This is a genomic window from Streptomyces sp. NPDC048516, from assembly GCF_043199875.1.
GTDB lineage: Bacteria > Actinomycetota > Actinomycetes > Streptomycetales > Streptomycetaceae > Streptomyces.
This window is the reverse complement of sequence record NZ_JBICWS010000003.1, coordinates 113,512-171,182: the sequence shown is the minus strand read 5'-3', so window position 1 is coordinate 171,182 and position 57,671 is coordinate 113,512. Positions and strand designations below refer to the sequence as shown.

Genomic DNA, 57,671 nt, shown 5'->3' with positions numbered 1-57,671 from the left:
CCCCCGCCCTCCCGCTGCTGCACAGCCAATGCCTCCGATGCCGCCTGCTGATAGCGCCACACCGCCTGCTCGGCCGCCCGCAGATCACACGGCCCACTCCACAGCATCCGCCGCGCCAGGTCGTACCGCTCGGTCAGCAGCGGATCCTCCGCCAAACCGTGACGTGCCAGCTTCGCCTTGTACGCGTCCAGCCGGCCGCGCAGCTCGGCCCGCACCGCCAGCGGCGCGGTCACCGCCGTCAACGACTCGCGGGCCCGCAGGAGTTCGTCCTCCGCCCGCTCCTCCAGACTGTCCAGCAGCGGCGAGAGCCGGTGCCACTGCGCGCGTCTTCGGTAGTCGGCGGCCGCGGCCAGCTGTTCGTGCAGGGCCGTCGACGGGCCGCTGACCGCCGGCACCTCCGACGCGGCGATCTTCGCCAGCACCTCGCCCCGGGCCTGCCGCGCCTCGGTCAGCGTGCGGTCCGCCCGCGACAGCACGTCCCGCAGCTGCATCAGCCGCCGCTCCGCGTCCTGCCGCACATCCAGCACCGCCGCCACCTCACGCCGGATGTCCTCCAGCGCACGGGCCGCACGGTCGTAGCGCGCGGTGTCCGGACGGCCGCCGCCCGGCGCCGAACTCCCCGTTGACGACGACACCCAGAACGCCAGCGGATCCGCGATCACCCGCTCCCGCAGCCGCAGCAGCTCGTCCGTGATCCGCTCCAGGTCGTCGCCCGCCGGATGCTCACCGGGGCGTACCCCCACCGAATGCGCCAGCGAGCGTGTTCGCTGCAACTCGGCCGACAGCAGGTCTATCCGGGCCGGCAGCGCCGACCAGACCGCATCGGCGGCGACGATGACGTCCAGCGACTGCGCGTACAGCCCGTTCATCCGCTCGACCAGCTCCTCCAGACTGAACCGTTCGCCCACCGGGGCCGCGCCGCCCACCGGGGCCGCGCCGCCCGGTGCGGCGCCGCCGGCCGCGGCCGCGCCCGGCACCGTCACCCCGTCGCCGAACAGCAGCCCGGTCAGCTCCGCCAGGTCCTCAGGGGACGGCCAGCGCCGCCGCTCCCGCAGCTCACGCGCCTGCTCCAGCGCCGCCGTATACGCATCGAACAGCGTCCACAGGACCGTGATGGACCGCTCCGCCGCGGCCCAGCGCTCCTTGGTGGTGCCGGCCAGATCGGCGCCCTCCAGCAGCCGGCGCCCCGCGTGATCCTGCAACGCGAGCAGCGACGTCTCGATCGCCTCGTACTCGGCACCGAGCCGCGCCAGGGCGCGGTCCACCTCCTCCCGGCCCAGCACCGGGGCATCGGGCTCCCCCGGAGAACCGGGGAAGGGTCCAGGGACCCCCATCGATCACCTCTCCAATACGCGTACGGTGCACGGCGTTTGCCGCGGCCGGGCGGCCGCTGCGGTCTGCTCCTCCCACGACCTCTTCCATAGTGACGGCATCCGGCCCTCCCCGGGCGATCAGTGGCACTACTCCGCTCCTTGGAGCGATCAGTCGCCGTACTCCGGCGCGGGCGGCCCCGATATGCCCGGCAGATCGGCCTTCAGCCACTTGCGGTACGCCCGCATCCAGGGGCTGTGCCCGCCGCCGCCCCGGTAGTCGTCCAGGACCTTGTTCACCCGCCGCACCAGATCCGTGTCGTCCTTGTTCATCGCCACGCCGTACGACTCGTCCGTGAACGGCTCGCCCTTCAGCTCCACCCTCGGGTCCTGCGCCGCCTGCGCCGCCGCCAGGGCGCTGTCCGTGACCACCGCATCCGCCTGGCCCAGCTGCAGCCGCACCAGACAGTCGAGTTGGCTGGGCACCGTCAGCACCTGCGCGCCGTGCGGCTGCGCCCGCAGCGCCGTCTCCCCCGTCGACCCCGCCGCCGTGCACACCCTTCGGCCCCGCAGCGAATCGCCGAAGGCCTTGATCGTCGAGCTGATCGGGGCCAGCACCTGCTGCCCCGCCTGGAAGTACGAGGTCGAGAACGCCACCTGCCGCTTGCGGGCACAGTTGACCGTCATCGTCCGCACCACCATGTCCACCGCACGCTTCTGCAGCGCCGGGATCCGCTGGTTGGTCGGCACCGTCTTGAAGACCACATGGGGGTGCGGGCCCAGGATGTCCTTGGCGATCGCCCACGCCAGATCGATGTCGAAACCCTCCAGCGCGCCGGTGGACGGATTGCGGTACCCCCACCGGTAGGTGTTCTGGTCCACCCCGACGACCAGCTGGCCCCGCTCCTTGATCCGCGTCACCGCCGCACCGTCGTCCGGCGAAGGGCGCAGGCTCTCCGCGGCGTTGCGCGCCGTGCACGGCGCGGCGGCGGGTGCGGCCCGCGCTGCCCCCGGGCCGTACGCCCGGTGTGCCGCCGCGGACGAGGAGACGTGGACGGGACCGTGCCGGGGCCGCCCGGCGTCGCCGCCCAGCGCCGGCACCAGCACGGCGGCGACCACGGCCATCACGCCCATCCCGGACGCCACCGGCGCAAGAACGGCACGCAGATTCACCAGCTCTCGCGCGCGCACCCGCATGCCCCTCTCACCAGGTCTCCTCACCGGTACTCCGCCAGCCTGCGGCCGATTCCCAGCACCGCGCCCGCCGCCGCCGACGCCGCCAGCACCCCGGCCCCCACCGGGAGCCCGTCCAGCGCCCCGCGCCCGGCGTCCGCCGCCGACCGGAACTGCGCCTGCTCGTGCTCCAGCGCCTGCTGCAGCCCGGCGGCCACCCGGTCGAAGGACTCCCCGGTGGACCCGTCCGGGCCGATCACCTTGGCCAGCGCCTGCGGGTAATCGCCCTTCTCGTCCGCCGTCCGTGCCTCGCCGTGCCGCGCCTGCCACTGCCGCACGCCGGTCAGCGCCGCGCGCACCGGACGCCGCCCCGCCTCGTCGTCGGCCAGCGCCAGTGCCGCCCCCAGCCCGCTCTTCGCCGACGCGGCCCCCGGGCCGCCCCCGCCCGCCAGGTCCGCCATCCGGGAACGGAAGCCGGCCTCGTAGAAGTCCTCCTGGCCGTGCGTCAGCACCGCACCGCGCGCCACCAGCGTCAGATTCTCGTCCCCGCGCGCCTGCAGCGCATCGATCCGCGCCTCGTTGAGCACCCGCAGCGACCGGGCGCCGTGCTCGTACGAACCGGTCAGCCCCGTACGCGCCACGGTATGCCCCGCCACCAGCCACACCAGCACCACCGCGGACGCCGCCGTCGCCGTCAGCAGGCCCCTGTTGAACACCCGGTTGGTGCGCCGGTAGTGCCGCCGCTGCGCCCACCCCAGCGCACCGAGCGCCACCACTCCCGCCGCCACCGCGTACCACGGCCGCGCCTCGGCGGCTTCGTAGTCCGCCGCCAGCCGGGCCGTCTCCGCGTCGTACAACGCCCGTGCGGCGGGGAGGAGTTCCTTCCGCATCCGCTCATTGGCGTACCGCAGATACGCGCCGCCCAGCGGCAGCCCCTGCCGGTTGTTCGCCCGCGCCGTCTCCACCAGCCCCGTATAGCGCGGCAGCCCGCTGTTGAGCCTCGCGATCTGCGCGCCGGCGCCGTCCGGACCGCTGCTGTTGGCGGCCGCCTTGACCAGCAGCGCGGACGCCGTGGAGATATCGGCGGCATACCGGTCGCGGGTCGCCCTGCTCTCCGTGGCGCCGGCCAGGAAACCGGCCGCGGCCGTCGTATCGGCATCCGCCAGCGAGCGGTAGATACTCGCGGCGTCCGCGGTCAGCGGCTGGCCGCGCTCCACCACGTCGTCCGCGGCCGCCGCCCGGTCCGCGACCTGCCAGGCCGTGACCGCGCCGAACAGCACCACCAGCAGGGCCAGTACCGCACCGATCACCCGCAGCCGGCCCGGCTCCGTCGTCGCCGCGGCACGCAGCTCGTCCAGCCCCTCGGCCCAGGCCGTCCTGCGTCCCGCGGCGGGCGGTGACCCGCCGGTGGCCGGCACGCTGGTGCTCGACACGGAACCTCCCCCTGGGCGCTGACGTCGGGACCGGACCCCGCGCACGGCGCCCGGGAGCGCTCACGAGAAGAACCGGTGCATGGGCAGCAGTATGTCCGCAGCCACCGACGCACACACCGCGATTGCCCCGATCTTGTTCGGAGATCTTGTTCGAGGACCGTGTCCGGGCCGTGTCCGGGCCGTGTCCGTGCCTCGTCCGTGCCTCGTCCGTGCCCCGTCCGTGCCCCCGTCCGTGCCGCGTCCGTGCCGCGTTCCGGCGGGCCCGCCGCGCCGCCGGGCCCGGCACTACAGTGGGCGGAGAATCGTCAGACATCAGGTGACGCCGGGGCCCGGACACCGCGCCGAAGGGGGAGTGATCCCGTGCAGTCGGTCCGCAAGGGCAGGGTGTCGCTGGTGGAGACCGCGACCGACGAGATCCGCGCCCAGATCGTGAACGGCACCTGGCCGGTGGGCAGCCGCATCCCGCCCGAGAGCGCCCTGTCCGAAACCCTCGGGGTCAGCCGCGCCTCGGTCCGCGAAGCCGTACGGTCCCTGGTGCACTCCGGCCTCCTGGAGCCCCGGCAGGGCGATGGCACTTTCGTGCTCTCCGACGACGACAGCGCCCTCGCCCTCCGCCGCCGCCTCGAACGCGCCGAGCTCAGCCATGTCACCCAGGTCCGCCAGGGCCTCGACGTGGTCGCCGCCCGCCAGGCGGCCAAGCACCGTACGGACCGCCAGCTCGCCGGCATCGAAGCCGTGCTGGCCCGCCGCGGGGCCGCCCTCGCCGCGCAGGACAGCGAGGCCTTCACCGCCGCCGACGCCGAGTTCCACGTCCTGGTCGCCGAGGCGAGCGACAACCCCGTCCTCGCCGACATCTACCGCTCGCTGAGCGCCGCCCTGCGCGAGGAACTGCGCCGCGCCGCCTGCCTGGACACCGCCACCGCGGCTCCCGACGACCCGCACACCCGCCTCACCGACGCCATCCGGGACCGGGACCCCCGGGCCGCCGTGGACGCCGCGGTGCTGCTCCTCGCCGGTCACGTACGGGACCTGGCGCTTCCGGCCGGGGACTGAGGACCGGGCGGCTGAGGGGCGGGCGGCTGCCGCCGCGCCCACCGAGCCGCCCGCAGCCGTCCATGAGCGCCCGCCCCCGCTCCCGCCCGGTCCAGCGTGTCCAGGGCGGCCCCCAGCACCGGCGGGGCGCTCACCACATGGGGCACCGCCCCGGGGGCACGCTCCGAGAGGAGCCGGGTGACCTGGTCGTGCAGGAGCGGGTGACGGGCGGCCAGGACGCCGCCGCCCAGCACCACGGGGACCCCTTCCCCGAGGAGACCGAGGCGCTTGAGGGCGACGGTGGCCAGGAGCGCGATCTCCTCGGCCTGGCGGGCCACGAGGGCGCGGGCGACCGGGTCACCGGCCTCCGCCACGGAGAAGAGCAGCGGTGCCAGTTCATGGCGGCGGTGGCCGGGGAGGGCTCCCAGATGGAAGGCCTCGATGAGTTCCGGCATGCCGGCCAGGCCGAAGTGCGCGGGCAGGGCGTCTGCCAGCCGGGTCGGGGCGCCGCGGCCGTCCTCGGCCCGGGCCGCGCACCACATGGCCTCTTCGGCGAGGAACGCCCCGCCGCCCCAGTCGCCGGAGAGCCGGCCGAGGGCCGGGAAGCGCGCGGTGGCACCGTCCCGGCCGGCCCCCGCGCAGTTGATTCCCGCCCCGCACACCACGGCGACGCCCACCCGCTCCCCGTCGTCCGGCAGCCCGGCCCGCAGCAGCGCGAAGGTGTCGTTGCGGACGCTCACCGTGCGCGCCCATCCCCGGCCCGCGATCTCGGCGGCCAGGCGTTCCTCCTCGACGGGGAGGTCGGCGCCTGCCAGGAACGCGGAGAGGTGTCCGACGGGACCCGCAGGCCGGGCCTGCGCCAGGACCGACCGCACCAGCGGCGCCAGGACGTCGACCGCCGGGCCGGTCCCCACCGCCGGCGGCCGGAAGCCACCGCCGCGTGCCGTGCCGAGCAGCCTGCCGTCCGTGGCCACCAGCGCCACGTCGGTCTTGCTGTTGCCCGCGTCGATGGCGAGTGCCGTGCCGGTCAGGCCCACGTCAGGTGCTCCCGGTTGTGCGCGATCAGCGCGTCGGTGAGCCGGTCCGCGTGGTCGGTCCGGCCGATGAGGGGGTGGGCGAGGAGCGCGGAGAAGACGGCGTTGCGCCCGCCCGCCCGGTCGGATGGCCGGCCGCCCCTGCCCCGCAACGCGGCATCGAGGGCGAGGTGTTCGTAGGCGGTGACGTGCGCGACCAGCCCGGCGTACAGCGGCTCCAAGGGGCGCACCGGGAGGGGCGTGGCGCCGGTCGAGTCCACGGTCGCGGGCACCTCGATCACCGCGTCGTCGGGCAGGAACGGCAGGGTGCCGTGATTGAGGGTGTTGACGACCTGGGTGTCCCCGGTGTCCCGCAGGAGGGACGCGGTGAGTGCCACCGCCGCCTCCGAGTAGAAGGCGCCGCCTCGCCGCGCCAGCAGCTCCGGCTTCTCGTCGAGTGCCGGGTCGCCGTACATGCCGAGGAGCTTTCGCTCGAGGGCGGCGACCTCCGCCGCGCGGGACGGTGCGCCGCGCAACTCCCGTACCACCGCGTCGTGCCGGTAGTAGTAACGCAGGTAGGAGGAGGGGACGACGCCGAGGCGGTCGAGCAGCGAGCGGGGCAGGCGCAGGTTCTCGGCCAGGGCGTCGCCGTGCTCCGCCAGCAGCCGGGGCAGGACGTCCTCGCCCCCGACGCGTACCGCCCGCTCCCAGGTGAGGTGGTTGAGGCCGACGTGCTCCAGCTCGACCTCGCCGGGGGAGATGCCCAGCAGCGCGGCGAACCGGCGCTGGAAACCGATGGCGACATTGCACAGCCCCACGGCTCTGTGGCCGTGGGTGAGCAGCGCCCGGGTGACGATGCCGACGGGGTTGGTGAAGTCGATGATCCAGGCGCGGGGGTTGCGGCGGCGCACCCGCTCGGCGATGTCCAGGACGACGGGGACCGTGCGCAGCGCCTTGGCGAGGCCGCCGGCCCCGGTGGTCTCCTGGCCGACGCAGCCGCACTCCAGCGGCCAGGTCTCGTCCTGGTGGCGGGCGGCCTGGCCGCCGACCCGCAGTTGCAGCAGCACCGCGTCCGCGCCGTCGGCACCGGCGTCCAGGTCGTCGGTCCAGGAGATCCGGCCCGGGTGGCCCTGCTTGGCGAAGATCCGCCGGGCCAGGCCGCCCACCAGCTCCAGCCGGTCCGCGGCCGGGTCGATGAGGACCAGTTCCTCCAGCGGCAGCACCTCGCGCAGGCGCGCGAAACCGTCGATGAGTTCGGGGGTGTAGGTGGAGCCGCCGCCGACCACGGCGAGCTTGATGCGGGGGCGTGGGGTGCGTTCCTGGGGAGACGGCATACGGGTCAGCCCTTCACTGCGGTGTGCGTGACGCCTTCGACGAAGGCCTTCTGTGCGAAGAAGAGGACGGTGACGTTCCGCGCGGCGCGGGTCCGCGGGCCGCAGCCCGGCGCTCAGCCGGTGTGGAACACCGCATCGCGTGCCTTCGCGAGCGCCGTCCGCAGTGCGCCGGTGAGGATCGCGGAGCCGTCGAGGCGGCTCAGGCGCAAGGCGGGGCGGGACAGCGGGAGCCCGGTGAACTCCTCCTCGACCAGGGCGCGCAGCGCCTCACCGCCGGCCCGGGCGACCTCGCCGGAGAGCACCACCAGCCGCGGGTCGACGACCGCCACCACGGCCGCGATCCCGGTCGCCAGCCGCCGCGCGACCTCGGCACGGACCCCGTCGTGCGCCATCGCCCCTTCGACGGTACGGGCGTGTGGTGCCCCGTACTCCCGCGCCAGTGCCAGCACGCCCGGCGAGCCGACCAGGGTCTGGAAGCCGCCGCCGGCGTCCGCCTGCTGCGCGCAGCCACCGGCGCCGCCGCCACCGCCTGGGGACAACGGGGCCCCGGGCAGCGGCATATAGCCGATCTCACCCGCACCGCCGGTGGCCCCGCGCAGCAGCCGGCCGCCCAGCACGAGGGCGGCGCCGACCCCCTTGTCCGCCCACACCAGCACGAAGTCGTCGACGTCCTGGGCGGCCCCGTCGTACTGCTCGGCGACCGCCGCCAGGTTCACGTCGTTCTCGATGGTGACCGGCGTGCCCAGCACCTCGGCCAGCTCGTCCTTCAGCGCCCGCGCGTGCCACCCCGGCAGATGCGGCGCATAGCGCAGCCGCCCGGTCCGCGGGTCCAGCGCACCGGGTGTGCCGATCACCACCCCGTGCAACTGCTCGCGCCCCAGCCCGGCCTGGGCCAGCGCCCCGTCGACGGCCCGCGCGACCAGCTGCGCCGTCCGGCGCGGCGCATCCTCGGCCACGACGTCGGTGCCGTTGCCGGCGCCGTGGCCGGTATCGGTATCGGTGCCGACCCGTTCCTCCCCGAGCACCTGCCCCGTGATGTCGGCGACCGCGGCGGTGATCCCCCGCTCATCGACGGCCAGCGCGGCGACCTGCGCCGCCGCCGGGTCGATCTCGTAGAGCCGCGCACTGGGCCCCGGCCGCCCGGTCACGTTCCCGGTCGTCCGCACCAGCCCCGCGGCCTCCAGCCGCGCCAGCAACTGCGAGGCGGTGGGCTTCGACAGCCCGGTCAGCTCCCCGATCCGCGTACGGGTCAACGGGCCCCGCGAGACCAGCAGATCGAGCGCGGCCCGGTCGTTCATGGCCCGCAACACCCGCGGCGTCCCGGGCACCATCCCCCGCACACCCTTCCCTGCGCCCATGCCCCACCCCGCCCACCGGCGGCCTCACGACCGCCGACCATCTGTTAACAAACCTTCCAATAGCTGAACTGGAAGGTAGGAGGCGGGCGGGGGCGCGTCAAGGGGGCGAGCGGAGTCGTCGCCACGGATCAAACCGCCAAGGATCGTGGCCGAATGTGGACGAGGATGACTACCGGGAAAGGGCGAACGCCATGCGGGAGTTCGCCGGTGACATCGACGAAGGTGCGGGGGAGGTACACGAGGCCGTTCAGGGGCTGGTTTCCTCGGCCGGCGGTTCGCTGGCCGTTGAGGCGCTGAACCCTCAATGGCCAAGAACCATCATGATAGTGACCGGATAGGCGAGCTGCGGGGGAAGGATCCGGTGACGGGGGAGAAGGCCACAACACTCAGGCATGGAGATTTCAAGCAGCCGTGCAGGTCATGCGAGCATGACGGTGATTTCAGTGAGATTGCCGAGCTCTCTCGGGAGCTCGGAAAACGCCTGTTCAGGGTCGGATACGATCTCCCTGATGGTGCAATCTTTGTAGTAGCCGAAAATGGCGAGTTCTATTCTGTTCACCATACCGGCACATTCTACCTCGATGGTAGTGAATTTGAATTCTTTGATAATTGGGTGAAAGGTGATCTGCAAAGTGTCTGAGCGATTCGAGGGTGGTCTGATTCCCGGCACGGCATCGTCTCTGCTCTGCCAGGGGATCGTGTTCAGTCATACCAATCTGAGTGGTGACGGTACGCCTGACCTCCACCCCTCCATCCTCGCGTACTTCGAGGGGCTCCCGGAGCGGCTGCGCGAACCGTTTCTCGGATATTGCGCCGAGTCGGCTCTTGTCTCGGACCAGCTCTGGGCTCTCGACGCCGAACGGCACGGACTTTCTGCGGTCACTCTGGAAGAGGCCGTACCGCACTTTCACGATGCCGCGATGATGTCGAAGATGATCCGTGAAGAGGGAGATCCGGATCATGGTCAGCCCACTGAGCCGTGCGGGGCTTGCCAGGGACTTCTGGACCGACTGGGGATCACCTTCATCGGGCGTGACGGCACATGACCGACACGCAGTCCGGGCGCGAAGTGCCCGGGGTGTACGACGTCTTGACCCGGGCCGGCTGGTCACCAGGACGGGAGCCGGACCCGTCGTACCAATTGGCCATTCTGGAAACCGTCAGCACGCGCAGCGGGTCTTCCGGTGACGGGTGGGAGGTTTTCCCGGCCGCGGAGCGAGCGCTGCGGGAGTTTTACGGGGTCGAGATGATGCTTGACGGGCCCGGGTGTCGAGGTGGCCCTGCACGGCTTTGCGATCGATCCGCTGAGGGCCGCTACACGCTCTCGACCATGCGGGAGTTCGGCGAGCGGGCTGGGACCGCACTCTTCCCCTTCGGCGTGCACGGACCTGCATCGGTGATCGCCATTGACGAACGCGGCAGGATCTTTCTCGTCGATCACGGAGGCTGGTGGTTCCTCGGCGAGTCCGTTCCGGCCGGCCTGGCGGTACTGATCGAAGGTCGACGACCGTTGCCGGGTGCGCGCGGACGGGACGTGGGGGCAAGAGGGGGCCGAGGCGCCCGAGGCAGCTCCGGGCCCGCCTCCGGCCGCGTTCTCCCGGGGTGCGGGAGCGTCGGCGGAGGCCGATATCGGACAGGCCTTTGGCTAGAGAGCAAGTCCCCGGTGCCGAAGGAAGGGGCGCACCCGCGGGATGCGCCCCTCCTGTCCGCGGCCCGGTCGTCGGCCCCGGTCGGCCTACTTCCCCATCTTCGACGGCGAAGCGATCGGATTGGTCGCCACGGACTGCGGGGACAGCGGGTTGTTGAGGGCCGAGGGGGCGGCCACGCCGGCCGAGGGGTCGGCGGACTCCTCGTCCTCGTCCTCGGGGGCCGGGCGCGGGGCGAGGTGGACGCCGGCCGCGTCCAGGGCGCGCTTGATGCGCCAGCGCAGTTCGCGCTCCACGCCGGGGGCCTTGCCGGGCATGGTCTTGGCCGAGACGCTGATGGTGACCGTGTCCAGGTGGACCTCGCTCAGACCGAGGACCTCCACCGGCTCCCACAGCTGCTCGTTCCAGGGCTCGGCCTTGGACATCTCCTCGCCGGCGCCGGTGATGGTCTCGCGGGCGCGCTCCAGGTCCTGGTCGGCGGCGATCACCACATCGACGGCGGCGGTGGACCAGCCCTGGCTGAGGTTGCCGATCCGCTTGACCTCGCCGTTGCGGATGTACCAGATCGCGCCGTTGGGGCCGCGCAGCTTGGTGACCCGCAGACCGACCTCGATGACCGTACCGGTGGCCACCCCGGCGTCGATCTCGTCGCCGACGCCGTACTGGTCCTCAAGGATCATGAAGACGCCGGAGAGGAAGTCGGTGACGAGGTTGCGGGCGCCGAAACCGATGGCGACACCGGCCACACCGGCGCTGGCCAGCAGCGGCGCCAGGTTGATCTTCAGCACGGAGAGCACGGTCAGGGCGGCGGTGCCCATGATCACGAAGGAGGCGACGCTGCGCAGCACCGAGCCGATGGCCTCGGAGCGCTGCCTGCGTCTCTCGGCGTTGACGAGCAGACCGCCCAGCGCGGTGCCCTGGGCGGCGGCCGCGGTGCGGTTCATCCGCTCGATGAGCTTGGTGATCGTGCGGCGGATCACATGCCGCAGCACCACCGCGATCACGATGATCAGCAAGATCTGCAGGCTGGACGTGAGCCACGTCCCCCAGTTCTCCTGCACCCAGCCGGCGGCGTTGGTGGCCTTCTGAGTGGCGTCGTCGAGCGACGTCGGGCCGGATGAGCCGGGCGTGGCGGCGCTCAGGTGCGCGGCAGCGGCCGGCGAAGCGGACCAGAACACAGTCGAACCTTCCGTGTGGGACAGCAGACCCGGGCCCCGGTGGGACACCGTGAACCGGGCAGACCAACCACACTAACGGGGCAACAGGAGCGGTCCGCGCCCTTGTTCGAGTCGGATAGTTGTGCGCAGGGCCGGAATGAGCCGTATCCGGCCGGACGTGCCGGTGTGTGGTGGAAAACACCTCCGACCCGTTACTCGGTCATGGTGGCGCTCTCACCAGGCACCGGGGGACACTGTGGGGAGATCGTCCCGGCGCGAGCCACGCGCCGCCGGCGTACAAGGAGGCACCCGTGCCGCATGTCCTGGTCCTCAACGCGTCGTACGAGCCGCTCGGCGTCGTACCGCTCCGCCGTGCGCTCATCCTCGTCCTCAACGAGAAGGCTGTCAGCCTCGAGGAATCCGGCGCCCTGATGCACAGTGCGACCCATGTCATACCCGCTCCGAGCGTGGTCCGCTTGAAGCGGTTTGTGCGGGTGCCCTTTCGCGGCCCCGTTCCCCTGACCCGCCGGGCGCTGTTCGCCCGTGACGGCGGGCGCTGTATGTACTGCGGTGGCGTCGCAACCAGCGTCGACCACGTCATCCCGCGCAGCCGCGGAGGTCAGCACACCTGGGAAAACGTCGTCGCCGCGTGCCGGCGCTGCAACCACGTCAAGGCCGACCGCCATGTCGCCGAGATCGGCTGGCGGCTGCGGCATCAGCCCGCCCCGCCGTCAGGACTGGCGTGGCGGATCATCGGCACGGGCCATCGCGACCCGCGCTGGCTGCCGTATTTGCAGCCGTACGGCGCGGATGACGCCCTGGCCCGGATCGACGCCGTATCGGCGTAGGTCCGGGTTTCTGCGTCCCGAGGGTGGTGTCGCACGTCGCGCACCTCGTGCGTCCCGCTCCGGCCGGGGCGGACGCCGCCGGATTCTCGCCCCGTGGCCGCCGGCCGCGGCGACGAGGATCCCGCGGCGTCCACGACGGCCGCCGGCCGCACCCGCCGGTTCACCTGTCACCAGGCACCACGCACCGGGCCCCGTTCACCGAGTGTCGTGCTTCGTGACCGCGTACGCCTCCACCGACCACAGCGAGTAGCCGAAGCGGGTGGCCCGCTTGTCGCCCTGGATGCGGACGAACCGGGCGTTCTCGGCGTCCATCCGGACGGACTCGCGGCCGCCCTTGCCGTCCCGGACCGTGGCCGCCGTGCGCCAGCTGCGGCCGTCCGGTGAGACCTGGATGCGGTAGCGGGCGGCGTAGGCGTCCTGCCAGTTCAGGACGAGCCGGCCGAGGCGGGTCGGATGGGCCAGCGCGAACTGCAGCCAGGCGCCGTCCTCCGGGGCGGAGGACCAGCGGGTCCCGGGGTTGCCGTCGGTGGCCGCCGAGGCCGGGAAATCGGCGGTCTCGTCCCCGGAGGAGGTGGCGACGGTGCCGCGCGCCAGGTCCTTGCCGCCGGTGCGCGGATACGAGCGCACCGTCAGCGTCCGCTCCGTGCCGCCGAACTCCACCGGGATCTCATACGTCCCCGAGCGGGCGTTCTCGGGGACGTCGACGGTGATGCGGACCGTGGCCGTGCCGCCGCGTGGTGCGGTGACCTCCTGGGGGGCGTGCACCGTGAAGCCCTTGGGCGCCTTGACCGCCAGTTTCCCGCGGACGTCGCCGGGGCGGCGGGAGTAGATCAGGGCGTCCACCGTCGCGCTGCCGCCGGTCTGGGCGTCGGACTCCTTGCGGGACAGTTCGAGCCCGGCCGCCGGGGTGTCGTCGAACCAGGGGGTGAAGGCGTGCACGGACGGGGCCTTCGCGCTCTTCGCCCAGGTCAGCCGTACCGCGTCGGCACGCAGCCGGTGCGTTTTCGACTCGGTCCAGCCGGTGGCGGAGAGCCGGTCGAGGCGGCGCCAGCCCTCGCCGGGGACATGCGCCTCCAGGGAGACGGCGCCCGCGGACGGGCCCGGGTCGGTCAGCGCGGTCACCGCGGCGAGCGGGCGGGTCCGCTCGAAGGGGACGGTCAGGGACGTCCGGCCGTCGCCCCCGCCCTCGCCGGCGCCGTCGTCGGGCCCGGGGGCGGTGCGGCGGGCTCCGGTCCAGGCGTCGGCCTCGGTCATCGCCCGCTCCAGGAACGGGGCCAGCACCCCCTTGCCGACCGTCGCCGGGCTGTGCGCGCACTCCTTGCGCAGCCGCTGCACCGTGCGCTGGGCCGACCAGGCGGCGTCGCCGTCGTCATGGGCCTGTGCCATGAGCGTGTCGACGGCCTGTGCGCCGGCCCTGCCGTAACGGGCCAGCTGCTCGGCCCACGGACGGACCTCCGCGGCCAGGTCCGAGCGCAGGTCCCGGGGCGCGGTGCTCATGGTGGTGAAGGCGGCCCGCAGCGCCCTGGCGGCCTTGGCGAGATCCGGGTCCCGGCCCGGCCGGCCGTGGTTGACCGCCGCCTCACGGGCCTTCCAGAAGCGGTCGATCAGGGGCTGCAGGTACCCCGACTCGGTCCGGTCCAGCAGTGAGGAGGAGGCGTTGCCGGCCAGCGCACGCAGCGCGGCACGGGACCGTGGATCGCCGCCCGCCAGATCGGCGACGGCGGCGTCCCAGGACCGGTCCGGGTGGTAGTCGCGCGGATTCCACGCATAGTCGGCGGCCGTGAACAGCGGGATGCGCGAGGCGAGCGGCTGCTCCATGGCGTTGGCCAGCAGCGCCGTGGAGCCGGTGGCGACGGCCGGCTCCCGGCCCCGGTAGGGCCCGAGGAAGATCCGGTCCTGGGCGTAGTCGTTGACCGGGTAGTTGTCCATGGTCATCAGCGGGTGGCCGAACACCTGGCGGGCGGTGGACAGCTCGCCGCCGGTGATGGTCCGCGGGACCACGCCCACGCCGGTCCAGGCCACCTCGACCCGGTCGCCGAGCGCGTCGGACAGCGCCCTGCGGTACGCCGTCGAGCCGTCCTGGTAGTACTCGGTCGGCATCAGGGAGAGCGCCCCCGCCTGCGGATGCCGCTGCGCCAGATGCGCGGCGAGCGCATTGGCGACCTCGGCCTGCGCCTTCGCCGCGGCCCGGGGGCCGGTGCCGAAGGCCTCCGCGTCGGCGTCGCAGTGCCATTCGCTGTAGCTGACGTCCTGGAACTGCAGCTGGAAGGAGCGCACGCCCAGCGCCCACATCGCGTCCACCTTGCGCCGCAGCGCCCGCATGTCCTCCTCGGACGACAGGCACATCGCCTGGCCCGGGGCGACGGCCCAGCCCAGCGTGACGTGATTGGCCCGGGCCCGCTCGGCCAGCGCCCGGAAACCGGCGCGCTGCTGTGCCGGGTACGGGTCGCGCCACCGGGTCTGGCGATACGGATCGTCGCCCGGCGCGTACAGATAGCGGTTCTGCTTGGTGCGGCCCATGAAGTCCAGCTGGGCGAGCCGCTGGGCCTGGCTCCAGGGCCGGCCGAAGAAGCCCTCGGTGGTGCCGCGCACCGCCGTGCCCGGCCAGTCGCGTACGGCGACGGAGGCCAGCTGCCGCCGGCCGTCGCCGTCGGTGACCAGTTGACGCAGGGTCTGCGCGGCGTGGAAGAGGCCGTCGGAGCCGACGCCGTCCAGGGCGACGGTGTCCCGGCCCGCGACCTGGCCCACGGCCAGGCGGTAGCCGCCGGCCGGCAGATCCCCGCGGGCCGGTGCCCGCAGCGCCCGCAGCGCGTCCGCGGCCTGCTTGCCGCCGACCCGGATCACCGGACCGGCCGCGGGCAGCCGGTCGCCGGGCTCCTGCTGCCGGACGGTGTGCACCCCGGCGTCCCGCAGCAGGCCGCGCAGCACGTCCAGGGCGTAGGGGTCGGCGTCCGGAGCGGCCACCAGCACCGCCTCGCGGCCGAGCGGCACAGCGGCGCCCAGCTCCTGCATCGACTGCGGGCGCGGCCAGACGGCGGGCGCGTGCCCGGCGCCGGCCGGCCGGTCGGGCTGGTCGGGGGCGCCGACGGCGGGGCCGGCGGGCGCCGCCTGGGCGCTGGGCACCCCGCCCAGCAGACCTCCGATGACCGCGGCGGCCAGTGCGGTCGTTCCGGCCACCCGCGCCCGGGCGCCCGCGCCGTTCCCCCTGCCGCTCCTACCGATACTTCCGACGCTCCATACGCCCCGGCCTCGCACGGCTGCTCCTCGTCCCCGTCCATCACTCGCCGGTCTGCACCGGCGCCCCGTATATCCCCGCCGATGCCCATTCGGACAGACCTCCGGCCGTGAGCCCACCATTGTGGCGGTTCGGGTGTCAACCAGGCGAGGGCGGGGGGTCCCGGAGGGCCGGCGGGGGACGGGTTCCGGCCGGGTGCCGCGGGCGGAATCCGGGGGCTCGCCGGCCCGCAGAACTTCCGCCGCGGAGCCCGGTTCCTCCGCGTTCTCTGCGCCCCCCGGGGCCCGGCACAGTGAAATCGCCTGCGTAAGGCATAATGTGACGTGGGTCACGTTTCGTGAGCGGATACGTCTGCGAACGTGTCGAGTGGGTAGGGCCCACGTGTCCCATTACCGATGAACGGGAGGCCCTCGTGGCCGCATCCGCTCAGCTGCTCCTCGACGCTCTGTCCTCCAAACCGGGAGGTGCGACGATGGAGTCCGACATTTTCGACGGGCTGTCCGACCCCGATTCCGGCCTGGACGGCTCCGGATCCTTCAGCTTCGTAGAGCCGCCCCTGACCAGCGAGCCTCCGCTCGCCGACGCCGCCCCGCTGACCAGCGAGGTCCCGATCTCCGCCGAGCTGCCGCTGACCAGCGAGCCGACGGCCGCCGGCCACGGCACGGAGTCCATGGAGGTCTGAGGACCCATGGGCCGCGCGCGGCTCGCCCGGCTGCACGGCATTGCCACGTCCTACGAGCCCTCGCCGGGCAGGAGCGTCCAGATCACCGGCGACACCGTCGTCGCCGTGCTCGCCGCACTGGGGGTCGATGCCTCGACCCCGCAAGCCGTCCGCAGCGCCCTGGCGGCGCACGAGGACGGCGCGCGTCGCGCCCTGCTTCCCCGCACCGTCGTCGCCCGCCCCGGCCGGCCGCCCGACCTCGCGCGTCTCCCCGAAGGCACCGTCCTGCGGGTCGAGACCGAGAACGGGGCGGCCGCGCCGGACCCGGCGGCGTCCGGTCCGGGGGCTCTCGCCCGGCTGCCCCTGGGTGTCCATGTGCTGCACGCCCGGGCCCCCGACGGCCGCGCCGCCGGCGCCCGGCTGATCGTGGCGCCCGACCGCGTGCCCGCACCGCCAGGACGCAGCCACGGCTTCCTGGTGCAGCTCTACTCCCTCCTGTCCCGGCAGTCCTGGGGCATGGGTGACCTGGGGGACCTCGCCGACCTCGCCGCCTGGTCGGGGCGCGCGCTGGGCACCGGTTTCCTCCAGCTCAACCCGCTGCATGCGGCCGTCCCCGGCCCGCCCACCGATCCCTCGCCCTACCGGCCCTCCTCGCGCCGCTTCCCCGACCCGGTCCATCTGCGGATCGAGGACATCCCGGAGTACGCCCGGCTCACCGGTGCCGCCCGCTTACGGGCCGACGAGCTCACCGCGCAGGCCCGTGCGCTGCGGACCGGGGTGCTCGAAGGGGGAGAGCTGATCGACCGGGACGCGGTGTGGGCGCTCAAGCGCGAGGCCCTGGAGCTGATGTGCGCGGTCCCGCTCACCCCGGGCCGGCGGGCCGCGTACTGCGACTTCCTCGCCGAGCAGGGCGAGGCGCTGGAGGACCACGCCACCTGGTGCGCGATCGCCGAGCGGTACGGCCCCCACTGGCGCGGCTGGCCCGACGGGCTGAGTGATCCGCGCTCCCCGGGCACGGCCCGGCTGCGGCCGCGGTTACTGGACCGGATCGACTTCCACAGCCGGCTCGTCTGGCTCACCGACCAGCAACTGGCCGCCGCGCAACGGGCCGCGCGGGAGGCCGGGATGGGCATCGGGCTGGTGCACGACCTCGCCGTCGGCGTCCACCCCTCCGGTGCCGACACCTGGGCGCAGCAGGACGCCTTCGCCGCCGGGATGTCCGTCGGGGCGCCGCCGGACGCCTTCAACTCCCGCGGACAGGACTGGGGCCTGCCGCCCTGGCGCCCGGACGCGCTGGCCGCCACGGGCTTCGCCCCCTACCGGGAGCTGCTGCGCGGCATGCTGCGGCACGCCGGGGCGCTGCGCATCGACCATGTGATGGGGATGTTCCGGCTGTGGTGGGTCCCCGAGGGCCGGCCGCCGACGGACGGCGCCTATGTCCGCTACGACGGTGAGGCGATGCTCTCGGTGCTGGCCCTGGAGGCGCACCGGGCCGGCGCCGCGGTGATCGGCGAGGACCTGGGCACCGTCGGTCCCGGCGTCCGTGCGGCGCTCGCCGGCCGGGGCGTCCTGGGGACGTCGGTGCTGTGGTTCGAGCGGGATTACGGGGGTGGGGAGGACGGGAACGGGCAGGACGCGAGCGGGGGGCGGGAGGACGAGCCCGTGACCGCCCCGCGGTCCGCTGCGGAGTCCGCCCAGGAGACCACCCCGCTCCCCGCTCCGGAGCCGGCCCGGGAGACCACCCCGCCCCCCGCCCCCGTGGCCCGCATCCTGGCGCCCGAGGAGTGGCGCAGCGCCTGTCTGGCCACCGTCACCACGCACGATCTGCCGCCCACCGCGGCCCGGCTGACCGGCGAGGACGTCGCCCTGCGGGAACGGCTCGGGCTGCTCGCCGGGCCCCCGGAGCGGGAGCGCTCCCGTGCCCGCGGCGAACGCACCGAGTGGCTGCGCGAGTTGGTGCGGCGCGGCCTGCTGCCCGAAGGGGCGGGCGACGAGGAAGCCGCCGTCAAGGCCGTACACCGCTTCCTGCTGCGGACCCCGGCGCGGATGGTAGGCGTCTGGCTGCCCGACGCGGTGGGGGACCGGCGCCCGCAGAACCTCCCCGGGACATGGCAGGAATACCCGAACTGGCGCCTTCCGGTCGCAGGCCCCGACGGCCGTCCGTGCACCCTGGAGGAGCTGGCCGCCTCCCCCCGCCTGCATGCCCTGATGCGCGAATTGTCCGACGGCCGGCGGTAGTCCCGCCCGGCGCTTCGGACGGAACGCCCCGGGAGGCCGCCCGGCCAGGGCCGCCCGTTGTGCCACCCCGCGCGCGCGGGGCGCCGGGGCGTCCGATACGTTGACTTCGTGAGCAACAAGGTCAAGAAGAACGTCCTGCGCGCCGGAACCATCACCGCCGGCACCGCGCTGATGCTGCTGATGTCGTCCCCCGCGTTTGCGCTCACCCGCGACGACGGTGACGACCCGGGTCCGGGCCTGAGCGTGATCCAGACGCTCGGCCTCTATGTCGCTGCACCCATCGTGCTCTTCCTGATCATCGCCGGGCTGGTCGTCGCGGGCGACAAGTCCCGCAAGCAGGCCCAGCCCAAGGGCTGACGCCGGGCACCAGTGACGCCTTGAGGGCGCCCCACGGTCACAGGACCGCGGGGCGCCCTTCGTCATGCCAGGACACAGGGCCCGGGCAGGGCCCGGGCAGGGCCCGGACCGGGCACCGTGAAGGGCGCCCAGCGGTGACAGAACCGGGCGGCGCCCTTTGTCGTACCCGGCTATTTGCGCAGGTGGAAAAGGGGTTGCGAGGCGGCTATCGCGCGGTTTTCGGCCGGTTTGAACGGGGGGAGGTGCTTAACCGGCTCTAACCTACGATGACGTAACCTACGGGTCCGTAGGTCAAACCTACGGACCCGTAGGTCATCGTCCCCAGGAGTTCCCCGTGACCATCGCCCCCGCCCGCCATAACGGAGAGCTCGGCCAGGCCGCCTGGAGCGACGCTCAGCTGCTCTACGCGCTCGAAGAGGTCGTCGAGAAGGAACTCAACCGCCATCTGAAGATCGCCAAGGACTGGATGCCCCACGAGTACGTGCCGTGGAGCGACGGGCGCAACTTCCCCGGGCCGCTGGACGGTGACGCCTGGGACCCCGAGCAGTCCAAGGTCAGCGACATCGGCCGGATCGCCCTCGTGGTCAACCTCCTCACCGAGGACAACCTCCCCAGCTACCACCACGAGATCGCCACCCTCTTCGGCCGCGACGGCGCCTGGGGCACCTGGGTGCACCGCTGGACCGCCGAGGAGGGCCGGCACGGCATCGTGATGCGCGACTACCTGCTCACCAGCCGGGCGGTCGACCCGGACGAGCTGGAGCGGTTCCGCATGGCCCACATGTCGGAGGGCTTCGAGTCCGACAACGCGCACAGCATGCTGCACTCGGTGGCGTACGTCGCCTTCCAGGAGCTGGCCACCCGGATCTCGCACCGCAACACCGGCCACCACTCCGGCGACCCGGTCTGCGACCGGATGCTGTCCCGGATCGCCACCGACGAGAACCTGCACATGGTGTTCTACCGCAACCTCCTCGGTGCGGCCTTCGAGATGGCCCCCGACCAGACCATGTGCGCGGTGCGCGATGTCGTCACCGGCTTCCGGATGCCCGGCCACGGCATGCCCGGCTTCGAGCGGTCGGCCGCCCGGATGGCCATCGGCGGGATCTACAACATGCGGATCCACCACGACGATGTGCTCCAGCCGGTGCTGCGCTATCTGAAGGTGCTGGAGATCGGCGGGCTCGGCCCGGCCGGGCTCGCCGCGCAGGAGGAGCTGGGGCTGTTCATGGACGGCCTGGACAGCCAGGCGCGGAAGTTCGACGAGCGCCAGGCCGCCATCCTCGCCCGCCGCGAGGCCAACCGCCGCGCCTGACCCGGCCGGATTCCCCCCGGCGGCTGACCCGGCCGGCTTCCCTCCGCCGCGGCCTGCGGGCGGGTGGCCGCGGCGGCGGGTGCGTACGCTGCCCGCATGGCCGACTGGGACCTCAAGAAGCTGCGTATCCTGCGCACCCTGAACGAGCTGGGCACGGTCACCGCGACCGCCGAGGCGCTGCACCTGACGCCCTCGGCGGTCTCCCAGCAGCTGACCGGGCTGGCCAGGGCGCTCGGGGTCACGCTGCTGGAGGCGCACGGCCGGCGGGTCCGGCTCACCGACGCCGCGGAGCTGGTGCTGCGGCATGCCGAGGCGGTCTTCGCCCAGCTGGAGCGCGCGGACGCGGACCTGCTCGGCTACCTCCGGGGCGAGGCGGGCCAGGTGCGGATCGGCGCCTTCTCCACGGCCATCCCCGCCCTGGTGGTCCCGGCCGTCCAGGAGCTGCGCCGCAGCCACCCGGGCCTTGCGGTCGTCGTACGGGAGGCGGAGGCGGAGGCCGCCTACGAGCTGCTGGCCGAGGGCAGCGTCGATCTGGCGCTGTCGCTGGCCGCGCACGCCCCCACCCCGCGCGATCCCAAGTTCAGCCGGGTCTCGCTGCTCGCCGACCCGCTGGACGTGGCGCTGCCGGCCGGCCACCCGCTGGCCGGCGAGCCGGGGCTGCGACTGGCCGATCTGGCGGACGAGCCCTGGATCTTCGGCAGCAGCGGGCCCTGGTCACAGATCACCACGACCGCCTGCGAGAGCGCCGGCTTCGTGCCCGGGCAGGCGCATGCCGCCGCCGACTGGAACGCGATCTGGGCGATGGTGGCCGCGGGGATGGGGGTGGCGCTGGTGCCCCGGATGGCGATGGCGGGCGGCCTGGGCGCCGCCGGGCGCGCCGCGGAGGAACCCGGCGTACGGGGCGGGCGCGGTGGCGGGGGAGTGGCGGTGCGGGTCCTGCACGCCGACCAGCCGCGCCGCCATGTGGTCGCCGCCGTCCGCCGCGGCTCCGAGGGGGCGCCGGGCCTGGCCCGGGTGCTGGCCGCGCTCCGGCAGGCGGCCGCCGCCCAGACACCGCAGGACCCGACCATTCAGATCGGCTGAACGTATTCCTCAAAAACTTTCGATGGACCTGAGTGGTGGCGCGCTGCGACCGTGGAGCGGTCCGCACCTCTCACTCCGTCGAAAGGCACCGATGACCGCCACCCCGGCCGCCGACTCCACCGATCCGCACGCCAACGACGCGAACCCGTACGGTGGCGGAGACCCCTACGCCGACTACCGCGGCGGGGACTTCCCCTTCACCTCCCTCGTCGACCTCGCCGACCGCCGCCTCGGCGCCGGGGTGATCGCCGCGAACGACGAGTTCTTCGCCGAGCGCGAGAACCTGCTGAAGCCCGCCCCGGCGGTCTTCGACCCCGAGCGCTTCGGCCACAAGGGCAAGATCATGGACGGCTGGGAGACCCGCCGCCGCCGTGGCACCGACGGCGACCACCCCTTCCCGGACGACGACGCGCACGACTGGGCGCTGATCCGGCTCGCCGCCCCCGGCGTGATCCGCGGCATCGTCGTCGACACCGCCCACTTCCGCGGCAACTACCCCCAGCAGGTCAGTGTGGAGGCCACCGCGCTCCCCGGCAGCCCGGGGCCCGAGGACCTGCTCGCCGACGGGGTGAAGTGGGAGGAGCTGGTTCCGCGCACCCCCGTCCGCGGCCACGCCGCCAACGGCTTCGAGGTCACCGTGGAGCGCCGCTTCACCCACCTCCGCCTCAAGCAGCACCCCGACGGCGGGATAGCGCGCCTCAGGGTCCACGGCGAGGTCATACCCGACCCGGAGTGGCTGGACGTGCTCGGCACCCTCGACCTGGCCTCGGTGCTGCACGGCGGCACCGTCGAGGACGCGTCCGACCGCTTCTACTCCTCGCCCACCCAGATCATCCGGCCCGATCTGTCCCGCAAGATGGACGACGGCTGGGAGAACCGCCGCCGCCGGGTCAAGGGCACGCATGACTGGGTGCGCTTCCGGCTCGCCGCCCAGGGCGCGATCCGTGCGGTGGAGATCGACACCGCATACCTCAAGGGCAACTCGGCCGGCTGGGCCGCCCTGTCCGGCTGTGACGGCGACCCGGCCGATGAGGCCTCCTGGTTCGAGATCCTGCCGAAGACCAGGCTCCAGCCCGACACCCCGCACCGCTTCAGGCTGCCGCGGGCCGTGACGGCCACACACGTACGGCTGGACGTCTTCCCCGATGGCGGTCTGGCGCGGCTGCGGCTGCACGGCGCCCTCACCGCGGCGGGCCGCGCCGCCCTCGGCAGCCGCTTCGACGCCCTGGACGGCTGAGCCGCACCCGCTTGCGCCGGGCCCCGTGGGAGGGGGCGGGGCCCGGCGGGCGCCGTATCCGCCGTGGCGGCGCAGAGAATCCCGCCGCCACGGCGGGCAACCCCCATGGCGAGGGCCGGCGGCATCCGCGACGGGAGGACCCCGCCGCGTGGGACCGTCAGCCCGCCGCCGCGTCCGCGGCCTGTGCCTTCAGCGCCCGCTCGATCCCCGCCCGCGACTCGGTCATCAGCCGGCGCAGCGCCGCGCTCGGCTCGGCCGACGCCAGCCAGGCATCCGTGGCGTCCAGCGTCTCCTGCGAGACGTGCAGGGCCGGGTAGAGGCCCACCGCGATCTGCTGCGCCATCTCATGGCTGCGGGAGTTCCAGATGTCCTTCACCGCGTCGAAGTACTTCGCGGTGTAGGGCGCCAGCAGCTCCCGCTGGTCGGTCTGCACGAAGCCGCCGATGACGGACTCCTGCGTGGAGTTGGGAAGCCGGTCCGACTCCACCACCGAGGCCCAGGCCTCGGCCTTCGCCTCCGCCGTGGGACGCGCCGCGCGGCAGGTCGCGGCGTACCGCTCGCCCGCCGAGGTCTTGTCCCGGTCCAGCTCCGCCGCGATGGCCTTCTCGTCCGCCCGGCCGGTGGCGGCCAGCCGGTGCAGCAGCGTCCAGCGCAGCTCGGTGTCCACGGCGAGCCCGGAGATCTCCTGGGTGCCGTCCAGCAGGCCCTGCAGCAGGTCCAGTTGCTCGTCCGTACGGGCCGAAGCGGCGAACGCACGGGCCCAGGCCAGCTGGTGGTCGCTGCCCGGCTCGGCCGCCCGCAGCTGCTCCAGGGCCGCCGCCGTCCAGGTCGCAAGCCCGGTCTCGCGCCACTCCGGAGCCGCGTACAGGTCCAGCGCCAGCTTCACCTGGCGGTGCAGCGACTGGACGACACCGATGTCCGACTCCTTGCCGATGCCGGACAGCACCAGCGACAGGTAGTCGCGGGCGGCCAGCTCGCCGTCCCGCGTCATGTCCCAGGCCGACGACCACGACAGGGCGCGCGGCAGCGACTCGGTGAAGTCGCCGAGGTGCTCGGTGACGGTCTTCAGCGACTCCTCGTCCATCCGGACCTTGGCGTACGACAGATCGTCCTCGTTGAGGAGGATGACGGCCGGCCGCGCCGTGCCCACCAGCTGGGGCACGGCGGTCAGTTCGCCGTCCACGTCCAGCTCGATCCGCTCGGTGCGGACCAGCTTGCCGCCCTGGAGGTCATAGGCCCCGATCGCGATCCGGTGCGGCCGCAGTACGGGCTCGCCCTTGGCGCCGGCCGGCAGCGCCGGGGCCTCCTGCCGGACCGCGAAGGAGGTGATGACGCCCTCGGCGTCCACCTCGATCTCCGGCCGCAGGATGTTGATCCCCGCCGTCTCCAGCCACTTCTTCGACCAGGTCTTCAGGTCCCGCCCGCTGGTCTCCTCCAGCGCGCCGAGCAGGTCCGACAGCCGGGTGTTCCCGTACGCATGGGCCTTGAAGTAGGCCTGGACGCCCTGGAAGAACTCGTCCATGCCGACGTAGGCGACCAGCTGCTTGAGGACGCTGGCGCCCTTGGCGTAGGTGATGCCGTCGAAGTTGACCAGGACGTCGTCGAGGTCGTTGATCTCGGCCATGATCGGGTGGGTGGACGGCAGCTGGTCCTGCCGGTAGGCCCAGGTCTTCATGGAGTTGGCGAACGTCGTCCACGAGTGCGGCCACTTCGAGCCCGGGGCGTAGGCCTGGCAGGCGATCGAGGTGTAGGTGGCGAACGACTCGTTCAGCCACAGGTCGTTCCACCACTCCATGGTGACCAGGTCGCCGAACCACATGTGGGCCAGCTCGTGCAGGATCGTCTCCGCCCGCACCTCGTACGCCGCGTCCGTCACCTTCGACCGGAAGACGTACTGGTCGCGGATGGTCACCGCGCCCGCGTTCTCCATCGCGCCGGCGTTGAACTCCGGCACGAAGAGCTGGTCGTACTTCGCGAACGGGTAGGCGTAGTCGAACTTCTCCTGGAACCACTCGAAACCCTGCCGGGTGACCGCGAAGATCTCCTCCGCGTCCAGGTGCTCGGCCAGCGACGGCCGGCAGTAGATGCCCAGCGGCACCGTCCGCCCGTCCTTCTCGTACGAGCTGTGCACGCTGTGGTAAGGACCGGCGATCAGCGCCGTGATGTAGGTGGAGATCCGCGGCGTCGGCTCGAAGCGCCAGATGTTGCCGCTCGGCTCCGGCGTCGGCGAATTGGAGATCACCGTCCAGCCCTCAGGGGCCTTCACGGTGAACCGGAAAGTCGCCTTCAGGTCCGGCTGCTCGAAGGAGGCGTACACCCGCCGTGCATCCGGCACCTCGAACTGCGTGTACAGATAGGCCTGCTGGTCCACCGGGTCGACAAAACGGTGCAGCCCCTCACCGGTGTTGGTGTAGGCGCAGTCCGCCACCACCTTCAGCTCGTTGCGGCCGGCCCGCAGCCCCGGCAGAGCGATCCGCGAGTCCTTGAACACCGCCTCCGGGTCCAGCGCCTCGCCGTTGAGCACGACCTCGTGCACGGCCGGGGCCACCAGGTCGATGAAGGAGTCCGCGCCCGCCTCGGCCGCATCGAAGTGCACCGTCGTCACCGACCGGTATGTGCCACCCCCGTTCGCGTCGTCGCCCGGGGTACCCCCCTCCTGCGCGCCGGAGAGGTCGAGATCGATCTCATACGCGTCCACGGTCAGCAGGCGCGCCCGCTGCTGCGCCTCGTCGCGGGTCAGATTCGTGCCAGGCACCAGGTCATCTCCTCGTAAGCGGCCTCGTATGCGGCGTTTCCGTCATCCTTCCACGGGAGCGGCCCCTTGATCGTGGGCAGCTCGGGATCGGTCCCGCGCCCGGCCCGCGCCGGGCGCGGTGCGGCCGGAACCGCGGCCGGAAACGCGGCGTCCGATTCCCGCCAGCACCGCGCGCCCCCGGCGCCGACGCTGGAGGCATGACAACCCACACCGCGCACCGGACCGACCCGCACACGACCGACCACACCGCTCTCGCCATCCCGGAGGCCGCGCTCGCGGAGCTGCGGGTCACCGACGACGCCGGGCGGCCCGCCGAGCCGTTCACCGCACGCGAGGACGGGGTGCCCCAGGACTGCATCGGGGCCCTGCTGCGCTGCTGTCTGCGCGACGCCCGGGCCGGGGAGCGGGTGGCGCTGGTCTCGTATGCGCCGCTGCGCCGCTGGGCGGCCGCGAGCGGGGCAAAGCCCGGGGCGTACGACGAGCAGGGTCCGGTGTTCATCCACGCCGGGGAGTGCGGCGGGCCGGACGGCGCGGCCGGCCGGTATCCGGCCGTGCGGGCCGGTGCGCTGCGGGTACTGCGCCGCTACAACGCGCAGGGGCAGATCATCGGCGGCCGGCACCTGGAGGTTCCCGAGGAGGCGCAGGCAGCGTTCGATGCCGCCCTCGGGGAGGCGTTCGCCGACCCCGAGACGGCGCTGGTGCACGTACGGGCCGTGGAGTACGGCTGCTTCCAGTTCGAGGTGCGGCCGGTCCGCTGAGCCCGGCTCGCACCCATCGTCCGGCGACGGAAACGGCGGGTGCCCGTACGGAGACTCCGTACGGGCACCCGCCGTGCTTCGAGGGGCGGCGTCAGCCGCGCAGCTCCGCGGCGACCAGCTCCGCGATCTGGACGGCGTTCAGCGCCGCGCCCTTGCGGAGGTTGTCGTTGGAGACGAACAGCGCCAGACCGTTCTCGGCGGTCTCGTCCGTACGGATCCGGCCCACGAAGGACGCGTCCTGGCCGGCGGCCTGGAGCGGGGTGGGGACGTCCGAGAGGGTGACGCCGGGGGCGCCGGCCAGCAGCTCCTGGGCGCGCGCCGGGCTGATCGGGCGCGCGAAGCGGGCGTTGACCTGCAGCGAGTGGCCGGTGAAGACCGGGACGCGGACACAGGTGCCGGACACCTTCAGGTCCGGGATCTCCAGGATCTTGCGGCTCTCGTTGCGGAGCTTCTGCTCCTCGTCGGTCTCGTTCAGACCGTCGTCGACGATCGCGCCGGCCATCGGCAGCACATTGAAGGCGATGGGGCGGACGTACTTGTCCGGCTCGGGGAACTCCACGGACGCGCCGTCGTGCGTCAGCTTGGTGGCGTCCTGCTCGACGGCCTTGCGGACCTGGCCGTCCAGCTCCTCCACACCGGCCAGACCACTGCCGGAGACCGCCTGGTAGGTGGCGACGACCAGGGAGACCAGGCCGGCTTCCTCGTGCAGCGGGCGCAGCACCGGCATCGCGGCCATGGTGGTGCAGTTCGGGTTGGCGATGATGCCCTTGGGCCGGTCGGTGATCGCCGACGGGTTGACCTCGGAGACGACCAGCGGCACCTGGGGGTCACGGCGCCAGGCCGAGGAGTTGTCGATCACGACCGGGCCGGCGTCGGCGACCTTCTCGGCCAGCGCCTTGGACGTGGCGCCGCCGGCCGAGAAGATCACGATGTCCAGCGCCGAGTAGTCGGCGGTGGCCGCGTCCTCGACCGTGATCTCGGTGTCCTGCCAGGGCAGGGTCCGTCCGGCGGACCGGGCCGAAGCGAACAGCCGCAGCTGCTCGACCGGGAAGTTCCGCTCGGCGAGGATGCCTCGCACCACGCCGCCGACCTGTCCGGTGGCTCCGACGATTCCGATCCTCATGGGACTCCTTCTTTCTGGCCTGACATGGGTGTCTGCTCGGAACACCTGCTCAGTAGTGCCTCCATCATGTGTGTGATACCCGTCGCGTTGTCCAATCCGTTCCATTCCGCGGCGGGCCGGGAGGCCGTACCGGCGCGTAGTGCACCGGTGTGCTCACGGTGCGTACGGGGTGGCCGCCGCGCGGCCGGTGCGCTCCGCGGGGGGCGTCCGGGAGCGGTCCCCTGGGTGAGCGGTCCGGGGGCGATCCCCCGGGCGAGTGGTCCCGGAGCGGTCCGGAGGGGCCGGGGGGCCGGGGGTGGGTCCGGGGCTTGTCCGGGGGTGGTCCGGGACGGGGCCGGGACGGGTCCGGTTACCCCGGGGAGTGAACAGCCGGTGACCGCCGCCCGCACCGCCGGGCAGGGCTCCATGGCCGGAAGGTGGCCGGCAGATCCCTGTGCGGTGATGGGTTCTCCGCGTTGCCACGGCGTTCACGCGCAGGTCATCCCCGAGGCCAACCATCCCAGGTGACAGGGCAGTTGTGCTGCCCGGCCGCCTTCGCGTTCGCACCCGGGGAGCCTTGCGTATGTCCCGTATACGGTCCGCCGCCACCTTCGACCGCCGCACGTTCCTCACCGCCACCGGAGCGGCCGGCGCCGCCACCGGACTCGGGCTCGCCTTCGGCGTCGGCCCGGGCCGGCAGGCCGAGGCCGCCACCGTGGCCTCCGGCCCGGCCCCGGCCGCGCCGGTCCCCGTCGATGCCCCCGCCGTCCCTCGTACGCCGTACACGCGGGGCACCACCCTTGCCGGGGTCTCCGCCCCGCGCGGCACCGGAGGCTACCGCCGGCTCGGTGACGGCCCCGCCTGGAGCCGGGTCGTCCGCGCCGACCTCGCCACGGCGCACGGCGGGCGGGACAAGCGGCGCACCGCCCTGGCGTCGTTCGTGCAGTTCACCGATCTGCACCTGGTCGATGTGCAGAGCCCGCTGCGCTACGAGTACCTGCGCGCCGAGACCGCCAGCGCCTGGCGGCCCCAGGAGGCGCTGTCGGTCGCCGGGGCCGTCTCGCTGGTCGAGCGGGTCAATGCGCTGCCCGGCGGGCCCGCCACCGGCGCCCCGCTGTCCTTCGTGATGACCACCGGCGACAACACCGACAACAACTCCAAGCTGGAGCTGGAGTGGTTCCTGACCGCGATGAGCGGCGGCAGGATCACCCCGAACTCCGGCGACCCGCGCCGCTACGAAGGCGTTCAGGACAGCGGGCTGTCGCTGTACTGGCAGCCGGAGCGCGCCCTGCGCGACGCCGACAAGAAGCTGGGCTTCCCGCAGCTGGACGGGTTCCTGGCGGCCGCGATCCGCACCGTGCACAGCCCGGGCCTGCACCTGCCCTGGTACTCGACGGTCGGTAACCACGACTCGCTGCCCGGCGGCTGCTACGCCCCCGGCGACCCCTTCTGGACCGAGATCGCCACCGGCGGCCGCAAGCTGGAGACGCTGCCCGCCGCCGAGGCCGCGAAGGTCTGGAAGGCGGTCAAGGACGGCCTCGACCCCGAGGGAGCGGACTTCAAGCGGCTGCTGACGGCGCACGCCAAGCAGTCCAGGAGGGTCACCCCCGACGAGCGGCGCGCCCCCTTCACCCGGGCCGAGTATCTGCGCGCCCACCTCGACCCGGCGCACACCGGCCCCGGCCCGCACGGTCACGGCTACACCTCCGCGCATCTCGAAGAAAACCGCCTCTACTACACCTTCCGGGTCTCCGATGACGTCCTCGGGATCAGCCTGGACACCACCGACCCCGGCGGCCACTACACCGGCTCGGTCGGTGACGCCCAGCTGCGCTGGCTGGAGCGGACGCTGAAGGAGAACGAGAAGGGGGAGAAGGCGCATGTGCTGGTCTTCAGCCACCACACCAGCAAGACGATGAACAACACCCGGCCCGACCCGGCCCGCCCGCACGAGAAGCGGCACAACGGCGCCGAGCTGGTGGAGCTGCTGGCCGCCCACCCCCGTGTCGCCGGCTGGATCAACGGCCACAGCCACAAGAACGAGATCACCGCGCACGGCAGCTTCTGGGAGGTCTCCACCGCCTCGCACATCGACTTCCCGCAGCTGGCCCGGGTCATCGAGCTGGTGGACAACCACGACGGCACCCTGTCGCTGTTCACCACCCTGGTCGAGTCGGCCGCCCCGCACCGCACGGACTTCGGCGACCTCTCGCAGACCGGGCTGGCGGCCCTCTACCGCGAGCTGTCCTTCAACGCGCCCGAGGCCCGCAGCGACCTGGCGGGCACGACCCGGGACCGCAACGTCGAGCTGCTGCTCAAGCGGAGCTGACGGCGCCGGGGGCCCCTGACGCGGACACCCCCTAACGCGGCAGCACCACCACATACGCGCTCGGCTCGCGGTCCCCCGCCGCCATCAGCGCCGTACGGATCACCGCGGCCTGCTGTTCGGGAGCCGTGCGCAGGGTGCGCGGCAGACAGCGGACGACGGTGATGCCCAGCCGCTCCAGATGCTCGCGCTTGTGGAAGAACGGCGACTGCAGCGGGTCCTCCTCGGGGCGCGGTGCCCGGGTGTCGATCTCCAGGGCCACCGCGTGCTCCGGCCAGAAGGCGTCCACGCCGCCCAGCTGCGGCCCGCCCGGCAGCCGCAGCTCGACGTTCCACAGCGGGTCGGGCAGACCGTGGGCGCGCACCACCGCATAGAGCCGCTGCTCGGCCAGCGCCCGGCCCTCGGCCAGCAGGGTGTCCACCGCGTCCACCACGTGCGGCCGGGTCAGCAGCCGGGCCCGGCTCAGCTCCCGCACCACCGAGGTCGCCTCGCAGTGGCCGCCGCGCACCGCCTCGGTCAGCAGCCGGCGCACCGCCGTGGCGTCGGTGAGCGTGGCGACCGCGTCCGCGACCGCGCGCGGCACCGGCGCGGCAGGCACCCCGGTGATCTCCTGTGCGACGGGCAGCTCCACCGTCCGTACGATCCGGGCGAAACCGGTCGAGCGCAGCCGCCGGGTGCGGGCCACCAGTACCTCGATGCGCTCCAGGGCGAGCAGCGGGGGCGCCTCGGTGAAGCCGTGCAGGGCGAGCGCCGCCAGACCCGTGATCATCGCCTCGGGGGCGTCCCCGGACTCGGTGCCCTGCCGGGGCACCGCCGGCCCCCGGTGGCTGGCGTACAGCAGGGCCGCATGCAGCCGTTCCTCGCTGGTGGGCGGCCCCGCGTGCAGCAGATAGATGCCGGGGAGCAGTTGTTGCCAGGGGCCGCCGGCGCGGCAGCGTTCGGTGGTCTCGGCCGCCGGGACGCCGTGCTCACGCAGCTGACGGGTGGTCATCACCCGGCACTGCGCCTCGGAGAGGTGGCGGAGGGGGAGGGGGGAGAGCGGGGTGTCGTGGTTCATGACACCTCGATTCCCGCCCCCGCTCCGCCTCCTAACCGCTGTTACACGCCCGTACCGCAAACCGGACAACCCTGTACTAAAGTACGGGCGTTCGACTGCCGAAAGGGGCTGGTCGCCCCGGGGGTTACGGCCTCGGCCCGGCCGCCTCGTCACAAGCCTGTGCCCGCAGTGCCCGGGCCAGATCGTCCCGCTTCTCCAGGACCAGCCGGCGCAGCGCGGGCGCCGCCCGGGGATGCCCGTCCAGCCAGCCGTCCGCGGCGTCCAGGGTGTCCTGCTCCACCAGCCAGGCCGGGAACAGCGCGCGCACCACCTCCATCGCGATCTCGATGGAGCGCTCCCGCCACACCCGCTCGATCGCCGCGAAGTAGCGCGCCCGGTACGGAGTCAGCAGCTCCCGCTGCCCGAACTGGGCGAACCCGGCGTTCGTCGCCTCCACCAGGGCGTTGGAGAGCGCATCGGACTCCACGGCCGCTTCCCATGCCCGGGCCTTGACCTCGGCCGAGGGACGGGCGGCCAGGCAGCGCACCTGGTGGCGCTTGCCGGAAGCGGTGTTGTCGCGGGCCAGCTCGGCGCCGATCACGCTCTCGTCCGCGACGCCCTGCGCGGCCAGCGGCTCCAGGATCGTCCAGCGCAGCTCCTGGTCCACGTCCAGGCCGTCGATCTTCGCGGTGCCGTCCAGCAGGCCCTGGAGCAGCTGGAGATCGGCGGGGGCGGCCGCAAGGGCGATGAAGTGCCGGGCCCAGGCGAGCTGATGGCCGCTGCCGGGCTCGGCCAGCCGCAGCTCGTGCAGCGCGGCCTCGGCAAGCTCCCGGGCGGCCTGCTCCCGGTGGTCCGGCGCGGTGTACTGCTCCAGCGCCGTCCGCGCCTGTCCGTGCAGCGACTGCAGCACGCCGATGCCGCTCTCCCGGCCGGCGAAGTGCCGTACCAGGTCGAGGTAGTCGCGGGCCGGCACCAGCCCGTCGCGGGTCAGGCCCCACAGCGCGGCCCAGCACACCGCCCGCGCCATCGGGTCGGCCAGATCGCCGAGCCGGGCCCGCAGGGTGGCCAGCGACCCCTCGTCGAAGCGGACCTTGGCGTACGTCAGGTCCTCGTCGTTGACCAGCACCAGTTCGGGGCGTTCGAGGCCGGCCAGGTCGGGTACGGCGGTCCGCGGCCCGTCCACGTCCACCTCGGCGCGGGCGTAGCGCACCAGCGCCGAGCCCCCGCCCTCCGAGAGCCCGTTCTGCCGCCGGTAGAGGCCGACCGCGACCCGGTGCACCCGCAGCTGCGGGTGCGAGGGCGCCGCCTCCTGGAGGATGCTCAGCTCGGTGATCCGGTCCTGCGCGTCATAGGTGACCTGCGGGGTGAGGGAGTTGACGCCCGCGGTCTCCAGCCAGGCCCGCGACCAGGAGGCCAGATCCCGGCCCGAGGTCTCCTCCAGCGCCGCCAACAGGTCCCCGAGCCGGGTGTTGCCGTAGGCGTGCCGCTTGAAGTAGCGCCGCGCGCCCTCCAGGAAGGCGTCCTGCCCCACGTACGCCACCAGTTGCTTGAGGACGGCTGCGCCCTTGGCGTAGGTGATGCCGTCGAAGTTGAGCTTGGCGTCCTCCAGGTCACGGATGTCGGCGGTGACCGGGTGGGTGGAGGGCAGCTGGTCGGCGTGGTAAGCCCAGGACTTGCGGCGGTTGGCGAAGGTGATCCAGCCGTCGGCGAAGCGCGTCGCCCCCACCAGCGCGAAGGCGCCCATGAAGTCCGCGTAGGACTCCTTGAGCCACAGGTCGTCCCACCACTGCATGGTGACCAGATCGCCGAACCACATGTGCGCCATCTCGTGGAGGATGACGTTGGCCCGGTGCTCGTAGGACGCCTCGGTGACCTTCCCGCGGAAGATGAACTCCTCGCGGAAGGTGACACAGCCCGGGTTCTCCATGGCCCCGAGGTTGTACTCCGGGACGAAGGCGCTGTCGTACTTCCCGAACGGGTAGGGGAAGTCGAAGTGGTCGTGGAAGAAGTCCAGGCCCTGCTTGGTGACGGTGAAGACGTCGTCCGCGTCGAAGTGCTTCGCCAGGCCCTTGCGGCACAGCGCGCCCAGCGGCACCACCAGCTCCGTGCCGTCCTCGAACGTCCGCCGGTAGACGTCGGAGACGTAGTGGTACGGGCCGGCGACCACGGCCGTGATGTACGTCGAGATCGGCTCGGTCGTCGCGAAGCGGTGCCGCCCGCCCTCGGCCTCGCCCTCCTGGGCACCGTTGCTGAGCACGGTCCAGCCCTCGGGGGCGGTGACCTCGAAGGTGAACGGGGCCTTCAGATCGGGCTGTTCGAAATTGGCGAAAACCCGGCGGGCATCGGCCGGCTCGTACTGGGTGTAGAGGTAGACCTCGCCGTCCTCGGGGTCCACGAAGCGGTGCAGGCCCTGGCCGGTCCGGCTGTAGGCGCACCGGGCGTCGACGACCAGGGTGTTCTCGGCGGCGAGCGCGTCCAGCGTGATCCGGGTGCCGTCGAAGACCGCCGCGGGGTCCAGCTCCCGGCCGTTGAGGGTGACGGAGGTGACCGACGGCGCCAGCAGGTCGGCGAAGGCCGAGGCACCGGGCTCGGCACAGCGGAAGCGCAGCGTCGTCAGGGAGCGGAAGGTCTCCCCTTGGGGACCGGAGGCGACCGCTGAGCGGACGTCCAGCGCCACGTCGTAGGCGTCGACGCTCAGCAGCCGGCCCCGTTCCTGCGCCTCGTCCCGGGACAGATTCTCACCTGGCACGGCGTGACTCCCTCGTCCTCGTCTCGAATATCGAACAACGGGAATCATGGCACGCCCGCCGTCGGTTGAACCTTCCACGGAGCAGCACTGTGAACCGACCCTGCCCGGCTTTCCTGCCGGTCCAGCACCGCTCTCATGAGGAGACCCCCGTGTCCGACGCCGCGAAGACCCCCGCCGACTTCTGGTTCGACCCGCTGTGCCCCTGGGCCTGGATGACCTCCCGCTGGATGCTGGAGGTGGAAAAGGTCCGCCCGGTCGAGGTGCGCTGGCATGTGATGAGCCTGGCGGTGCTGAACGAGGACAAGCTCGACCAGCTGCCCGAGGAGTACGCCGAGAACATGCGCCCCGGCGGCAAGGCCTGGGGCCCGGTCCGCGTGGTGATCGCCGCGCAGCAGCTGCACGGCGACGAGGCCGTGGGCAGGCTCTACACCGCGCTCGGCACCCGCTTCCACAACGAAGGCCTCGGGGTGAACCCGGAGAGCATCGCCGCCGCCCTCAAGGACGCGGGCCTGCCCGCCGACCTGATCGAGTACGCCGGCAAGGACACCTACGACGCCCAGCTGCGCGCCTCCCACAAGGAAGGCATCGAGCTGGTCGGCCAGGAGGTCGGCACGCCCGTCATCGCCGTCCCGGGGCATGACGGCGAGCAGATCGCCTTCTTCGGGCCGGTCGTCACCCCGGCCCCCAAGGGCGAGGAGGCCGCCAAGCTGTGGGACGGGACGCTGATGGTCGCGTCCATCCCCGGCTTCTACGAGATCAAGCGGACCCGGACCCAGGGCCCCGTCTTCGACTGAGGGCCTGACACGGGCGAGGCCCCACGAGTCACGTCCTCGTGGGGCCTGGCCGTTCTTCCGCCCGCCAGGTGAAAGGTGAGAAGACGATCACGAGGCGGGACGTCTCAGCGCCTCAGGGCGCCAGCAGCAGGCTGTGCGCGCGCTCCTTGGCGGTGGCGTACCGCTTGGCGACGTCCTGCCAGTTCACGACCTGCCACATGGCCTCGATGAAGTCCACCTTCTGGTTCTTGTACTGCAGGTAGAAGGCGTGCTCCCAGGCGTCGAAGACCAGGATCGGGACCGAGCCCTGCCCGACGTTGCCCTGGTGGTCGTAGATCTGCTCGACGATCAGCCGCCCGGAGACCGGCTCGTAGGCGAGCACGCCCCAGCCGGAGCCCTGGGTGGTGGCCGAGGCCTTGGTCAGCTGGGCCTTGAACTGCGCGAACGAGCCGAAGGACTCGGTGATCGCGTCGGCCAGCTCGCCCACGCCGTCCTTCGCCAGCGGCTCGCCGCCGCCGTCACCGGTCATGTTGTGCCAGTAGATGCTGTGCAGGATGTGGCCGGAGAGGTGGAACGCGAGGTTCTTCTCCAGGCCGTTGATGGCGCCCCACGCGTCCTTGTCCCGGGCCTCGGCGAGCTGTTCCAGGGTGTCGTTCGCGCCCTTCACGTACGCCGCGTGGTGCTTGTCGTGATGCAGCTCGATGATCTCGGGACTGATGACCGGTGCCAGCGCCGCGTAGTCGTAGGGGAGTTCCGGAAGTGTGTAGGTCGCCATGCCGATCCCGCCTCCAAGCTGCTCATATGCAGTAGTTGCAATCAATGTGCAAGAGCACGCTACCAGCAGGAGAGATCATCGGCCGGGTACGGGCACCGGCCTGGTTCCAAAGACGCAGGCGGGGCGGGACCTCGGAAGGAGGCCCCGCCCCGCCTGTGGAAGTGGGGAGCGCTGCGGAGCTGCTACTCCTTGGCCAGACCGGCGCCGTTGCCCAGCGACCGCTGCCGGATGAGCCCGATCACGGCCAGCACCGCCCCGAAGCCACCGGTGAACAGCAGCTGGATCCGCTGGTTCTCATCGCGCACCATCAGCAGCAGCACGGCGACGATGCCCGCCAGTGCCACCCAGGTCAGGACCGGGAAGGCCCACATCTTCACCACCAGCTTCTCGGGCGCCTCGCGCTCCAGCTGCCGCCGCATCCGCAGCTGGGCGGCGGCGATGAAGCCCCACACCACCAGGACGGCCGCGCCGACCATGTTCAGCAGCCACTGGAAGACCGTGGTGGGCCACAGGAAGCTGAAGAGGACCGCGAGGAAGCCGAAGGCGGAGCACAGCAGGACGGCGCGGCGCGGGACGCCGCCGCTCACCCTGCCGAGGAAGGCCGGGCCCTGGCCGCGGGAGATGAGGGAGTAGGCCATCCGCGAGGCGCCGTAGAGGTTGGCGTTCACCGCGGAGAGCAGCGCGATCAGGATGACCACGTTCATGATCTGGCCGGCCGCCGGGATCTTGAGGTAGTCCAGGACCGCCACGTACGGGCCGCTCTTGGCGATGGAGGGGGCGCTCCAGGGGATGACCGTGACGATGATGGCCATCGAGCCGACGTAGAAGAGGGCGATGCGCCACATCGCGGTGCGCACGGCGCGGGCCACTCCGCGTACCGGGTCCTTGGACTCGGCGGCCGCGATGGTCACCGTCTCCAGCCCGCCGTAGGCGAACACCGAGGCCAGCAGACCGACCATCAGGCCGTCGGCGCCCTTGGGGAGGAAGCCGCCGTCACCGGTGAGGTGTGAGGTGCCCGGGGCGTGGGTGCCGGGGAGCACCCCGAAGATGGCCAGCAGGCCCAGCACCAGGAAGATGCCGATCGCCGCGACCTTCAGGGCGGCGAACCAGAACTCGAACTCACCGAAGTTGGAGACCGCGGTCAGGTTCGTTCCCGTGAAGATCGCCATGAACAGCAGGACCCACATCCAGGGCTGGGTTCCCGGGAACCACTGGTGCATCACGTCCGCGGCGCCCAACGCCTCGGCGGCCACCGCCACACACAGCAGCGCGGTGAACATCCAGCCCACGGTGAACCCGGCCCAGGAGCCTATGGAGCGCTCGGCATGCACCGAGAAGGAGCCGGAGGCCGGATTCGCCGCGGCCATCTCGCCGAGCATCCGCATGATCAGCATGACCAGGGCGCCGGAGACGGCGTAGGCCAGCACGATCGACGGACCGGCCGCCGCGATGCCGGCGCGGGAGCCGACGAACAGTCCCGCGCCGATCACCCCGCCCAGGGCGATCATCGAGAGGTGGCGCTGCTTGAGGCCGTTGGACAGCGTGGTGGAGCTGTCGGGGCCGGCGCCCTGGACCGCGTCGCCGTGCTCGCGCGCGGATGCGGCGGACGAGGGTGTCCGATTCATGTCGTACCTGTCCCAGTAGGTGAGAGCGGAGCAAGGCGATATTGCGTTCCCCCGGGCCGCGACCGGTGCGACGGTGCTGCCGGGCCCCCTGGACCCCGCCGGTGCGGGCGGATCGCGCAGGGCCTGCCGACGGCTGAACTCCGGGGTCCTCGGCGAAGCGGGCCCAGTTTGAGCGCCGGTGTCCGCTCAGGGCAACAGTCGTGCAGCGAATGTTCGGTATTCAGACGTCATCGGCACCGTGTGTGTTCAGTCTGTGTTCGATTATGACGTGGAGTGACCGTCCACCTGGCGCGAATCAGCACTCGCGCGACGCTCCCGCAGCGCGCGGCCGCCCGCGACGAGCAGCACCAGGCCGGTCGCCCCGGCCGACCACAGCAGCTGCGGCCGGGCCGCGTCATCGGTCAGCATCAGGATCAGCACCGCGCCCATCGCCACCAGCGCCGCCCAGGTCAGATACGGGAAGCCCCACATCCGCAAGGTCAGCTTCCCGGGCGCCTCGCGGGCGATCCGCGGGCGTAGCCGCAGCTGGGAGACGGCGATCAGGCCCCAGACGAAGAGCAGCACCGCCCCGACCGCATTGAGCATGTAGAGGAAGACCGAATCCGGCCACTTCAGATTCAGCAGGACGGAGACGAACCCGAACGCCACCGAGGCGAGCACGGCGCGGCGCGGCACCCCTCCACCGCGCTCGGCTCCTCCCCCACTCTCAACTTCGTTCGAGCGGGGGGACCCCCATGAGCGGGGGGACCCCCGCCCCGACACCTTCAGCAGCGCCCGCGGCGCCTCGCCCCGCTCGGCCAGCGAGAAGATCATCCGTGACGAGCCGTAGAGATTGGCGTTCAGCGCGGAGAGCAGCGCCACGAACACCACGATGTTCATGATCTGGCCGGCGCCCGGCACCCCGATGCTGTCCAGCACCGCGACGTAGGGGCTCTTGCCCGGCTGCATCGACGACCAGGGGAGCAGGGTCACGATGACCAGCATCGAGCCGACGTAGAAGAAGAGGATGCGCCAGACCGCACTGCGCACCGCCCGGCCCACCGCACGCGCCGGATCGTCCGACTCGGCCGCGGCGATGGTGACGACCTCCAGGCCGCCGAAGGCGAACACCACGGCCAGGACCCCGGAGATCACCCCGGCCCAGCCGTGCGGCAGGAACCCGCCCTGTCCGGTGAGGTTCGCCAGCCCGACGGGCTCGGTGTCCGGCAGCACCCCGAAGACCGCCAGCAGGCCCAGTGCCAGGAACAGCACGATCGCGGTGACCTTCAGCGTCGCGAACCAGAACTCGAACTCGCCGAAGTTCTTCACCGCGGCCAGGTTGGCGACGGTGAAGACGATCATGAAGATCAGCACCCAGCCCCACTGCGGCACCGCAGGTACCCAGCCGTTCGCGATCTGCGCCGCACCGGTGGCCTCCACGGCCAGCACCACGACCAGCAGGAACCAGTACAGCCAGCCGACGCTGAACCCGGCCCAGCGCCCCAGCGCCCGCTCGGCGTGCACCGAGAACGCACCGGACGCCGGCATCGCCGCCGACATCTCGCCGAGCATCCGCATGACCAGCATCGCCAGCGCGCCCGCGATCAGATACGACAGCACGATCCCGGGCCCGGCCACCGCGATCCCCGCGCCGGAGCCCACGAACAGGCCGGCGCCGATCACTCCGCCCAGGCCCAGCATCGTCAGATGGCGCTGCTTGAGGCCCGCGGCCAGCGGCTCTTTCCCGTCGGCAGCCGTCCCCGGGGAGGACTCGACGGCGTGGGTCGGTGCGTCGTGCATGGGCTCGTACTCTCGCAAGGGCCGGGGCGGCGGAGGCCGCAGGCGGGTTGGGGAACTCCACAGGTCACCGCGGGGCGCGCCCAGTGTCGCCGCAGGTCGCGCGCTACCACAAAACCGGCGTCCGGAGACGGCCCGGGCCGTGATGAGCATCACGTGACCTGCAATGACGCCGCACGACCCGCCGGAGCCGGGCATGGTGGCGGTTGTCCGGAACTCGTGTTCGGAACTCTCCAAGCGGGCCGCCGCGGCTTTGTCGTCGCCACACGATGATCTCCGGTGGTCCGCTGGACTAACGTCATCGCGTCCCGTCCCTCTCACACCCGCGGAGCCCCGATGAGCACTGCCGCTCTCTCACGTCCTGGCGCTGTCCTGGCCGATCTGCTGCCGGCCGCCACCGCCTCCCGCGCCCGCGTCCGTGACGCCGCGCTGGTGCTCGGCGGCGCCGCGCTCACCGGCATCGCGGCCCAGATCGCCCTCCCGGTCCCCGGCTCCCCGGTCCCGGTCACCGGCCAGACCTTCGCCGCCCTCCTGGTCGGCGCCTCGCTCGGCGCGAGCCGCGGTGCGCTGTCGCTGGCGCTGTACGCCCTGGCGGGGCTGGCGGGCCTGCCGTGGTTCGCCGGCGGCACCTCGGGAGCGGGCGGGGCCACCCTCGGCTACATCGTGGGCATGCTGCTCGCCGCCACCGTCGTGGGCGCGCTGGCCCGCCGCGGCGGCGACCGCGGGGTGCTGCGCACCGCCGCCACCATGGCCGCGGGCACGGCCCTGATCTACGCCGTCGGCGTCCCCTACCTGGCGCTGAGCACCGGCATGTCCCTCGGCCAGGCCGTCGCCGCCGGCCTCGTCCCGTTCCTGATCGGCGACGCCCTCAAGGCCGCGCTCGCCATGGGCGCGCTGCCCACCGCCTGGAAGCTGGCCGGGCGCCGCGGCTGAGCGGGCCGCACACCGCGCGCGAAGGGGCCGGGCCTCGTACACACCACAGAGGTGTGCACGGGGCCCGGCCCCTTCGCGCGCTGCCTGTACCGGTTCGCGCGCCGGTACTAGGCCCGGTCCGTCACCCCGGCGCCCACGCCCGGGGCGCCCGGCCCGTCGACCCCGTCCGCCACGGCCGCCCGCGGCCGCCGCCGGTCCAGGATCAGGCCGACCGCCAGCACCACCACGGCCGCGACCACCGACAGCACCATCTGCTGGCGTCCGTCCGGGTTGTAGAACATGTAGCCGATGACGAAGACGATCAGCGCGATCGTCGCGTAGGTCAGCCACGGGTAGAGCCACATCCGCACCGTCAGCCGCTCCGGCGTTTCCTGCTCGATGACCCGGCGCATCCGCAGCTGCGAGAAGCAGATGACCAGCCACACGAACAGCGCCACGGCGCCCGACGAATTCAGCAGGAACTGGAAGATGGTGTCCTTCGAGGTGTAGCTGAAGATCGTCGCCACGAAGCCGAAGGCGACCGATGCCCAGATCGCGACCGCCGGCACCCCGCCCTTGTTGACGGTGGCGAACGACTTCGGCGCATCCCCGCGCTGGCCGAGCGAGAACGCCATCCGGGAGGCGGTGTAGAGCCCGGAGTTCAGACAGGACAGCACCGCGGTCAGCACCACGACGTCCATCACGGTGCCCGCGTACGGGATGTCCAGCGACTCCAGCACGGCCACGTACGGGCTCTTCTCCACCGCCTTGGCGTTCCACGGCAGCAACGTCACGATCACCGCGATCGAGCCGATGTAGAAGAGCGCGATCCGCCAGATGACGCTGTTGACGGCCTTGCGGACGGCCTGCACCGGGTTCGGCGACTCGCTCGCCGCCAGCGTGACGATCTCGCTGCCCATGAAGGAGAAGACCACCAGCAGCATGCCCGAGAGGATCGCGCCGGGACCGTGCGGCAGGAATCCGCCGTGCCCGGTCAGATTCTCCGTACCGACCGGGGCGCCGCCCGGCGGCAGCCCGAATATCGCCAGTGCGCCCACCACGATGAAGACGACGATCGCGACGACCTTGATCCCGGCGAACCAGAACTCGAACTCGCCGAACGACCCGACCGAGACCAGGTTCGTACCGGTCAGCACGATCATCACCAGCAGCGCCCAGGCCCACTGCGGGACGGCCGGGACCCAGCCGGTGAGGATCGCGGCGGCCGCGGTCGCCTCGACGGCCAGTACGACCGACCAGAAGAACCAGTACAGCCAGCCGATCGTGAACCCGGCCCAGCGGCCCAGCGCCCGGTCCGCGTACGCGGAGAACGATCCCGAGGTGGGCGAGGCCGCGGCCATCTCGCCCAGCATCCGCATGACCAGCACGACCAGCAGCCCGGTCAGCGCGTAGGAGAGCAGGATGCCGGGACCGGCGGCCGCGATACCGGCGCCGGAGCCGACGAACAGGCCGGCGCCGATGACGCCGCCGATGGCGATCATCGACAGATGGCGGTTCTTGAGCCCTGCCTGCAGCCCGTCCTGCGACTGTCCCCCGGAGGGCCCGCCGCCGGGGGTGCCGGGGGTGGGGGCCGGTGTGGAGGTGGGGGTGCCCCCTGCTCCTGGAGAGCTCGGGGAAGGGTGCGCGCCCATGTGACCGTCCTTCGTGGTTCGCGGATGGATCCCCCGCATTAGATCTTCGTTAACCGTGGATTGGAAGGTCTGCAGCCGGATTGTTGTGTGAAACCCTGGATGGCTTCGCTCTGCGCTTGCGTACGGAAGGCGGAGAGTCGCTTTCTGTGCACGCAGCCCGGTGAGACCCAGCGGCGCCTACCCGCCGCCGCTCGTGTCACACTCATCGCATGCGCGTGTACCTCGGCTCCGACCATGCAGGTTTTGACCTCAAGAACCACCTCGTCGAGTGGCTCACGGCCCACGGCCACGAGCCCGTCGACTGCGGTCCCCACATCTACGACGCTCAGGACGACTACCCGCCGTTCTGTCTGCGCGCCGCGGAGAAGACCGCCGCCGACCCGGACAGCCTCGGCATCGTGATCGGCGGTTCCGGCAACGGCGAGCAGATCGCCGCCAACAAGGTCAAGGGCGTACGGGCCGCGCTGGCCTGGAGCGAGGAGACCGCCAAGCTCGGCCGCGAGCACAACAACGCCAACGTCATCTCGGTGGGCGGCCGGATGCACACCCAGGAAGAGGCGACCCGGTTCATCGAGGTCTTCCTCGGCACGCCCTACTCGGGTGAGGAGCGCCACACCCGCCGCATCGACATGCTCTCGGCCTACGAGACCACCGGCGAGCTGCCCGCCATTCCCGCCCACCACCCGCAGGGCTGACCCCCGTTCATCCCGTCGCCCGCCCGCCCCGGCCGCCGGGGCGGGCGGGCGCGCCCACTGGAGGACACCCGTGCCCGAGGGGCATACGATCCACCGCCTCGCCCTGGACCACCGCGCACGCTTCGAGGCCGGACCGGTACGGGCCAGCAGCCCCCAGGGCAAGTTCGCGGGCGGCGCCGCCCTCGTGGACGGCCAGGTCATGACGGCCGCCGAGGCGCACGGCAAACACCTCTTCCTCGGCTTCGGCCCGGACCGCTGGATCCACGTCCACCTCGGGCTGTTCGGCAAGCTCGGCTTCGGCACGGCCCCCGCCCCGCCGCCCACCGACACGGTGCGCCTCCGGCTCGCGAACCCGGCCGCCTACGCGGACCTCCGCGGCCCCACCACCTGCGCACTGATCACCGAGGACGAGAAGCGCGCGATACACGACCGGCTGGGCCCCGACCCGCTGCGCCCCGGGGACGACGGCACCCGAGCCTGGGAGCGGATCTCCCGCAGCCGTACGACGATCGCGGCGCTGCTGCTCGACCAGAAGATCATCGCCGGGGTCGGCAACGTCTACCGCGCCGAGGTCCTCTTCCGCCACCACATCGACCCCTACCGCCCCGGCCGCGACCTCACCCGCACCGAATGGGACGCGATCTGGGCCGACCTGGTGTTCTTGATGGCCGAGGGCGTCCGGGACAACCGGATCGACACCGTCCGCCCGGAACATCTGCCGGAGGCCATGGGCCGCCCGCCGCGGGTCGACGACCACGGCGGCGAGGTGTACGTCTACCGCCGGGCCCACCAGGCCTGCCACCTCTGCGGCAGCGAGATCCGCACCGCCGGCCTCGCCGCCCGCAATCTCTTCTGGTGCCCGGGCTGCCAGCCGCCCGCCGGCGGCGGCTGACCGCCGGACCCGCCGGCAAAACCCGCGCGGCAGCAGGACGCCCTCCGGCCGCACGACCGCATTTCGCACGCCGTTTCCCGGCAATCGGCCAGGCCGTCGTGCGGCGAATCGACGCGCCGCCGAACGGGTGGATAAGGTCCCAGAACAATGACAACCGGCCAGGGAACGGAAGCCCTGACGGCCCGGGTGCACAAAAGCCTGCACCGGGCCCGTATCGGCGTGCGCAAGGCGGGGGTCGACTACTTCCGCGGTGACGGCTCAGACCGTTTCGCGCTGGCCGTCCTCCTTCTCGCCATACCCGCTCTCGCCGCGGGCACCCTCGGGTGGCCCGAATGGGTCGCCCCGACGGCGCTGGTCCTCCCGGTCATCGCCGGCGGACTGCTGCTGCGGCCGGCCAACCTCCTGATCCTGTACGCCGCGTCCGCGGCCGCGCTGGTCGTCGAAGCCGCGCTGCTCGGCCCGTACGACGAAGGGCCGGAACGGATCACCGCGGGCACGGTCCTGGTCGTCGCCGCGGCCGGGTTCGCCGGCCTGCTGATCGCCCAGTTCCGCAGCCGGGTCGGGGTGCCCTGGCGGCGCGGCGGCACCATGCTCTTCGACCTGCGCGAACGGATCCGGGTCCAGAGCACGCTGCCCGCGCTCCCCGAGGGCTGGCACCACGAGATGGCGCTGCGCCCGGCCGGCGGCCAGTTCTTCTCCGGCGACTTCGTGGTGGCCTCCCGCACCCAGGGCGGCCAGATCCTCGAAGTGGTGCTGACCGATGTCTCCGGGAAGGGCATGGACGCGGCCTCCCGCGCGCTGCTGCTGTCCGGTGCCTTCGGCGGCCTGCTCGGCTCGCTGCCGCCGCACGCCTTCCTGCCCGCCGCCAACGGCTATCTGCTGCGCCAGGACTGGGACGAGGGGTTCGCCACGTCCATCCATCTCGTCCTCGACCTGGAGTCCGGCGACTACGAACTCCTCTCCGCGGGACACCTGCCGGCCCTCCAGCTCAGCGCCGGCAGCGGCCGCTGGGAGGAGAAGCCGGGGGAGGGGCCGCTGCTCGGCGTCTTCGACGGCGCCCAGTTCGACCCGGTCAAGGGGACGCTGCGGCCCGGCGACGTCCTGATGCTGTTCACCGACGGCCTGGTCGAGGCCGCCGACCGGGATATCACCGAGGGCATCGACCGGCTGACCGGCGAGGCCGACCGCTATGTCGCCGGCGGCTTCGCCGGGGCGGCCTGGCATCTGATCGAGACCGTTGCCAAGGATGTCAACGACGACCGCGCGCTGCTGCTGATCTGCCGGGACGCGTAACGCGGCTGATCTGCCGGGACGCGTGAGGCGAGGGAGCCGGCGCGCGGGGCGGACATCTTGCCGGCCCGGGGAAAGCGCTCCGCCGACCGCGACGACGCGCGCTCAGGCGCTGACGCGGGCCCGCGCCGTATCGGCCGGATCCTTGCGGAACGCCCATGCCATCGTCGGCTCCATCGCGAAGCGGAACATCCTGCGGACCGGCGGGGTGCACAGGGCCGTCACGATGCCTCCCGCGAGCAGGGTGACGGCGATCTCGCCGAGCGGGGAGTGCAGCCAGGCGTAGTCGTCGAACCAGCCCCAGAACCGCGAGCCCTTGGCCAGGAAACCGTGCAGCAGATAGCCGTACAGCGTCCCGGCGCCCAGCACCGTGAACCAGGTCCGCCGGGTCGGCACCCACGAGAAGAAGCAGGCCGTCATCACGATCGAGCAGCCGAAGAGCGCCAGCGTCATCACCGCGCCGATCCACCACGTGGTGCCCAATTCCTGGGCGCTGTCGCGGTGGTAGAACCACGCCGAGCTCATCCGGGGTGCCGCCCAGTAGGCCATCACCAGCGCACCGGCGAAGACCGGCAGCGAGGCGATCCGCACGGCCCGCCGCTGCACCAGCTTGAAGTGCTCGGGCCGCAGCGCCAGTCCCAGGACGAAGAACGGGAGGAACTGCAGCACCCGCTGGAGGTCCAGGTCATCGCCGATGTCCGGGGACACGGACGCGAGGACGGCGACGGCCACCGCGAGCGGAATCGGCCAGCGCACGATCTTCCACAGCGGGGTGGTCAGCCGCCAGATGAACAGGGCCACCAGGAACCACGTCAGGAACCACGGGTCGAGAAGGCTGATGGGGTGCCCGGGATCGTCGTCCGCCCAGCGCTTGAAGAACGCATAGGCGGTCTCGAAGAGGACGTAGGGGACCGCGACCCCGGTGACCAGCCGCTGCAGCCGGTCCTTGCGCATGTCGAAGCTGCGCGAGAAGTAGCCGGAAATGATGATGAAGGCCGGCATGTGGAAGGTGTAGACGGTCATGTAGAGCGCCTCGGCGGTGCGACTGCCGTCGGTCAGCGGTTCCCATGCGTGCCCCATCGCCACGAGCACGATGGCCAGGTACTTCGCGTTGTCGAAGAACGCGTTGCGGCCGTCGCTCTTCGGTGCGGGTGGCGCCGCCCCCTCGGTTCCCTCGGCGCCGTGCGCGCCGGACTGCCGGTCCGTGGGCTCCGTCCGGCCGGAGCCCTCCGCCGCCCGGGCAGGGGGAAGTTCGGTGCGCGGTGTCGGGGCAGCGGGAAACATTGGAGGCACGATAGCGGCGGTCGGCGAATGCGTAAAACCGCCTCGAAGCCATTCTCCCTTTTCCTCGGGTGCCACCGCGGACGGGGCGCGGATAAAATCTGGTATCGCTGCGGAGAGCCCCCATCATCGCTGTCCGTTTCGCTCCCTATCATCCCCACAAATCACCCCGTATCCCCCGCAAACGACTCAGGGGGAATGTCCGATTCCTTGATCTTATGTCCGAATGCTAATAAGCCTTGATGGCGCCCTGCACGGCAGTGACGGATACCACGGACGGGAAATTCTCCGGGCCGGAAAATGATCAGAATGCCCCGGCGGAATGGCCGTGGTGAGCTGTGGTGAATTGCCGACGTGCGTCAGGTGGAGAAATTCCCGGCGTCGGCCCGGTGCGGCGCGCCACGTCCGCCGCCGCCCGCCGTGCGGACGCCGCCGCGCCGCCCGCGCGTCACCCTGCCGCAGCCTCATGGCCACCATCGGCTGGAATCGGGCAAAGCGTTGGCCGATGATTCGTCACCGGCCTGCAGTGGGCATGGAGTTGGTGGCACGATGGGTGCAGGGGGGTGTGCGCGGCATGCCCCCGGGCCGGTGAGGCGTTCCGACCGAGGGTGTGATCAGTGTGGCTCTTTCGCTGTCAGTGGTGCTGCTGTTGGGGATCATTCTGATCGTCCTGATCAGAGGGAAGTCGATCAAGGCAGGTCCGGCGTTCGTCGCCATACTGTTCGGCTTCTTCCTTGCCTCCACGGGCATGGCTCCGTCGATCAACCGGTTCCTCAACTCGATTGCGGACACCATCAACCACATCACCTTCTAGGCGGTCCGCCTCCGGGTGTCCGCCGGCCCCGTGCCGGGCGCCGCACGGGGTTCAGCCCTTCGAAGGTTCTTCGCCCCCGGTCCGCGCCACTGCCTCGCGTACGGATTCCTCGCTCCGCCCCACCAGTGCCGAACCGTCGTCCGCCGTGATGATCGGCCGCTGGATCAGCCGGGGGTGTGCCGCCAGCGCCGCGATCCACCGCTCGCGCGCGGCGTCGGTGCGCTCCCACTGCGCGAGGCCCAGCTCCTTCGCCTCGGCCTCCTGGGTCCGGGTGATGTCCCAGGGCTCCAGGCCCAGCCGCGTCAGCACGCCGCGCAGGTCGTCGGCGTCCGGCGGGTCCTCGAGGTATCTGCGCACGGTGTAGCGGGCGCCCTCCTCGTCCAGGATCTCCACGGCCGAACGGCACTTGGAGCACGCGGGGTTGAGCCAGATTTCCATGCAGGCCACCTTATGGGGCCGCGGCCGCGGGGCGAAGGGGTGTGCGGCCACCCGGCGGCCCGTTCAGGAAAGCGGAAAACCCCAGGCCATCCGGCCCGGGGTTTCCTGGTGAGAGCGGGCGACGGGAATCGAACCCGCGTAGCTAGTTTGGAAGACTAGGGCTCTACCATTGAGCTACGCCCGCGAGCGCCGCAGGTCGCAGGACCTCGGCACGCAGTGCATCCTAGCGGGTCGCGGCGGTGCACCGCACATCCCCTTCACGCGGACGAGGCGCGCAGCACGTTCCCGCCCGCGCATCGCCCCACGAGGCTCCCGGTAACTGGCAGCCGTACCGCCTGCGGCCATGTACCCTACGTGTCGCACCGACGGGGTGTGGCGCAGCTTGGTAGCGCGTCCGCTTTGGGAGCGGAAGGTCGTCGGTTCGAATCCGGCCACCCCGACCAGCAGCAGGTCAGCCCGACAGCACGGAGTCGGGCACAGCCTCGGTCCACCGCGGCGGCGCCGCATACGAGCGGCTTTCAAGATCGCGTTGTGGGCGTCATCCTCCTTGCGGTTACTATGCAAGCTGCGTGCCCGTGTGTCTGTGTACCGGGCGCGATCGGCCGGACCCGGATCAGCCGGGCCCAGGCGGATCTCACGCAGAACCCCAGAAGTCAGCCCCAAGGAGACCGAACCGTGAAGAGCGCCGTGGAGACCCTGAACCCGACTCGGGTTCGGCTCACTGTCGAGGTGCCCTTCGAGGAGCTCAAGCCCAGCCTCGACGCGGCGTACAAAAAGATCAACCAGCAGGTCACGGTGAAGGGCTTCCGCCAGGGCAAGATCCCGGCCCGGGTCATCGACCAGCGGTTCGGCCGTGGCGCCGTGCTGGAGGAGGCCGTCAACGACGCGCTCCCGAAGTTCTACACCGAAGCGGTCAACGAGGGTGAGCTGAACGTCCTCGGCCAGCCCGAGGTCGACATCACCGAGCTGAAGGACGGCGAGCTGCTGGCCTTCACCGCCGAGGTCGACATCCGCCCCGCCCTCGAGATCCCGGACTACTCCGGCATCGAGGTCGAGGTCGACGCCGTCGAGGTGTCGGACGAGGAGGTGGACAAGTCCGTCGAGCAGCTGCGTGAGCGCTTCGCGACGACCAGCCCGGTCGAGCGCGCGGCCCAGGACGGCGACGTCCTGACGCTGAACCTCGAGGCCAAGGTGGACGGCGAGGTGCTGGAGGACGGCGTCGCCGAGGGTGTCTCGTACACCGTCGGCTCCGGCGAGCTCCTCGACGGCATCGACGAGGCCGTCACCGGCGTGGAGGCCGGCAACAGCGCCACCTTCACCTCCGAGCTCAAGGGCGGTTCCGCCGAGGGCAAGGAGGCCGAGGTCACGGTCGAGGTCACCGAGATCAAGTCCCGCGAACTGCCCGAGCTGGACGACGACTTCGCCCAGCTGGCCAGCGAGTTCGACACCCTTGAGGACCTGCGCGCGGACAGCCGCAAGCGCCTCGAGCAGATGAAGAAGTACGACCAGGCCACCCAGGCGCAGGAGAAGGTCCTGGACGAGCTGCTGAAGCTCGTCGAGGTGCCGATGCCGGAGAAGCTGCTCGCGGACGAGATCGAGACCCGCAAGCACAACCTGGTCAACCACCAGCTCGGCCAGATGGGCCTCGACCTCGAGAAGTACCTGGAGATCCAGGGCAAGAGCGAGGAAGAGTTCGACGCCGAGACCAAGGAGCAGGCCGAGAAGGGCATCAAGACCCAGTTCATCCTGGACGAGCTGGTCAACAAGGAGAAGCTGAACGTCAGCCAGGAGGAGCTCACCGAGCACCTCATGCGCCGCGCGCAGTCCTCCGGCATGTCCCCCGACCAGTTCGCCCAGGCCGTCGTCGAGGGCGGCCAGGTGCCGATGCTCGTCGGTGAGGTCGCCCGCGGCAAGGCCCTCGCGGTCGTCGTCGAGGCCGCCACGGTCAAGGACAGCAACGGCGAGGTCATCGAGCTCGACGACGAGGACGAGACCGCCGAGACCGTCGAGGCCACCGAGGCCGAGGCGGGCGCGGAGGAGAAGCCCGAGGCCTGAGCCCCGGACGCCGCCCTGCGCCTGCGCGCAGTTCTCTGACCACGGGCCCGAACACGCACGTCCGCGTGTTCGGGCCCGTGGTCGTACCACCCCGTGAGCCTGCGCTCACAGCGAACAGTTATCGATGCGGGATGGCGTTGTCCGACCTGCGCGTTAGGGTCCGTAGATACGAGGGCAGGGGAGTCCCTGAAACCGCGCCGGGCCCACACACGGCGCCGCCTCCCCACGCCCCAGCAGACGACGCTGAGACGGCCTGGAGCCGTCCGACAACGAGCAGGTGGACACGTGACGATCCCGATGCCTTCCGCCGCCGCTGAGCCGACCTTCGGTGGCCTCGGCGACCAGGTCTACAACCGGCTGCTCGGCGAGCGGATCATCTTCCTCGGCCAGCCGGTCGACGACGACATCGCCAACAAGATCACCGCGCAGCTGCTTCTCCTCGCCGCGGACCCGGACAAGGACATCTTCCTCTACATCAACTCCCCGGGCGGCTCGATCTCGGCCGGGTTGGCGATCTACGACACCATGCAGTACATCAAGAACGACGTGGTGACGATCGCGATGGGCCTCGCCGCCTCCATGGGACAGTTCCTGCTGAGCGCCGGCACCCCGGGCAAGCGCTTCGCGCTGCCGAATGCCGAGATCCTCATCCACCAGCCCTCCGCGGGCCTGGCGGGTTCCGCGTCGGACATCAAGATCCACGCCGAGCGGCTGCTGCACACCAAGAAGCGGATGGCGGAGCTGACGGCCTTCCACACCGGTCAGACCGTCGAGCGGATCACCCAGGACTCGGACCGCGACCGCTGGTTCTCCGCCGATGAGGCCAAGGAGTACGGCCTGATCGACGATGTGATGACCTCCGCCGCCGGCGTTCCGGGCGGGGGCGGCACCGGGGCCTGAGCCCCGTACCACTCGCCCCACAGCCCCCAGCCCACTTGATCGCCACCAGGACGGTGAACACCACGATGAACAACTACCCCGGCAGCGGCCTCTACCAGCGCCCCGAGTCCGAGTACTCCGGCCCGGTCGCCGAGTCCCGCTACATCGTCCCGCGCTTCGTCGAGCGCACCTCGCAGGGCGTGCGCGAGTACGACCCGTACGCGAAGCTGTTCGAGGAGCGCGTGATCTTCCTCGGCGTGCAGATCGACGACGCCTCGGCCAACGACGTCATGGCCCAGCTGCTGTGCCTGGAGTCGATGGACCCGGACCGGGACATCTCGATCTACATCAACAGCCCCGGCGGCTCCTTCACGGCGCTCACGGCCATCTACGACACGATGCAGTTCGTGAAGCCGGACATCCAGACGGTCTGCATGGGCCAGGCGGCCTCCGCCGCGGCCGTGCTGCTCGCCGCCGGCACCCCCGGCAAGCGGATGGCGCTGCCCAACGCCCGTGTGCTGATCCACCAGCCCTACAGCGAGACCGGCCGCGGCCAGGTCTCCGACCTGGAGATCGCCGCCAACGAGATCCTGCGGATGCGTTCGCAGCTGGAGGACCTGCTGGCCAAGCACTCCTCCACGCCGGTCGAGAAGATCCGTGACGATATCGAGCGTGACAAGATTCTGACCGCCGAGGAGTCCCTGGAGTACGGTCTGGTCGACCAGATCGTCTCGACCCGCAAGTCGTCCGTCTCCATCGGCTGACGATCTTCGCGAAGTGAGCCGGAGCGTTGCCCCCTTGGACCGGAATCGGATCGAGTGAACCGAGTCGGTCCAAGGGGGGCCCGAACGGGGGGCCCGGCAAGGTACCGTCGATAGGCAAGCACCCGGGTCCGTGGAGCAATGCGGATCCCAGGCGAAGGGGAAGCACCTCGTGGCACGCATCGGTGACGGCGGCGACCTGCTCAAGTGCTCATTCTGCGGAAAGAGTCAGAAGCAGGTGAAGAAGCTCATCGCGGGACCTGGTGTGTACATCTGCGACGAGTGCATCGACCTCTGCAACGAAATCATCGAGGAGGAGCTCGCCGAGACCTCCGAGGTGCGGTGGGAGGAACTCCCCAAACCGCGGGAGATCTACGAGTTCCTGAACGGCTATGTCGTCGGCCAGGACCCCGCCAAGAAGGCGCTCTCGGTCGCCGTCTACAACCACTACAAGCGGGTGCAGGCGGGCGAGAACGGCCCCGGCCGCGGCGATGAGGGCATCGAGCTCGCCAAGTCCAACATCCTGCTGCTCGGCCCCACCGGCTCCGGCAAGACCCTGCTCGCGCAGACCCTGGCCCGGATGCTGAACGTGCCGTTCGCCTTCGCCGACGCCACGGCGCTGACGGAGGCCGGTTATGTCGGCGAGGACGTCGAGAACATCCTCCTCAAGCTGATCCAGGCCGCGGACTTCGACATCAAGAAGGCCGAGACCGGCATCATCTACATCGACGAGATCGACAAGGTCGCCCGGAAGAGCGAAAACCCGTCGATCACCCGCGATGTCTCCGGTGAGGGCGTCCAGCAGGCGCTGCTGAAGATCCTGGAGGGCACCACCGCCTCGGTCCCGCCCCAGGGCGGCCGCAAGCACCCGCACCAGGAATTCATCCAGATCGACACCACCAACGTCCTCTTCATCGTCGGCGGTGCCTTCGCCGGGCTGGAGAAGATCATCGAGGCCCGCTCCGGCGCCAAGGGCATCGGCTTCGGCGCCACGATCCGCTCCAAGCGCGAGATCGAGTCCAAGGACCAGCTCCAGGACGTCATGCCGGAGGACATGGTGAAGTTCGGGATGATCCCGGAGTTCATCGGCCGTCTTCCCGTCCTCACCTCGGTCCACAACCTCGACCGCGAGGCCCTGCTGCAGATCCTGGTCGAGCCGCGCAACGCGCTCGTCAAGCAGTACAAGCGCCTCTTCGAACTCGACGGTGTCGAGCTGGACTTCGACCGCCCGGCCCTGGAGGCCATCGCCGACCAGGCCATCCTGCGCGGCACCGGCGCCCGAGGCCTGCGCGCCATCATGGAGGAAGTCCTCCAGGCGGTGATGTACGAGATCCCGTCCCGCAAGGACGTCGCCCGCGTCGTCATCACCGAGGACGTCGTGCACTCGAATGTGAACCCGACCCTGGTCCCGCGCAACCGCGGCGACTCGGGGGAGCCGCAGGAGAAGAGCGCGTAGGGCGTGGCCGTAGCCGATCACCGATACGCCACCGCCCGGCAGCGGGAACGCTGCCGGGCGGTGGCGTATTCGCCGAGCCGTGTCAGGACTGCGCGCGGTTGCAGGCTGCCTCGGCGTGGGACCACTTGACGCCAAGGCTGTGCAACGGCTTCATGCACGGGAGGGGCGGAGTCGCGCCCATCGGGCTTTCCGCCCAGTCCTGGCATATGTCAAGCACCTTGTTGCCCACGATGTAGCCCTTGCTGCTCAAGTAGGCCGTGCAGTCCCCGGTACTGGCCTGGGCCGGCGCGGTGACGACGAGCGGAAGCGCGGCTCCCGCCACCAGCACTCCGGTTGCCGCTGCCAGGCGACGCAGCGAATTGCGCATGGCGAATCCCCCCTGTATTGGAAATGTCGTGAGTCGGTCGACGATCAAGCTAGCAGCTCGTGTACTCCGTACGCGGCGTCCGTGAGGCTCTGGTCAACGTTCCGCCGGACCTTCCGGTGGGGCGGCCGAGGGACAAGCGGAAGGCGCTCGACGAGCGTTCCTCGTCGAGCGCCTCGGTGCCTCGGCGGGCCGCACCGGCCGGGGCTACTTCTCCTTGCGGACCTCATTGCGGATCTTGGCGGTCTTCCCGGAAAGCTCCTCCGCGCCGGGCGCCGTGGTGGTGGTGCCACCGGTGGGGGACGGCGCGGCCGCGGCCTGGACGACGCCGATGGCGCTGCTGTCGCCCCAGACGCAGGTGGAGAGGTTGACGGGCACGCTCACACCGCCCTGCGAGAGCGTGATCTTCTGGGTCCTGCACTTCATCACGGACCCGTCGAAGTCACTCGGCGAGTACGCGGTGGTCGGAGTGACGTCCTCGATCTTGGCGCCCTTGCTCTCGAAGGTCTTCTTCTGACCCTCGTCCACCTTGGCGAACACCTGGCCCACGGCTCCGCTCGGGTCGGCGACGTTGCCGTACACGCCGCTGACCGTCAGCTGCAGCCCGCCGCCGCTCTTGTAGCTGGAGCTGACGCCCTTGGCGTTCGTGATGCCCATCGCCTTGGCTTCCTTGTCGTTGGTGAAGTCCTCGGCGCCCCCCGACCTGCCGGGTTGCTTCACCTTCTCGAACTGCCCGCTCAGCAGCCTGTCCGGCAACGAGATCGTGTACGGCTTCACATCCCCGCCCGACCCGAACGCGAAGTAGGCCCCCACGCCGATCGCCGCGACGACCGCGACCGCGCCGGCGATCAGGCCGATCTTCTTGCCGTTGCCACCGCTCTCCGGAGCGCCCTGCGGGATCGTGCCGTAGGGGGTCTGCTGGCCGCCGTACGGAGCCTGCTGGCCGTAACCGGGCTGCTGGCCGCCCTGCTGGGGGTAGCCGTAGCCCTGCTGAGGGGCCTGCTGCGGGTAGCCGTATCCCTGTTGCTGACCCGGGACCTGGCCGCCCTGCTGCGGGTAGCCGTAGCCCGGCTGCGGGGCCGGCGGCTGCTGCGGCTGGCCGTACGGGCCGGGCTGCTGGGGCTGCTGGCCGTACGGGCCGGGAGGCGGCTGGTTGAAGCTCATGGAGCGGTTCCCCTCGTGACAACTGAAGCCAGTTGAGTGCTGCGTGATGTTTATGCGCTTCCGACATCCTGTACGACGCCGCTGACAGCCGGTGCCCCGGGGGCGAAACCGATTCGAAGCTGCGACATCCGCGCCCGTACACTGTGCGTCGTGACCGAGAACCCTCAGCAGAGCAACCACAGCGCCCCCGAACTGCCGACTCAGTACACGCCGGCCGATGTGGAGGGGCCGCTGTACGAGCGCTGGGTAGAGCGGGGTTACTTCGAGGCGGACGAGAAGAGCGAGAAGCCGCCGTACACCATCGTCATCCCGCCGCCGAACGTCACCGGCTCCCTGCACCTGGGGCACGCCTTCGAGCACACGCTGATCGACGCCCTCACGCGCCGCAAGCGCATGCAGGGTTACGAGACCCTGTGGCAGCCGGGCATGGACCACGCCGGTATCGCCACCCAGAACGTCGTCGAACGCGAGCTCGCCAAGGAGGGCGCCTCCCGGCACGACCTGGGCCGTGAGGCGTTCGTCGAGCGGGTCTGGCAGTGGAAGAACGAGTCCGGCGGCCAGATCTCCGGCCAGATGCGGCGCCTGGGCGACGGCGTCGCCTGGTCGCGCGAGCGCTTCACCATGGACGAGGGCCTGTCCAAGGCCGTCCAGACGATCTTCAAGCGGCTCTACGACGACGAGTTGATCTACCGCGCCGAGCGCATCATCAACTGGTGCCCGCGCTGCCTGACCGCGATCTCGGACATCGAGGTCGAGTACCAGGACGACGACGGCGAGCTGGTCTCGATCCGGTACGGCGATGTGGAAGGGGCGGAGCAGAGCGACGCCACCGAGGGCGGTGGCGGGCGACGGGCGGGCGCCTCCATCGTCGTGGCGACGACGCGGGCCGAGACGATGCTCGGCGACACCGCGGTCGCCGTCCACCCGGATGACGAGCGTTACGCCCATCTCATCGGCACCGAGATCGAGTTGCCGCTGACCGGCCGCCGGATCCCGGTCGTCGCCGACGAGCACGTCGACCCGGAGTTCGGCACCGGCGCGGTCAAGGTCACCCCGGCGCACGACCCCAACGACTTCGAGATCGGGCGCCGGCACGACCTGCCCAACCTCGCCGTCCTCGACGAGCGCGGCGTCATCACGGCGCACGGCCCCTTCCAGGGCCTGGACCGCTTCGAGGCCCGGTCCGCGATCGTCGGCGCGCTGCGCGCCGAGGGCCGGATCGTCTCCGAGAAGCGCCCGTACACCCACTCCGTCGGCCACTGCTCGCGCTGCAAGACCACCATCGAGCCGCGGCTGTCCATGCAGTGGTGGGTCAAGGTCGGTCCGCTGGCGAAGGCCGCGGGCGACGCGGTCCGCGAGGACAAGGTCAAGATCCACCCCAAGGAGATGGAGTCCCGCTACTTCGGCTGGGTCGACAACCTCCACGACTGGTGCATCTCGCGGCAGCTGTGGTGGGGCCACCGGATCCCCGTCTGGTACGGCCCGAACGGCGAGGTCGTCTGCGTCGGACCGGACGACGAGGCGCCCACCGGCGAGGGCTGGACCCAGGACACCGACGTCCTGGACACGTGGTTCTCCTCCGCGCTGTGGCCGTTCTCCACGCTCGGCTGGCCCGAGCAGACCCCGAGCGTCGAGAAGTTCTACCCGAACGCCGTCCTGGTCACCGGCTACGACATCCTCTTCTTCTGGGTCGCCCGGATGATGATGTTCGGGCTGTACGCGATGGACGGCACCCCGCCGTTCCACACCATCGCGCTGCACGGCATGGTCCGCGACCAGTTCGGCAAGAAGATGTCCAAGTCCTTCGGGAACGCGGTCAATCCGCTGGACTGGATGGACTCCTACGGCTCCGACGCCGTCCGGTTCACCCTCGCCCGCGGCGCCAACCCCGGTGTCGACGTCCCGATCGGCGAGGACTGGGTCCAGGGCTCCCGGAACTTCGCCAACAAGATCTGGAACGCCACCCGCTTCGCGCTGATGAACGGTGCGACGGTGGAGGGCGAACTCCCGCCCGCCGAGCAGCTGTCGGCGACCGACCGGTGGATCCTGTCCCGGCTGAACTCGGTCGTCGCCGAGGTCGACGCGCACTACGACGACTACCAGTTCGCGAAGCTGTCGGACACCCTCTTCCACTTCGCCTGGGACGAGGTCTTCGACTGGTACGTCGAGCTGTCCAAGACCACGTTCATGGCGGGCGGCCCGGCCGCCGACGCCTCGCGCCGGGTGCTGGGCGAGGTCCTGGACGTCACGCTGCGGCTGCTGCACCCGATCGTCCCGTTCGTCACCGAGACCCTGTGGACGACGCTGACCGGCGGTGAGTCGGTCGTGATCGCCGACTGGCCGAAGGCCGTGGTCGTCGCCGGGGCCGACACCCCGGGCGGCTTCCGGGACGAGGCGGCCGAGCGGGAGATCGAGACCGTCCAGCAGGTGGTGACCGAGGTCCGCCGCTTCCGCTCCGACCAGGGGCTGCAGCCCGGCCAGAAGGTCCCGGCGCAGCTGGAGCTGTCCGGTACGGCGCTGGCCGCGCACGAGGCCGCGATGCGCTCGCTGCTGCGGCTGCAGCCGGCCGGTGAGGGCTTCAGCGCCACCGCTTCGCTGCCGGTCGCGGGTGCGACGGTCGCGCTGGACCTGTCCGGCGCGATCGACGTCGAGGCCGAGCGCAAGCGGCTGACGAAGGACCTGGGCGCCGCCGAGAAGGAGAAGGCGCAGGCCACCGCCAAGCTCGGCAACGAGGCGTTCCTCGCCAAGGCGCCGGAGAAGGTCGTGGACAAGATCCGCGGCCGGCTGGAGGCCGCGGAGGCGGACATCGTCCGGATCACCGCGCAGCTGGCGGCCCTGCCCCAGGCGTAGTCGAGGGTCCCGGCCACGGTCCGGGACCCGGGCGGCCCTCGGGACCGTCGTGCGCAGGCCCCTCGTCCGTACGGGCGGGGGGCCTGCGCCGTCCCGGCTCCCGCCGCCCCCGTTCGCGCACCGGCCAGAGCAGGACATAAGCCGTCGAGACGGTCACGAACGCCAGGCGGATCAGGCCCCGGGCGGCATCGTCGGGGACGGCGAAGACACTGCCGTAGAGGATCAGCAGCGCCAGCCAGCTCCACCAGGGGACCAGCCGGCGCTGGCCGATGACGTCCCACAGCAGGGTGCCGAGCAGTACCGACGCGGTGTAGTACGTGTAGACGCTGGGGTCGAGGACGATGCGGGCGTTGGCGCCGAGCAGCACCACCGCCGCCCAGCGCCCCCGCCAGACGGCTATCGAGCCCAGCGTCAGGCCGAGCGCGGCCTGGGCGGGGCGGTCCCAGCCCGGGGTCTCGGGGTCACCGACGCCCAGCCAGCGCAGCGCGGACGCCGGATGGTTGGGGATGGCGAACTTCGCCGCGGCGAAGGACTGCGAGTCGCCGAGGAAGAACGGCAGCCACGCGAGGGCGACCAGGCCGGCGCACCACACCCCGGCGCGCAGCCACTTCTCCCTCGGCAGGGCGAGCAGCAGGGGAAGGAAGGCCAGCGCGGTGGGCTTGGAATCCATCGCCAGGGCCAGGCAGGCGCCGGTGAGTGCGGCGTTGCCCCGGGTGAGGGCGCGTACCGCGAGGGCGGTGAAGAACAGCGCGAGGACGTCGTCGAGATGCCCGAAGCGGACCGCGACCTCGGTCCACATGGGGATGAAGGCCAGCCCGGCGATCAGTACGCGCTGGCGCAGCCGTTGGTGGTTGGTGCCGGTGCCCAGGAAGTGGTGGGCGGCGCTTCGGCCCGCCAGCACCACGATGACCAGGCCGAGCAGCGACATCAGCGCGGCGGCCAGGAACTGCCCGGTGGCCTCGGGGAAGGGGTTGAACAGGCCGGCCGTCAGAAAGCTGAGCGGGCCCATCTGGAGCTCGGGGTGGTGCGCGTAGAGGTTCAGCCCGCCGGAGCCGTCGCCCGCGTCGCCCTGGTAGATCAGTTCGCCGCCGGTGCGCAGATAGTGCCAGGAGAAGCCGCCGTGCGGTTCGACGACGACGAACCACAGCACCGCCCAGGCGGTGAGCAGTATCAAATGCATCCGCTGACTGATTGCCGGCACCCGTCCTCAGCTCCAGCCTTCCCGCGCGCTGCGTTGTGATGATCTTGATCAGGGGGCGTGGACAGCCCGCCGTCGAAGAGGGCGAAAGGCGGTGGAAAGTTGTCCCGGACGGCTGATCCGGCCGTTCTCATGGCGCTCTCATAAAGCCCGGGCACGGTGGACCGGAATGCCGGATGCCGGATGCCGGAATGCCGGCACCAACGCCCGTCCACCACCGAGGAGCCGCGCCCCATGAACAAGCCCCTGCGCCGGGCCTCGATCTTCTGCCTGTCCCTCATCGTCGCGCTGATGGGCTGGGCCACCTGGATCCAGGGCGCAAAGGCCGGCGAGTACAAGGAGGACCCGCACAATCCGCGGGTGGCGATCGGGAAGTACGCGGCGCCGCTGGGCAACATCCTCGTCGGCGGGGAGCCCGTGACCGGCTCAGCGGCCACCTCCTCCACGCTCAAGTACAAGCGGACCTACCAGGACGGCCGCCTCTACGCCCCGGTCACCGGCTTCACCTCGCAGATCTTCGGCCACAACCAGCTGGAGAGCCTTTACGGCGACGTCCTCGACGGCTCCGACAGCCGGCTGCAGAGCCCCGCCGACGCGCTGACCCGCACCCGGGCGAAGGGCGGCGACGTGGCCACCACCATCGACCCCGCGGTGCAGAAGGCCGGCTACCGGGCGCTGGACGGCAAGAAGGGCGCCGCCGTCGCCATGGACCCGGCCACGGGGCGGATCCTGGGCATGGTCAGCACCCCCTCGTACGACCCGGGGAAGTTCGCGGGGTCCGACGGGGCCGACCAGAAGGCCTGGAAGCAGATGTCCGCCGACCCGGACCACCCCGAGGTCAACCGGGCGCTGCGGCAGCCGCTGC

At 71.7% G+C, this 57,671-nt stretch carries 46 protein-coding genes, 2 tRNA genes and 1 pseudogene (2 of these 49 only partly in view); 27 read left to right on the top strand and 22 right to left on the bottom strand.

Annotated features, from left to right (window positions below):
- The 3 genes from ACGFR7_RS08015 to ACGFR7_RS08005 form a co-directional block, all read right to left on the bottom strand.
- Positions 1-1,334, bottom strand: partial view of a hypothetical protein gene (locus ACGFR7_RS08015; protein WP_393314595.1) — the 5' portion only. 10 nt of this gene lie to the left of the window's left edge; the window shows 1,334 of its 1,344 coding nt (coding positions 1-1,334); the start codon lies at positions 1,332-1,334; its stop codon lies beyond the left edge, outside the window.
- Positions 1,335-1,481: 147 nt separating this feature from the next.
- On the bottom strand, positions 1,482-2,507 hold the full coding sequence (locus ACGFR7_RS08010; RefSeq protein ID WP_393314592.1) for a glutamate ABC transporter substrate-binding protein: 1,026 nt from the start codon (positions 2,505-2,507) through the stop codon (positions 1,482-1,484).
- 20 nt (positions 2,508-2,527) lie between these two features.
- Positions 2,528-3,916 (bottom strand): hypothetical protein, encoded by a 1,389-nt coding sequence (locus tag ACGFR7_RS08005; protein ID WP_393314589.1) that lies wholly within the window; start codon positions 3,914-3,916, stop codon positions 2,528-2,530.
- A gap of 360 nt (positions 3,917-4,276) precedes the next feature.
- On the opposite strand from ACGFR7_RS08005, the gene ACGFR7_RS08000 reads away from it, so the two are divergent.
- A complete protein-coding gene (locus tag ACGFR7_RS08000) occupies positions 4,277-4,969 on the top strand; it encodes a FadR/GntR family transcriptional regulator (RefSeq protein ID WP_393314586.1) in 693 nt (230 codons plus the stop codon).
- Here ACGFR7_RS08000 and ACGFR7_RS07995 read toward each other — a convergent pair.
- From ACGFR7_RS07995 to ACGFR7_RS07985, 3 genes are all read right to left on the bottom strand, one after another.
- Positions 4,933-5,985, bottom strand: a complete 1,053-nt coding sequence (locus tag ACGFR7_RS07995; RefSeq protein ID WP_393314583.1) for an N-acetylglucosamine kinase — start codon at positions 5,983-5,985, stop codon at positions 4,933-4,935. The genes ACGFR7_RS08000 and ACGFR7_RS07995 overlap by 37 nt on opposite strands.
- Entirely contained in the window at positions 5,976-7,259 is a 1,284-nt protein-coding gene (locus ACGFR7_RS07990) for a 6-phospho-beta-glucosidase (protein WP_393315350.1), read from the bottom strand. Before ACGFR7_RS07990 ends, ACGFR7_RS07995 begins: the two co-directional genes overlap by 10 nt.
- Positions 7,260-7,408: 149 nt before the next feature.
- The gene (locus ACGFR7_RS07985; RefSeq protein WP_393315347.1) at positions 7,409-8,593 is read right to left on the bottom strand and encodes an ROK family protein; all 1,185 of its coding nucleotides are present in this window, start codon (positions 8,591-8,593) and stop codon (positions 7,409-7,411) included.
- Positions 8,594-8,808: 215 nt separating this feature from the next.
- Between ACGFR7_RS07985 and ACGFR7_RS07980 the strand changes: the two genes are divergently transcribed.
- The 4 genes and pseudogenes from ACGFR7_RS07980 to ACGFR7_RS07965 form a co-directional block, all read left to right on the top strand.
- A complete protein-coding gene (locus ACGFR7_RS07980; protein WP_393314581.1) occupies positions 8,809-8,991 on the top strand; it encodes a hypothetical protein in 183 nt (60 codons plus the stop codon).
- A complete protein-coding gene (locus ACGFR7_RS07975) occupies positions 8,958-9,293 on the top strand; it encodes an SUKH-3 domain-containing protein (protein ID WP_393314578.1) in 336 nt (111 codons plus the stop codon). The genes ACGFR7_RS07980 and ACGFR7_RS07975 overlap by 34 nt, the downstream gene beginning before the upstream one ends.
- A complete protein-coding gene (locus ACGFR7_RS07970) occupies positions 9,286-9,699 on the top strand; it encodes a YwqJ-related putative deaminase (protein WP_393314575.1) in 414 nt (137 codons plus the stop codon). Before ACGFR7_RS07975 ends, ACGFR7_RS07970 begins: the two co-directional genes overlap by 8 nt.
- Positions 9,696-10,142, top strand: a pseudogene (locus ACGFR7_RS07965) (SUKH-3 domain-containing protein); the annotation flags it as partial. The gene ACGFR7_RS07970 and the pseudogene ACGFR7_RS07965, both read left to right, overlap by 4 nt.
- Before the next feature lie 246 nt (positions 10,143-10,388).
- Here ACGFR7_RS07965 and ACGFR7_RS07960 read toward each other — a convergent pair.
- Positions 10,389-11,477: a mechanosensitive ion channel family protein gene (locus ACGFR7_RS07960; RefSeq protein WP_393314572.1), complete on the bottom strand. Its 1,089-nt coding sequence runs from the start codon at positions 11,475-11,477 to the stop codon at positions 10,389-10,391.
- Positions 11,478-11,767: 290 nt separating this feature from the next.
- On the opposite strand from ACGFR7_RS07960, the gene ACGFR7_RS07955 reads away from it, so the two are divergent.
- On the top strand, positions 11,768-12,304 hold the full coding sequence (locus ACGFR7_RS07955) for an HNH endonuclease (protein ID WP_006605595.1): 537 nt from the start codon (positions 11,768-11,770) through the stop codon (positions 12,302-12,304).
- A gap of 195 nt (positions 12,305-12,499) precedes the next feature.
- Here ACGFR7_RS07955 and ACGFR7_RS07950 read toward each other — a convergent pair whose 3' ends face one another.
- Positions 12,500-15,481 (bottom strand): beta-N-acetylglucosaminidase domain-containing protein, encoded by a 2,982-nt coding sequence (locus ACGFR7_RS07950; protein ID WP_393314569.1) that lies wholly within the window; start codon positions 15,479-15,481, stop codon positions 12,500-12,502.
- A 470-nt stretch (positions 15,482-15,951) separates the two neighbouring features.
- On the opposite strand from ACGFR7_RS07950, the gene ACGFR7_RS07945 reads away from it, so the two are divergent.
- The 6 genes from ACGFR7_RS07945 (at position 15,952) to alc (ending at position 22,430) form a co-directional block, all read left to right on the top strand.
- Positions 15,952-16,221 carry a hypothetical protein gene (locus tag ACGFR7_RS07945; RefSeq protein WP_129296388.1) on the top strand — a complete coding sequence of 90 codons (270 nt, stop codon included), beginning with the start codon at positions 15,952-15,954 and terminating at the stop codon, positions 16,219-16,221.
- Between the two features lie 6 nt (positions 16,222-16,227).
- Positions 16,228-18,438: a 4-alpha-glucanotransferase gene (malQ, locus tag ACGFR7_RS07940; RefSeq protein WP_393314565.1), complete on the top strand. Its 2,211-nt coding sequence runs from the start codon at positions 16,228-16,230 to the stop codon at positions 18,436-18,438.
- Between the two features lie 108 nt (positions 18,439-18,546).
- Positions 18,547-18,795 (top strand): hypothetical protein, encoded by a 249-nt coding sequence (locus ACGFR7_RS07935; protein WP_336052283.1) that lies wholly within the window; start codon positions 18,547-18,549, stop codon positions 18,793-18,795.
- Positions 18,796-19,129: 334 nt separating this feature from the next.
- A complete protein-coding gene (locus ACGFR7_RS07930; protein WP_393314562.1) occupies positions 19,130-20,110 on the top strand; it encodes an acyl-ACP desaturase in 981 nt (326 codons plus the stop codon).
- Between the two features lie 96 nt (positions 20,111-20,206).
- Positions 20,207-21,193: a LysR family transcriptional regulator gene (locus ACGFR7_RS07925; protein ID WP_393314559.1), complete on the top strand. Its 987-nt coding sequence runs from the start codon at positions 20,207-20,209 to the stop codon at positions 21,191-21,193.
- Positions 21,194-21,284: 91 nt separating this feature from the next.
- A complete protein-coding gene (gene alc, locus ACGFR7_RS07920) occupies positions 21,285-22,430 on the top strand; it encodes an allantoicase (protein WP_393314556.1) in 1,146 nt (381 codons plus the stop codon).
- A 157-nt stretch (positions 22,431-22,587) separates the two neighbouring features.
- Here alc and pepN (ACGFR7_RS07915) read toward each other — a convergent pair whose 3' ends face one another.
- The gene (gene pepN, locus ACGFR7_RS07915; RefSeq protein WP_393314553.1) at positions 22,588-25,185 is read right to left on the bottom strand and encodes an aminopeptidase N; all 2,598 of its coding nucleotides are present in this window, start codon (positions 25,183-25,185) and stop codon (positions 22,588-22,590) included.
- 197 nt (positions 25,186-25,382) lie between these two features.
- Here pepN (ACGFR7_RS07915) and ACGFR7_RS07910 point away from each other — a divergent pair, with 197 nt between their 5' ends.
- A complete protein-coding gene (locus ACGFR7_RS07910) occupies positions 25,383-25,943 on the top strand; it encodes a DUF1203 domain-containing protein (protein WP_393314551.1) in 561 nt (186 codons plus the stop codon).
- Positions 25,944-26,034: 91 nt separating this feature from the next.
- Here ACGFR7_RS07910 and ACGFR7_RS07905 read toward each other — a convergent pair whose 3' ends face one another.
- A complete protein-coding gene (locus ACGFR7_RS07905) occupies positions 26,035-27,066 on the bottom strand; it encodes an aspartate-semialdehyde dehydrogenase (RefSeq protein WP_393314548.1) in 1,032 nt (343 codons plus the stop codon).
- Between the two features lie 562 nt (positions 27,067-27,628).
- On the opposite strand from ACGFR7_RS07905, the gene ACGFR7_RS07900 reads away from it, so the two are divergent.
- Complete coding sequence (locus ACGFR7_RS07900) at positions 27,629-29,374, top strand: TIGR03767 family metallophosphoesterase (RefSeq protein WP_393314545.1); 1,746 nt, start codon at positions 27,629-27,631, stop codon at positions 29,372-29,374.
- 31 nt (positions 29,375-29,405) lie between these two features.
- On the opposite strand, the gene ACGFR7_RS07895 is transcribed toward ACGFR7_RS07900, so the two are convergent.
- Positions 29,406-30,428, bottom strand: coding sequence for a hypothetical protein (locus ACGFR7_RS07895; protein ID WP_393314542.1), 1,023 nt, complete (start codon positions 30,426-30,428; stop codon positions 29,406-29,408).
- Between the two features lie 124 nt (positions 30,429-30,552).
- Positions 30,553-33,156, bottom strand: a complete 2,604-nt coding sequence (gene pepN / locus ACGFR7_RS07890; RefSeq protein ID WP_393314539.1) for an aminopeptidase N — start codon at positions 33,154-33,156, stop codon at positions 30,553-30,555.
- Positions 33,157-33,305: 149 nt separating this feature from the next.
- Between pepN (ACGFR7_RS07890) and ACGFR7_RS07885 the strand changes: the two genes are divergently transcribed.
- Positions 33,306-33,950 (top strand): DsbA family protein, encoded by a 645-nt coding sequence (locus ACGFR7_RS07885; RefSeq protein ID WP_393314536.1) that lies wholly within the window; start codon positions 33,306-33,308, stop codon positions 33,948-33,950.
- A gap of 112 nt (positions 33,951-34,062) precedes the next feature.
- On the opposite strand, the gene ACGFR7_RS07880 is transcribed toward ACGFR7_RS07885, so the two are convergent.
- The 3 genes from ACGFR7_RS07880 to ACGFR7_RS07870 form a co-directional block, all read right to left on the bottom strand.
- Positions 34,063-34,704, bottom strand: a complete 642-nt coding sequence (locus tag ACGFR7_RS07880) for a superoxide dismutase (protein ID WP_393314534.1) — start codon at positions 34,702-34,704, stop codon at positions 34,063-34,065.
- A gap of 182 nt (positions 34,705-34,886) precedes the next feature.
- On the bottom strand, positions 34,887-36,329 hold the full coding sequence (locus ACGFR7_RS07875; RefSeq protein WP_393314531.1) for an amino acid permease: 1,443 nt from the start codon (positions 36,327-36,329) through the stop codon (positions 34,887-34,889).
- Between the two features lie 261 nt (positions 36,330-36,590).
- Positions 36,591-38,108, bottom strand: a complete 1,518-nt coding sequence (locus tag ACGFR7_RS07870; RefSeq protein WP_393314528.1) for an amino acid permease — start codon at positions 38,106-38,108, stop codon at positions 36,591-36,593.
- Between the two features lie 333 nt (positions 38,109-38,441).
- Here ACGFR7_RS07870 and ACGFR7_RS07865 point away from each other — a divergent pair, with 333 nt between their 5' ends.
- On the top strand, positions 38,442-39,038 hold the full coding sequence (locus ACGFR7_RS07865) for a biotin transporter BioY (protein ID WP_393314525.1): 597 nt from the start codon (positions 38,442-38,444) through the stop codon (positions 39,036-39,038).
- A gap of 107 nt (positions 39,039-39,145) precedes the next feature.
- Here the strand turns inward: ACGFR7_RS07865 and ACGFR7_RS07860 are convergent, their stop codons facing one another.
- Entirely contained in the window at positions 39,146-40,669 is a 1,524-nt protein-coding gene (locus ACGFR7_RS07860; protein WP_393314522.1) for an amino acid permease, read from the bottom strand.
- 209 nt (positions 40,670-40,878) lie between these two features.
- On the opposite strand from ACGFR7_RS07860, the gene ACGFR7_RS07855 reads away from it, so the two are divergent.
- From ACGFR7_RS07855 to ACGFR7_RS07845, 3 genes are all read left to right on the top strand, one after another.
- Positions 40,879-41,364 carry a ribose-5-phosphate isomerase gene (locus ACGFR7_RS07855; protein ID WP_393314519.1) on the top strand — a complete coding sequence of 162 codons (486 nt, stop codon included), beginning with the start codon at positions 40,879-40,881 and terminating at the stop codon, positions 41,362-41,364.
- 70 nt (positions 41,365-41,434) lie between these two features.
- Positions 41,435-42,256, top strand: a complete 822-nt coding sequence (locus ACGFR7_RS07850) for an Fpg/Nei family DNA glycosylase (protein WP_393314516.1) — start codon at positions 41,435-41,437, stop codon at positions 42,254-42,256.
- A 147-nt stretch (positions 42,257-42,403) separates the two neighbouring features.
- Positions 42,404-43,549, top strand: a complete 1,146-nt coding sequence (locus tag ACGFR7_RS07845; RefSeq protein ID WP_393314513.1) for a PP2C family protein-serine/threonine phosphatase — start codon at positions 42,404-42,406, stop codon at positions 43,547-43,549.
- 102 nt (positions 43,550-43,651) lie between these two features.
- Here ACGFR7_RS07845 and ACGFR7_RS07840 read toward each other — a convergent pair whose 3' ends face one another.
- Positions 43,652-44,830 (bottom strand): acyltransferase family protein, encoded by a 1,179-nt coding sequence (locus ACGFR7_RS07840; protein WP_393314510.1) that lies wholly within the window; start codon positions 44,828-44,830, stop codon positions 43,652-43,654.
- Between the two features lie 616 nt (positions 44,831-45,446).
- Between ACGFR7_RS07840 and ACGFR7_RS07835 the strand changes: the two genes are divergently transcribed.
- The gene (locus ACGFR7_RS07835; protein ID WP_030082107.1) at positions 45,447-45,641 is read left to right on the top strand and encodes a hypothetical protein; all 195 of its coding nucleotides are present in this window, start codon (positions 45,447-45,449) and stop codon (positions 45,639-45,641) included.
- Between the two features lie 51 nt (positions 45,642-45,692).
- On the opposite strand, the gene ACGFR7_RS07830 is transcribed toward ACGFR7_RS07835, so the two are convergent.
- Entirely contained in the window at positions 45,693-46,079 is a 387-nt protein-coding gene (locus ACGFR7_RS07830) for an arsenate reductase family protein (RefSeq protein ID WP_393314507.1), read from the bottom strand.
- Between the two features lie 113 nt (positions 46,080-46,192).
- Positions 46,193-46,263 (bottom strand) — tRNA-Gly (locus tag ACGFR7_RS07825).
- A gap of 182 nt (positions 46,264-46,445) precedes the next feature.
- On the opposite strand from ACGFR7_RS07825, the gene ACGFR7_RS07820 reads away from it, so the two are divergent.
- From ACGFR7_RS07820 to clpX, 5 genes are all read left to right on the top strand, one after another.
- A tRNA-Pro gene (locus ACGFR7_RS07820) sits at positions 46,446-46,522 on the top strand.
- A 232-nt stretch (positions 46,523-46,754) separates the two neighbouring features.
- On the top strand, positions 46,755-48,134 hold the full coding sequence (gene tig, locus ACGFR7_RS07815) for a trigger factor (RefSeq protein WP_393314504.1): 1,380 nt from the start codon (positions 46,755-46,757) through the stop codon (positions 48,132-48,134).
- A gap of 297 nt (positions 48,135-48,431) precedes the next feature.
- Complete coding sequence (locus ACGFR7_RS07810) at positions 48,432-49,034, top strand: ATP-dependent Clp protease proteolytic subunit (RefSeq protein ID WP_030283915.1); 603 nt, start codon at positions 48,432-48,434, stop codon at positions 49,032-49,034.
- A 65-nt stretch (positions 49,035-49,099) separates the two neighbouring features.
- Complete coding sequence (locus tag ACGFR7_RS07805; RefSeq protein ID WP_393315344.1) at positions 49,100-49,777, top strand: ATP-dependent Clp protease proteolytic subunit; 678 nt, start codon at positions 49,100-49,102, stop codon at positions 49,775-49,777.
- A 169-nt stretch (positions 49,778-49,946) separates the two neighbouring features.
- Positions 49,947-51,230, top strand: coding sequence for an ATP-dependent Clp protease ATP-binding subunit ClpX (clpX, locus tag ACGFR7_RS07800; protein ID WP_127150845.1), 1,284 nt, complete (start codon positions 49,947-49,949; stop codon positions 51,228-51,230).
- Between the two features lie 82 nt (positions 51,231-51,312).
- On the opposite strand, the gene ACGFR7_RS07795 is transcribed toward clpX, so the two are convergent.
- Both ACGFR7_RS07795 and ACGFR7_RS07790 read right to left on the bottom strand, forming a co-directional pair.
- Entirely contained in the window at positions 51,313-51,597 is a 285-nt protein-coding gene (locus ACGFR7_RS07795; RefSeq protein ID WP_393314501.1) for a hypothetical protein, read from the bottom strand.
- A 204-nt stretch (positions 51,598-51,801) separates the two neighbouring features.
- A complete protein-coding gene (locus tag ACGFR7_RS07790; RefSeq protein ID WP_393314498.1) occupies positions 51,802-52,758 on the bottom strand; it encodes a hypothetical protein in 957 nt (318 codons plus the stop codon).
- Between the two features lie 150 nt (positions 52,759-52,908).
- Between ACGFR7_RS07790 and ACGFR7_RS07785 the strand changes: the two genes are divergently transcribed.
- A complete protein-coding gene (locus tag ACGFR7_RS07785; protein ID WP_393314495.1) occupies positions 52,909-55,608 on the top strand; it encodes a valine--tRNA ligase in 2,700 nt (899 codons plus the stop codon).
- Here the strand turns inward: ACGFR7_RS07785 and ACGFR7_RS07780 are convergent.
- The gene (locus tag ACGFR7_RS07780; protein WP_393314492.1) at positions 55,574-56,788 is read right to left on the bottom strand and encodes a hypothetical protein; all 1,215 of its coding nucleotides are present in this window, start codon (positions 56,786-56,788) and stop codon (positions 55,574-55,576) included. The two genes, ACGFR7_RS07785 and ACGFR7_RS07780, sit on opposite strands and share 35 nt — an antisense overlap.
- 252 nt (positions 56,789-57,040) lie before the next feature.
- On the opposite strand from ACGFR7_RS07780, the gene ACGFR7_RS07775 reads away from it, so the two are divergent.
- Positions 57,041-57,671, top strand: the beginning of a protein-coding gene (locus ACGFR7_RS07775; protein WP_393314489.1) for a peptidoglycan D,D-transpeptidase FtsI family protein. 824 nt of this gene lie beyond the right edge of the window; the window shows 631 of its 1,455 coding nt (coding positions 1-631); it begins with the start codon at positions 57,041-57,043; the stop codon falls past the right edge of the window.

Coding starts and splice junctions, on each gene's coding strand:
- ACGFR7_RS08010 (WP_393314592.1), bottom strand. CDS start 2,507: ATGCGGGTGCGCGCGCGAGAGCTGGTGAATCTGCGTGCCGTTCTTGCG.
- ACGFR7_RS07985 (WP_393315347.1), bottom strand. CDS start 8,593: ATGAACGACCGGGCCGCGCTCGATCTGCTGGTCTCGCGGGGCCCGTTG.
- ACGFR7_RS07975 (WP_393314578.1), top strand. CDS start 8,958: ATGGCCAAGAACCATCATGATAGTGACCGGATAGGCGAGCTGCGGGGG.
- malQ (WP_393314565.1), top strand. CDS start 16,228: ATGGGCCGCGCGCGGCTCGCCCGGCTGCACGGCATTGCCACGTCCTAC.
- ACGFR7_RS07925 (WP_393314559.1), top strand. CDS start 20,207: ATGGCCGACTGGGACCTCAAGAAGCTGCGTATCCTGCGCACCCTGAAC.
- alc (WP_393314556.1), top strand. CDS start 21,285: ATGACCGCCACCCCGGCCGCCGACTCCACCGATCCGCACGCCAACGAC.
- ACGFR7_RS07910 (WP_393314551.1), top strand. CDS start 25,383: ATGACAACCCACACCGCGCACCGGACCGACCCGCACACGACCGACCAC.
- ACGFR7_RS07905 (WP_393314548.1), bottom strand. CDS start 27,066: ATGAGGATCGGAATCGTCGGAGCCACCGGACAGGTCGGCGGCGTGGTG.
- ACGFR7_RS07900 (WP_393314545.1), top strand. CDS start 27,629: ATGTCCCGTATACGGTCCGCCGCCACCTTCGACCGCCGCACGTTCCTC.
- ACGFR7_RS07895 (WP_393314542.1), bottom strand. CDS start 30,428: ATGAACCACGACACCCCGCTCTCCCCCCTCCCCCTCCGCCACCTCTCC.
- ACGFR7_RS07880 (WP_393314534.1), bottom strand. CDS start 34,704: ATGGCGACCTACACACTTCCGGAACTCCCCTACGACTACGCGGCGCTG.
- ACGFR7_RS07875 (WP_393314531.1), bottom strand. CDS start 36,329: ATGAATCGGACACCCTCGTCCGCCGCATCCGCGCGCGAGCACGGCGAC.
- ACGFR7_RS07870 (WP_393314528.1), bottom strand. CDS start 38,108: ATGCACGACGCACCGACCCACGCCGTCGAGTCCTCCCCGGGGACGGCT.
- ACGFR7_RS07865 (WP_393314525.1), top strand. CDS start 38,442: ATGAGCACTGCCGCTCTCTCACGTCCTGGCGCTGTCCTGGCCGATCTG.
- ACGFR7_RS07860 (WP_393314522.1), bottom strand. CDS start 40,669: ATGGGCGCGCACCCTTCCCCGAGCTCTCCAGGAGCAGGGGGCACCCCC.
- ACGFR7_RS07855 (WP_393314519.1), top strand. CDS start 40,879: ATGCGCGTGTACCTCGGCTCCGACCATGCAGGTTTTGACCTCAAGAAC.
- ACGFR7_RS07845 (WP_393314513.1), top strand. CDS start 42,404: ATGACAACCGGCCAGGGAACGGAAGCCCTGACGGCCCGGGTGCACAAA.
- ACGFR7_RS07840 (WP_393314510.1), bottom strand. CDS start 44,830: ATGTTTCCCGCTGCCCCGACACCGCGCACCGAACTTCCCCCTGCCCGG.
- ACGFR7_RS07830 (WP_393314507.1), bottom strand. CDS start 46,079: ATGGAAATCTGGCTCAACCCCGCGTGCTCCAAGTGCCGTTCGGCCGTG.
- ACGFR7_RS07810 (WP_030283915.1), top strand. CDS start 48,432: ATGCCTTCCGCCGCCGCTGAGCCGACCTTCGGTGGCCTCGGCGACCAG.
- ACGFR7_RS07805 (WP_393315344.1), top strand. CDS start 49,100: ATGAACAACTACCCCGGCAGCGGCCTCTACCAGCGCCCCGAGTCCGAG.
- ACGFR7_RS07795 (WP_393314501.1), bottom strand. CDS start 51,597: ATGCGCAATTCGCTGCGTCGCCTGGCAGCGGCAACCGGAGTGCTGGTG.
- ACGFR7_RS07790 (WP_393314498.1), bottom strand. CDS start 52,758: ATGAGCTTCAACCAGCCGCCTCCCGGCCCGTACGGCCAGCAGCCCCAG.
- ACGFR7_RS07780 (WP_393314492.1), bottom strand. CDS start 56,788: ATGCATTTGATACTGCTCACCGCCTGGGCGGTGCTGTGGTTCGTCGTC.